This window comes from Mesorhizobium sp. M7A.F.Ca.US.002.01.1.1 (genome assembly GCF_004022955.1).
Classification (GTDB): Bacteria; Pseudomonadota; Alphaproteobacteria; order Rhizobiales; family Rhizobiaceae; genus Mesorhizobium; species Mesorhizobium ciceri.
On record NZ_RZQE01000011.1, the window covers coordinates 1 to 42,964 of the forward strand.

The window sequence follows — 42,964 nt, forward strand, 5'->3', positions numbered from 1 at the left end:
ACTGTAGAAGGCCTTCAGCCGGTCCAGCGTCCCGCCCGTAGCCGGCATTTCCAGATAGTCGAGTTTTCCGGACAGTTTCATAGCCATCTCTTTGTTCACTGTATGTTCTACTCCAGAATCCCCGGCATAGCAAGTCTTTTTGCCGCATCCTGAGGCACGGCTTTGCTTAATCGATTGTAGTGGCCGGGCGGCTTTGCCGACGCCTTGCCTTTCGCACTGCAGCATCATATCGCTCCAAGGGCGGACCGGCGGAACTTTCCGTTTCGCCAATCTTTCCAATCTCCTGCAACCGGAGAGCGATGCATGACCAAATGGGTTTTCACCTTTGGCGATGGTGCGGCGGAGGGCCGTGCCAGCGACAAGAATCTCCTGGGCGGCAAAGGCGCCAACCTGGCCGAGATGTGCAGCCTGGGGCTGCCGGTGCCGCCGGGCTTCACCATCACCACGGAGGTCTGCAACGCCTACTACGCCAACGGCCGTATTTATCCGGCCGGGTTGGAAGACGATGTCGCGGTCGCGCTCGATCACATCGGCCGGCTGACCGGTCGTCGGTTCGGCGACCCGTCGAAACTGCTGCTGGTGTCGGTGCGTTCCGGCGCTCGCGCCTCGATGCCCGGCATGATGGACACCGTCCTCAATCTCGGCCTGAACGACGAGACGGTCGAGGCGCTGGCCGCCGATTCCGGCGATGCGCGCTTTGCCTATGACAGCTACCGCCGCTTCATCCAGATGTATTCCGATGTCGTCATGGGTCTCGACCACGAAGTGTTCGAGGAAATCCTGGAGGACCAGAAGGGCGGTCTCGGGCACGAGCTCGACACCGAACTGACGGCGCTCGAATGGCAGGGCGTCATCGCGCTCTACAAGGCCAAAGTCGAGGAAGAGCTTGGCAGGCCGTTTCCGCAGGATCCGCATGAGCAGCTCTGGGGCGCGATATCAGCCGTGTTCTCGAGCTGGATGAACAACCGCGCCATCACCTATCGCCGCCTGCACGATATTCCCGAAAGCTGGGGCACGGCGGTCAACGTCCAGGCCATGGTGTTCGGCAATATGGGCGAAACCTCGGCCACCGGCGTTGCCTTCACGCGCAACCCGTCGACCGGCGAAAAGATGCTCTATGGCGAGTTCCTGGTGAACGCGCAGGGCGAGGACGTCGTTGCCGGCATCCGCACGCCGCAGAACATCACCGAAGCGGCGCGTATCGCAGCAGGCTCGGACAAGCCGTCGCTGCAGAAGCTGATGCCTGACGCGTTCCAGTCCTTCGTCACCATCTCCGATAGTCTGGAGAAGCACTACCGCGACATGCAGGATCTCGAATTCACCATCGAGCGCGGCAAATTGTGGATGCTGCAGACCCGCTCCGGCAAGCGCACCGCCAAGGCGGCGCTGAAAATTGCCGTCGAGATGGCGCAGGACAGGCTGATCACGAAAGAGGAAGCCGTTGCCCGTATCGACCCGGCCTCGCTCGACCAGTTGCTGCATCCCACCATCGACCCCAAGGCCGCGCGCGACGTCATCGGCATCGGACTGCCGGCCTCGCCCGGTGCCGCTACCGGCGAGATCGTCTTTTCCTCAGCTGACGCCGAGGACTTGAAGACACAAGGGCGCAAGGCGATCCTGGTGCGCATCGAAACCAGTCCCGAAGACATCCACGGCATGCATGCGGCGGAAGGCATCCTGACCACGCGCGGCGGCATGACCAGCCACGCCGCGGTGGTGGCGCGCGGCATGGGCAAGCCTTGCGTCTCGGGTGCCGGCTCGCTGCGCGTCGACTACAGGGCCGGCACGCTGCTCTCGATGGGGCAGACCTTCCGCAAAGGCGACATCATCACCATCGATGGCGGCAACGGCCAGGTGCTGAAGGGCGCGGTTGCCATGCTGCAGCCTGAACTGTCAGGCGATTTTGCCGCCATCATGGAATGGGCGGACGCGGTGCGGCGCATGAAGGTGCGCACCAATGCCGAAACACCGCTCGATGCGCGCATGGCGCGCTCCTTCGGCGCCGAAGGCATCGGGCTTTGCCGCACGGAGCACATGTTCTTCGACGGCGACCGCATCGTCGCCATGCGCGAGATGATCCTGGCCGACACCGAAAAGGACCGGCGCGCCGCACTCGCCAAGCTTCTGCCCATGCAGCGCTCGGATTTCCTCGAACTGTTCGAGATCATGGCCGGCCTGCCGGTGACGATCCGACTGCTCGATCCGCCGCTGCACGAATTCCTGCCCAAGACCGAGGCTGAAATCGCCGAGGTCGCCGCCGCCATGAACGTGTCGCCCGACAAGCTCAGGCAGCGCACCGAGGCGCTGCACGAGTTCAACCCGATGCTCGGCCATCGTGGCTGCCGCCTGGCCGTCTCCTACCCCGAGATCGCCGAGATGCAGGCACGGGCCATTTTCGAGGCGGCCGTGGAGGCCGGCAGGAAGGCCGGCGCCCTGGTGGTCCCCGAGATCATGGTGCCGCTCGTCGGCCTGGTGAAGGAGCTCGATTACGTCAAGGCGCGCATCGATGCGGTTGCCAAGAGCGTCATGGAGGAAACCGGCGTCAAGATCGACTATCTCACTGGCACGATGATCGAGCTTCCCCGCGCCGCCATCCGCGCGCATGTCATTGCAGAATCAGCCGAATTCTTCTCCTTCGGCACCAACGACCTGACCCAGACGACCTTCGGCATTTCGCGCGACGATGCGGCCTCGTTCCTGGAAACCTACCGCCAGAAGGGCATTATCGATCAGGACCCGTTCGTCTCGCTCGACATCGAGGGCGTCGGCGAACTGGTGCGCATGGCCGCGCAAAAGGGCAAGGCGACGCGGCCCGACATCAAGCTCGGCATTTGCGGCGAACATGGCGGCGATCCGGCCTCGATCCGCTTTTGCGAAGAGGTCGGCCTCGACTACGTGTCCTGTTCGCCCTATCGCGTGCCGATCGCCAGGCTGGCGGCAGCGCAGGCAGCGGTGCTGGTTGCGAAAACAGGCCGCGGATAGGATCCATCCAGCTTACCGTTTTGTAAGACAATTCACGCGAACGTGCTGGCGGCGTCGCGTAATCTCGACATTGTTCCTGCCCAATTTGCGGCCATCCGCAAATTGCTCCCGGAAACAGATGCTGCAGATCTCTCCCGCGCCGCTCCGCTCGATCCTGGTCATTCAAACCAAGTTCATAGGAGATCTCGTCCTCGCCTCGGCGCTCGCCAAGAACCTGCGGCTCGAATTCCCCGGCGCCAGCATCGTCTTTCTGTGCGAGGCCCGCTTCGAGAGCTTCGTGATCGCCCATGGTATCGCTTCCGAGGTGGTCGCATTCAGGCGCGACCGCATGCGCGGCACGCCCTTGGAGCGCGGGAAGGAGCTCTACGCCATGGTGCGGGCGTTGCGCCGCTTCCGCTTCGACCTGACCATCGACCTGACCGATTCGAAGACGTCGCGCATCCTCACCGGGCTCGTCAACGCAAAGACCCGTGTCGGATACAATCCCTCCGAAAGACCCTTGCGTATGCTGGAGCGGCAGCCCGCCAACGTCCTTGCCAAGCCCTACGGCTTTGATGGCCAGCATTTCCTGTACCGCTACCTCTCGCCGCTCGAAGCGCTCGGCATTGAACTTCGCACGGTGATTCCGAACCTTCAGCCGCTGCCGTTGGAGACGGCGAAAGCATTGGCGCTGCTGGATAAGCACCATCTGCGGCCAAATGCCTTCATCGCCGTGCATGCGGGTGCAAGCTTCGAGGGGCGACGTTGGCAGCCGGAGCGGTTTGCAGCAGCGATCGTCGAGATTGCCGGCGAGACCGGCCTGGACGTCGTGCTGGTGGGCGGCCCGGACGAGCGCGAGATCGCCGAACGCATCGTCGCCAGGACCGCGCCGCCGGTCGTCAATCTCGTCGGTGACCTGTCGCTTGAAAGCCTGCTGGCGGTGCTGAAACAGGCCCGGCTGTTTCTCGGCAATGAGAGCGGCCCGATGCACATGGCGGCAGCCACTGGGACCCCGGTTGTCGGGCTGTTCGGTCTGACGGAGCCGTCGCGCTGGGGTCCCGTCGGCGTGCCCAGCATCTCGCTCCAGCCGCCGATGCCTTGCGCCTGCATGGCAGAGGACCTTTGCCGCGCGCCGGATCCCAGCAAGGCATGCTGCGTCTGGGGCCTGGAGGTCAAGCCGGTGGTCGAGGCGGTGCGCGAGGTTCTTTCGCGCACCGAAATGCAGCTGGAACGCGTCATCTGAGATCATGCATCGCATGCACGACTCTCGACGCGGTAGAAGACACGTTCGCCGCAGGAACGGTCACATTGTCGCGTGGAGCGCTTTTCTGCTATGCATCATCCTGATTTCCGCCTTCATGCGGGTCTTTGGGATGCCTGCTTGAAATGACGGGTCAGGAAATCGGTTTGATGCGCCTGCTGCAAAAAAATCTCTGCATGATCGCCATGTCGTTGGCGATGGCATCCGCCGGCCATGCCGCGCCGCTCGTCGAGCCGACGCTGCACATCAGGCCGCAGGCGAGCGGCGCCGGCCGTGTGGCACTCACGCTCGATGCCTGCGGCGGACAGACCGACAGCCGGATCCTTTCGGCGCTGGTGGACAACAAGATCCCCGCCACCATTTTCGTGACCGGCATCTGGCTGAAGCGAAACGCCGCCGCCGTCGAGATCATGCGGGCGCATCCCGATCTGTTCGAACTGGAAAATCACGGCGGCCACCACATCCCGGCGGTCGACACGCCGCGGAAAATCTACGGCATCCGCAGCGCCGGCAGCCCGGATGCGGTGCTGGCCGAGGTCGAATCGGGGGCCGCCGCTCTTGCCGGGACCGGCGAGCCGGCGCCGAAATGGTTTCGTGGCGCAACCGCCGAATACAGCCCGTCGGCAATCGCCATGATCCGCAAGCTTGGCTTCAAGGTCGCGGGATTCTCGATAAACGGCGACGGCGGCTCCTTGCTCGGCGCCAAGGAAACCGCGCGGCGCATCGCGGCGGCCAAGGACGGCGACGTCATTATCTCGCATATCAACCAGCCGACCCATGCGGCCGGCGAAGGCGTGGTGCAGGGGCTGCTGGCGCTCAAGGCCAAGGGCTTGACCTTTGTGCGGCTCGACGATGCCGAGGGCATGGGCAATAACGGCACCACGGAGTGAGTGGCCAGCCGAGCGTATCCCGATGCCTTCGGCGTTGGCTCAGTCCGGTTTGGCTTCGATCGTGACCTTGCTGGCGTAGAATGCGCCGTGGTTGCCGATTTCAGCCATCTCGTCGAAAGGCCGTTCATAGGCCCACATGGCGTTCTGGCCGGTCTCGCCGGCAGGCAGCACGCTCCAATAGCTTGCATCGCCCTTGTAGGGGCAATGGGTCGAGTGGTCGGTGCGGCCAAGCTTGCCGAAATCGATGTCGGCGAACGGAATGTAGAAGGCCGCCGGATAGGGAGCTTCGGTCAGCACCTTGGCCTTCGCTGTTGAAGCGATGACCACGTCTCCGGCGCGCACGGTAACGGTGCCGGCATAGGGCTCGATGGTGATGATTTTGTCCGGGTTGCGTTGGAAACCGGGTGCGGGGTTGGCGATCTGATCCATGCGGCGGCTCTCCTTGCGTCGACTTTGAGATGTGTCGCGCAAACGCATTGTTCAAGGCCTGCCGTCGCCATGCAACACGCAAACACCTGCCCAGGCCGGCACTGCCGGATCGCGCCTCCGAATATCCTCGATACTTGTCGTCAGCTGTCAGGCAGCGGCCTTGAACACGTCCATGAGACCGGCATAGGCGGCAGCAATACCGGCGACCGGGTTGCTGCTTCTCGATACGGTCTCGACCTTCAGGGAACCACCGCCGGTCGGCAAGGTGAGCAGCAGGAACTGGCGGTTTCCGCCATCGCCGACTGACGCGGCTGCGACGTGCTGGTCCTCGCCCTGGTTCTGGACGCACATCTTGAACAGCAACGTGCCGCCGACCGCTTCCAGCGCGCCGCCGACAACTTCAACAAATTCATCTTCGGAAACAGTCTTTGTGTCCGGCACCAGATCGGCCAGACTTTCGGCAAGCGTACTCTCGAGAGCCTTGTCGTCGAGCTGCGCGTCCATGCGAACCTCTTTCAGTCGCCAATCGCACCCCTTTGCCCGTTAACGAAGCTTAACGCCGACGATGGCCGGATTGTGGCGGTTGTTCCCAATGCAGTGCTCGGCCGTATTGGCGGCTGGACAATCCGTCGGTTCGCTCCACAATGGGACAAAAAGCACAACGCAAAAGCGTGAGGGAGGACCGAATGCTGGGACTGATGCAGGAATGGCCGCTGCTTTGCCATAAGCTCATCGACAATGCCGAGCGGCAGCATGGCGTGCGCGAGATCGTGTCACGCTCGATCGAAGGGCCGATCGTGCGCACCACCTACGCCGACATCCATCGTCGCGCCCTGAAGGTCGCCCAGCGGCTGGAACGCGACGGCTATGGGTTGGGCGACCGCATCGCGACGCTGGCCTGGAACACCGCCCGCCACATCGAGGCCTGGTACGGCATCATGGGCATCGGCGCCATCTACCACACGCTCAATCCGCGGCTGTTTCCCGAGCAGATCGTCTGGATCATGAACCATGCCGAGGACAAGGCAGTCTTCGTCGACCTAACTTTCGTGCCGCTGCTCGAGAAGATCGCCGGCGCCGTCAAGTCGCTGAAACAGGTGATCGTGCTGACCGACAAGGCACACATGCCGCAGACGACGTTGCCCAATGTGGTCGCCTATGAAGACTGGCTTGAGGAGGCGGATGGCGACTTCGCCTGGAAGACCTTCGACGAAAGCACCGCCGCAGGCATGTGTTACACCTCCGGGACCACGGGCGATCCCAAGGGCGTCGTCTACAGCCACCGTTCGAACGTGCTGCACGCCATGATCGCCGCCATGCCCGACGCCATGGGGTTGTCGTCGCGCGACACGATCCTGCCTGTCGTGCCGATGTTTCACGCCAATGCCTGGGGCCTTGGCCAGAGCGGGCCGATGATCGGCGCCAAGCTGGTCATGCCCGGTTGCAAGATGGACGGCGCCTCGATCTATGAACTGCTCGACACCGAGAAGGTGACCTTCAGTGCGGCCGTGCCGACCGTCTGGATGATGCTGCTGCAGCACCTGGAGGAGACCGGCAAGAAGCTTCCCTATCTCAATAAGGTCGTCATCGGCGGCTCGTCCTGCCCGCGCGCGATCATGACGAAGTTTCAGCAGAACTACGATGTCCAGGTCATCCATGCCTGGGGCATGACCGAAATGTCGCCGCTCGGCACGCTGTGCACCCTGAAGCCGGACTATGCTGGTCTTGAGGGCGAAGCCCGGCTCGATGTCCAGCAGAAACAGGGCTATCCGCCGTTCGGCGTCGAAATGAAGGTGACCGACGACGACAACAATGCGCAACCCTGGGACGGCAAGACATTTGGCCGCCTGAAAGTGCGTGGGCCGGCCGTTGCCCGTGCCTATTATGGCGGCGCCGGCGTGGAGCAGTTCGACGGGGATGGCTGGTTCGATACCGGCGACGTCGCCCACATCGACGCGGGCGGCTATATGCAGATCACCGATCGCGCCAAGGACGTCATCAAGTCCGGCGGCGAATGGATTTCGACCATCGACCTCGAGAACCTGGCTGTCGGCCATCCCGATGTCGCCGAGGCGGCAGCCATCGGCGTCCACCATTCGAAATGGGGCGAACGGCCGCTGCTGGTCGTCGTCCGCAAACCGGGCAAGGAACCGAGCAAGGCCGATATTCTCGACTTCATGGACGGCAAGGTGGCCAAATGGTGGATGCCGGACGATGTCGCCTTCGTCGGTGAAATTCCGCACACCGCCACCGGCAAGATCCAGAAGATCACCTTGCGCCAGCAGTTCAAGGATTATCGCCTGCCGACGGATTGACGCGATGTCGCATGTTTCGGCTTCATGGCATCGCAAAAAGGTTCTAAGTCTCCGTTCGGGTTGGGGTGGTACGGCAATCGATGGCAAGTATTCCTGAACGGCAAACGTCGAGGGCAGCCGGATGGTCGCGGCGCACGGCCGCTTTTTCGTTGGTGCTGCTGCTGACGGTCTTTGTCGGCCATCGCTTCGATCTCGTCGAAACACCTGTCTTTCTGTGGGTGCTCGGCATTGTCGCGCTGCTGGCGGCGATGGCGCTGTTGTTTGCCGGATTTGCCTTTTCGCGGCTCTGGAATTTCGGCGACCGCGGCGGTCGCGACCTGACGGTCGGCGCGCTGCTGGCGCTGCTGGTGCTCGCACCCTACGGCGTCGCCGCCTACTGGGCGACGATCTATCCGCCGCTCAGGGATATCTCGACGGATTTCGACGAACCGCCGGCGCTCGACGTGAGCGACCGCACGAAGGATATGAACGTGCTTGCGCCGTCGACGCCTGGGGAACAGCGGCTGCAGACCGATAGCTATCCGCTGGTCAGCGCACGCAGCTACGACCTGCCGTTCGAGACTGTCGTCAATGCCGTCGAAACTGTACTCGACCGGCGCGACTGGGATCTATCGGAACCCTATCCTGATCTCGCCGGGCAAAGCGAGGTGACCATCACCGCCGTCGCCAAGGGCTTCGTGATCGGCCTTCCCGCCGATGTGGCGATCCGCGTGACGGACGATGGCGATACGGTCATCGTCGACATGCGGTCGGCGTCCCGCTACGGTCGCTACGACCTTGGCGACAATGCCGCGCGCATTGTCGATTTCCTTGCCGAGCTCGACCAGGAAGTCGCCGGTCAGGTTGGCGCCGCGCCGGCCGAGTGAGGCACGGGCACTTGGCAGTGGGCTGCATTGCCTATCCGGCCGGCGTGAAAATGCCGTCGATGGCCGGTGCGGCATCGGTCACAACCAGACCGCGCGCCGTCAGATCCTCGAGATGGGCAAGCACCGACAATCCGGCGGCGCCATGCAGCCGCGGATCGGTATCCCTGTAGATCGCCTTGACCATGTCCACGATCGTCCGGTCGCCGGCCCGGACCCGCTCCAGGATGGCGCGCTCGCGCATCTTGCGGTGCGTCTTCAGCCCGCGCATGAAAGCGCGCGGTGCCGTCACCGGCCCGCCATGTCCGGGCAGCAGCAAGCGGTCTTCGCGGTCGATCAGCCGGTCCAGCGAGGCCATGTAATCGGCCATCGCTCCATCCGGCGGGGCGACGATGGAGGTTGCCCAGGCCATGACATGATCGGCCGAAAACAGGATGCCGGTTCCTTCCAGCGCGAATGCCGCATGATTGGCGGTGTGGCCCGGGGTCAGAACCGTCCTGATCGACCAGCCGTCGCCATCGACCGCCTCGCCGTCGGAAAGGGCGATGTCGGGAACGAAAGCCATGTCTGCACTGGCGTCGAGCGCATTGGTCTCGCCGATATGCAGGGCTCTTGCCGGCCGGTGCGGCCCCTCGGCCAGCACGATGGCGCCGGTGCGCTCTTTCAGCCGGGCCGCCAGCGGGGAGTGGTCGCGATGCGTATGGCTGACGAAGATATGGCTGACCGGCCGGCCTGCGATCACCTCGAGCAGGGTCCGCAGATGCGCCTCGTCATCCGGCCCCGGATCGATCACCGCCAGCGTATCGCGGCCAACAATGTAGCTGTTGGTGCCGTGAAAGGTGAAGGGGCTTGGATTGCGGGCCGTGATGCGCTGGACATCGGGGGCGACGCTCACCCCCTGGCCATAGAGGGGGTCGAAGCCGGTATCGAACTTCAGTGCCATGCATCGGTGCCTTGTTTCGGGAAACGGCAAAACCGATTGCCGCATAACACGCAAGCCAATATAGGAGGATATGAGGCCGCGAACATCTGGTAGCGGCAGTCGGATTGGGGAAATACCATGGCAATTGCAACTACGATGCGTCCGCTTGTTTCTCTGGCTCTGCCGCAAAGCGGCGCGGCGCGGCTGGCAACGCAGCTTTTCCTGGCCATCGCCGGAACGCTTGTGCTGACACTGTCGGCCAAGACCAAGGTGATGCTCGGGCCGGTCGACATTTCGATGCAGACGCTGGCCGTGCTGCTGATTGCCGCCGCCTTCGGCATGCGTCTCGGCGTCGCCACCCTGCTGCTCTACATGGCCGAGGGCGCCATGGGCTTCCCCGTCTTCCAGAGCACGCCTGAAAAGGGTCTCGGCATTGCCTACATGCTCGGCTCGACCGGCGGCTATCTCGCCGGCTTCGTGGTCATGGCGGCCATTGTCGGCTGGGCGGCGGATCGCGGCTGGGACCGCCACCCGATCAAGCTTTTCAACGCCATGCTGGTTGGCGAAGTCGTCATGATGGCGATGGGCTTTGCCTGGCTGGCGCTGCTCATCGGTCCGGAAAAGTCGTGGCAGTTCGGCGTCGTGCCGTTCATCGTCGGCGACCTGATCAAGGTGGCTCTCGCGGCAAGCCTGGTGCCGGCCGTCTGGACGCTGCTCAAGCGCGGCTGAAGCCCGAGCAGACCAGCGGCTTGAGCAATCAAGCCTTGGCTGGCATGGGGTGATTGGCGGATTTCAGCGTGGCGTCTGCCAAGTAATCACACTTAGGTTTCTGGAAACAGCTTCGGAAACAGTGAATCCAATGCGTCGGCCGGAAAGCGTAGCGACACCGGACCTTTGGGTGTTTCCGACGCCAACAGACCGAGCGCGATCACCTCATTGAACACGCGACGCGCCGTGCGTTCGGGCAGTCCGCTAATGCGAGACGCTTCGCCGCGTTCAAATTCGCCGCGCATTAGCGCTTCCTCCAGGAGGCGGGCGGCTTCGGGTTTGAGGCCACTGCGCTCGACGTAGCGACGCAGCCGCTTCGCGAGCGTGTCGAGATCGAACAAGCCGGTCATTAAGTTCACCTGATCGATGCACACCTGCATGAACCATAGCGTAAAGTCGCCGAGTGCGCGCTCGGAGAGGTTGCCCCGTCCGTCGAGATCACCCTGGCGGGGCATATCGGCATGATCCATCATGCGCTTGTAGTCCGTGCGGCTTTTCACGCCGCGCGCTAGACCGCGTGAGATCGACCACAGCCCGTGCGCGGCGATCCCAGCCTCAAGGGCCATGGCGTGGCTCATCAAACGGCTGACGCGGCCATTGCCGTCGGGGAACGGGTGAATGTAGTTGAAACGGTTTCTTCCATGTCTGGCCGATCTTGGCTTCTGCTAAATACGTATAAAGATATATTTCGAATTTTCCAGGATATTTGGCCGATCTTTTGGCCGATGATCGGTACCGTGCCGGCTTCCGCCGGCCATACGCATCTGACTAGGTTGCCGTCCCGACGACACCAACATACAGCTGCTTCGGAACGCAATATCTCCGCTCTCTAGATCGATCTGTCTCGGCTCCCAGGCGACTTGCCAAGGGGTTGATCGCCGAAGCGGTGCTGGAAATTACATCGCATTATTGGCCCTATCGTTCGGCGTCGGTGCGTTGCAGACGGTATCTTTTCAATCGCATCAAGCAATGCTGTTGATCAAAAGTTCCCGCACTGTTGATCCGAGAAATAGATGCTTGCTGGAGCAGCCGCGCTGTCGTAGCTCTTGGTCTCCGACTGTATCGAATCGCCGGGGGGCGAGACGTCCGATTCGTTTTTGTGCGCGAGCAGGTCAGATCCACTATCGCGCTGGTCTGTCGCCGACACGGCAGCCTTGGGGAAGGGGGGAAGACATTGAATGTCGCAGCGTCGACTATCGTCGGAAGCCGGCACTTCCTGTTCAGGATTCGGTTTCAACTGCTTGGCGGACTGACATTCGCGATTTTTGCGCCGGCGATTATCCGGATTGTCTTCAATCCTGAATTTATCTATTCGGCCAATCTTCAGGTAACAGTAGCCGCTGCGGTCATCGCTCACCTTGTGGGCTTCTTATCTTATCGCCGCATCGGAAATTTCCCGGGCGTGGCCGCGGCAAGTTACATCTTGCCGACATTTGCCCTGTCCTACGGGGCTGTTTTCCTGACCATCTTCTTTTTTCGGTTCGAGTACAGCCGGTTTCAGGCCGCCGCCAGTTTCACGCAGTCCACGCTCTGGTATTTCGGCCTGAGCCTGTTGACGCGGCGTCTCGATCCGTACCGGCTCGTCGTGATTCCCGGCGGAGATGTCGAGCGCCTCAAGACATTACCGGGTGTGCATTGGTTTTGGATCAAGTCGACCAGTACGATAATCGAAAGAGCCAGCGGCGTGGTCGTTGATCTGCGTGCCGATCTTGGCGCGGAGTGGGAACGATACATCGCGGATCGGGCCCTTTCGGGAACGCCCGTATACCACGTCAAGCAGGTCAGCGAGTCGCTGACCGGTCGGGTCGAGATCGAGCACCTGTCGGAAAACACGCTTGGTTCGCTCAATCCGAACCAGGCCTACCTCAAGATCAAGCAGGCGGTCGACTGGGTCTCGGCACTTGTCTTGACTATCGTTCTTTCCCCCGTTCTGGCGTTGATTGCGCTGCTGATCCGGCTGGATTCCGATGGTCCCGCGCTGTTTCGCCAGCAACGCATGGGCTACCGGGGCAAGATCTGCACGGTCTACAAGTTTCGCTCGATGCGCCAGCACTCTGGCGCCGGCAGCGACAAGGAGAGGGCGATCACCAGGCACGACGATGATCGCATCACCCGAGTCGGGCGTTTTCTGCGAAAATCCAGGATCGACGAACTGCCGCAGGTCATCAACATCCTGCGTGGCGAAATGAGTTGGATCGGACCGCGACCGGAAGCTGTCGTGCTGTCACAGTGGTACGAGGCTGAGCTGCCATTCTATCGCTACAGACATATCGTCAGGCCAGGCATAAGCGGGTGGGCACAAGTAAATCAGGGGCATGTGGCTGCTGTCGATGACGTTATGGAAAAATTGCACTATGATTTCTATTACATAAAGAACTTTTCGCCTTGGCTGGATGTTTTGATAACTCTCAAGACAATGAAAACGATGCTTACCGGCTTTGGTGCGAGATGACCAATGCGAAGTATGGCTCTGGAATAGCAAGCGCAGGAAGCAGATGGATCTCGCCTCCAGGAAAATAGCAATCATCGGGCTTGGCTATGTCGGTCTGCCGCTGGCGGTCGCCTTCGGCGTCACCAGGGATGTCGTCGGCTTCGACATCAACCAGCCGAGGGTGGACGCGCTGAAGCGTGGCGACGACCATACGCTGGAAGCCAGCAGCGATGAGATCAGTGCTGCGTCGCGGCTGACATTCACCACCGACAAGGCTGATCTGCGCGATTGCGGGATTTTCATCGTTACGGTTCCGACGCCGATCGACAGGGCCAACCGTCCGGATCTGAAACCGCTGATCATGGCCTCGACTTTGGTCGGTGAGGTCATCTCGCCAGGCGCGGTGGTGATCTTCGAATCAACGGTCTACCCCGGCTGCACGGAAGAGGTGTGCGCTCCGCTGATCGAGAAACATTCGGGCCTGCGCTACAATGAGGGGTTCTTCCTCGGCTACAGTCCCGAGCGCATCAACCCGGGCGACCGGGAGCATCGGTTGCAAACGATCGTCAAGGTCACCAGCGGCTCGACGCCGGAAGCGGCCAAAGGTATCGATGCGCTCTATGCCTCGATCGTGCCGGCAGGCACACACCGTACCTCGAGCATTGCGGTCGCCGAAGCGGCCAAGGTCATCGAGAACACTCAGCGCGACCTCAACATCGCGCTGATGAACGAGCTGTCGCTTATCTTCGGCAAGCTCGGCATCGACACCTCCGAAGTGCTGGAAGCCGCCGGCACCAAATGGAATTTCCTTCGCTTCACGCCTGGTCTGGTCGGCGGCCACTGCATCGGCGTCGATCCCTACTATCTCACCCACAAGGCCCAGGAACTCGGCTATCATCCGGAGGTGATTCTTGCCGGCCGCCGTATCAATGACGGCATGGGTCAGCATGCGGCGGATCAGACGGCCCGCCTGATGATGCGCAAGGGAATACCTGTCGTTGGCAGCCGGATTCTGGTGATGGGCGCGGCCTTCAAGGAAAATTGTCCGGACCTGAGGAATTCCAAGGTCGCCGATATCGTTGCCCAACTGAAGGAATACAATGCCGGCATCGACATATGGGACCCCTGGGTCGACGCGCAGGAATGCGCGCGTGCCTTCGGCGTAGCGAGCATGAAGGACATTCCCGACCAGCGCTATGACGGCGTTATCGTGGCCGTCGGCCACAGGCAGTTCCGCGCTCTGGGCGTCGACGGCCTGCAGGCTCTTTGCAAGACCCCCGGCGTCATTTACGACATCAAGGGTCTGTTTCCCAGGCATGTCACGGATGGGCGCTTCTGATGAAGGTTCTGGTCACCGGCGCGGCCGGCTTCATAGGGTATCACGTAGCCAAGCGGCTGCTGGAGCGCGGTGACGAGGTCGTCGGCATCGACAACGTCAACGACTACTACGATCCGGAAATCAAGGAGGCGAGACTGCGGCTCCTGGACGAAGCGAGCCGCAAGACCAATGCCGGATACCATTTCATCCGCGGCAATCTCGCCGACAAGAGCGTGGTCGACGCCTGCTTTGCCGACCACGCATTCGACCGGGTGATCCATCTCGCCGCCCAGGCCGGGGTTCGCTACAGCCTGGAAAATCCGCATGCCTATGTCGAAAGCAACATCATCGCCTACACCAACATGCTGGAGGCCTGCCGCAACAGCGCCGTCGCGCACCTGACCTATGCCAGCACCTCGAGTGTCTACGGCGCCAACACCGACATGCCGTTTTCCGAGCATCGTCCGGCCGACCACCCGCTGCAGTTCTACGCCGCGACCAAGCGCGCCAACGAGCTGATGGCGCACAGCTACAGCCATCTGTTCGGGCTGCCGACGACCGGGCTTCGCTTCTTCACCGTCTATGGCCCCTGGGGGCGCCCGGACATGGCGCTGTTCCTGTTCACCAAAAACATTCTTGCTGGCGAGCCGATCAAACTGTTCAACAACGGCAACCACACGCGCGACTTCACCTATGTCGACGACATCGCCGAAGGCGTGATCCGTGCCAGCGACAGCCCGGCCACGGGCAATGCCGCCTGGGACTCCAGCCGTCCGGATCCGGCCACAAGCAGCGCCCCCTGGCGCATCTTCAACATCGGCAACAACAACCCGGTTAAGTTGACCGCCTATGTCGAGGCGCTGGAAAACGCGCTCGGCCGCAAAGCCATCGTCGAACTCTTGCCGCTGCAGCCCGGCGATGTGCCCGATACCTTCGCCGACACCTCGGCGCTGGAGCAGGCGGTCGGCTACCGCCCGACGACGACAGTGACCGAGGGCGTCGGGCGGTTCGTCGAGTGGTACAAGGCTTATTTCGGGCGGGGATAAGGCTCGGCGTTTCTCGGCTGATCCGCGCTGTTCCATGATCACGTAACCAGGAGCAGATGGAATCGACACGGCTCGCAAACAGGCAGTCTGCAATCCATTGCAGTCCAAGGCGCTATTGAGCGTCTGCATCCCCACGTTCAATCGGCGGGATCGCGTTGCCGCGCTGGTTCAGCAACTGCTACGTGCGGACTGCCCATTGCAGATATGCGTCCATGTCGACGGTTCGACCGACGGAACGAACGAAGCGCTTGCGAAAATCGCGTCTCGCGATTCCAGTTTGGTGGTCACCACTGGCCCGAATGACGGCAGAGGCCGCGCAATGTTTTCGGCGATTGCTTCCGCCACTGGCGACTATTGCATGGTCTTCGATGATGACGACGATCTCTTCGCCGATCGCTTGCCGGAAGTCTGTGAGCACCTTTCGCAGAGAGGTGTCGATGAGAAGATTGCGGGTTTTGTGTTCTCGATGGCTCTTGGCCACCCAGAGACGGCAGCAGAGCCGTTTCCGTTGGAACGGACAAACCTGATAAAGATGCGGGCCGACGAACGGGTGGTCGGCGACAAGAAGGAGGTCATCAGAACTCCTTTGCTTAAACGGGTTGCCGTGCCCCCTGCGGGGCGGTTCCGCCGTGTTCCAACATCTCTTCTCTGGTCCAGATTGGCGATCGAATACGACGTTATCTGTGTCAATGTCGAGATTGGACGAAAACGATATTTGCCGGAGGGGATGACGGCAAGGATTCGGCTTCTTCAGCGACAAAATGCATACCCGATGTTGTTGCTGAACTTGATCTACATCAAGGCATTCTGGCTAGGACGATATCGGTCGGTTCGGTTCCTGGGTAAGGCGGTTCTTGCCTGTTTGAGCTTTGGTATCTTGAGTTTCCCGTTCTTGGTCAAGAGATCATTCGTGCGGGTGACTTCATGAAAGAAGCCAGCCTGTGGAAGTTGGTGGAAGCCATCGTAATACGAATTGTTCCTGGTCTTCTGAACATAGCGACATTGCTGTACATCGGAAGCCATCTGGAGACTGGACAGTACGGTATTTTCAGCACGACGATTGCGACAGTTTCATTTATTTCGACACTTGTTTTTGGAGTCGCGACCTATTCGATAATGCCGGTTTCCGCAAAAATGCATGCCGCGGGAATGGGTAGAGAGTACGTGTCGTCCATTTTGACCGTGCTTGCAGTTGTGGCGTTGTTTGTCGTCCTGGCTGGGCTGGCACTGACGTGGCTGGGATTTGGCAATGCCGTTGCCGCGACCATCATCATTTCTTTCGGCTTGCACACCGCACTTCAAGAGATTTTGAGGTCACAACTGCGTTTGTGGGCGTACGGTTGGTCGGCGATTGGCCAGGCCGTAGCATACCAGGCAGGAGCCATAATCCTGCTTGTCGGCGATGCGAAAGTAGGATCGGCTCTTGCCGCCTTTTCGCTCTCCTATTTCGTCGGAGCGCTGATTTCATTTGCCTTGCTGGGACCTAGGAATCTGAGACGACCTGGCTTTTCCTATCTTGCCGGGTCTCTGGTCACAGGCTGGGGATTTGTGTTGAGCAATCTGGCCGAGAGCGGCGTGTTTGTCGGCATTCGATACATTGTTTTGTTGCTTGGCTCCGAGACCCATCTCGGTGTCTTCTCGTTTTGTGTCGATCTTTCACAACGGTCTGTCGGCTTCTTCATGAATGCGGCCAGCTTCGTTTTCGTGCCAAGGGCGTTTCTCAGTGCCGCAAATGGAAACGTCAGGGAGTTTCGGCGCGGACTGTTCGAAGGAGCGGCCATCGCACTCATTTTTGCGGCTGCGGCTGCGGCCGGAATAGTTGGCCTGTTTTTCTCGGGCCATGCCTCCGGATGGCTGGGGAAGTCTTTTGATCCTGCGGTGTTCGGGATCGTTTCTTGTGCTGTTCTGGTCAACAGGACCAAAAAAGTGATCATCGACCCGTTTGCGCTTCGGTCGAACAAAGCGATGACGTTGACTTATTCCTACGCGATAGGGGCGTTGGCTTGCTGTTGTCTGGCGGCATTGGGCCTTTGGTGGCGGGTGCCGCTTGGCAGTGAAATGGCATTTTTGTTCGGATATGTCGTTGCCGCGGCCTGTTCCTTTTTCGCATTGAGGAATGTGATTGCAGACCAAGGGCCTGGTGCGAAACAGCGCACGGTTTTGATGGTCGGGCCGGATGCCAGAAATGAATGAGAAGAAAGCATTTTACGACGAGAAAAACAGGCGCATCGTCCATGTCGGCACGGTGGCTGATGACGACTATTGGGATTCTCACTGGGCCGACGGGATTGTCTTGAGGCCGGATCGCTTTGTCGTTGAAACCACCAAGCGATATCTGACCGGATCGGCCAAGGTCCTGGACGCTGGATGTGGCTTGGCCAATACGGTCCATGGCCTCCACCAGGCAGGCTTTTCCGCCTACGGGATCGACTTCGCGCAGAAGACCGTGGGGATGGTGAACCGTGCCGCGCCCCATTTGCAAGTGACCGTGGGGGATGTTCGAGCAACGGGCTTCGCGGACGGATTCTTCGATGGGGTGTGGTCCCTGGGGGTGATCGAGCACTTCTTCGACGGTTACGATGAGATCGCATTGGAGATGAGGCGCATCATCCGATCAGGAGGAGTTGCCTTCGTGACAGTGCCGAGCATTTCTCCTCTCCGACAGTTGAAGATCAGAATGGGTCTCTATCCCAGGTTTTCAGGTGAACAGGCCGGATTTTACCAGTTCGTTCTTGGGCCGTCTTCGATTGTTTCCAGTTTCGAACAGCACGGCTTCAAGCTTCTGGGATCCCAGCCAAGGGGAGGCTTCAAGGGGCTGAAGGACGAGACATTTTTCTCCAAGCCGATGCAGGCCTGGTACGACAGCAAGAATGGAATCCTGAGAGGTTTGCGTGCTGCCGCGGACCGGTTGCTCGGGCCATTTTCGCATCATACGCGGCTCTACGTCTTCCACAGGATATAGCGCGGATGTCCAATCCGAGTGGGCGCAGATCGCCAAACGAAACCGGTGGTGAAGCAGTATCGATATTGCGAAAGTTTGTTCGTGCGAATGTGGCTGTTTCCGAGTTCCTGGACAGAGCTCTGCCGCGACGCCTTCGCATCGACGGCAACCGGACCTTTGCGACGGAGATAGCACCTCCCTTACTTACCTCAAATGCACGGGTTTACGACCTTGGCGGGGGTGCCAGGCCGTTCGTCAGTCTTTCGGAGAAGCGGCGCCTGAGGCTTTTTGTCGTTGGGCTCGACCTCGACGCGGAAGAGTTGTCGAAAGCGCCGCGCGGAATATACGACGAGGAGATTGAAGCGGACCTTACCTCGTTTAGGGGGAGGGGCGATGCTGACGTCGTCATTTGCCAGGCAACGCTCGAACACGTCCGTGATGGCGAGGGTGCCTTGCGCGGCATTGCCAGTTGCGTGAAGCCGGGAGGCGTGGTTGCCATTTTCTCGCCCTCGCGCAACGCCGTTTTTGCCAGATTGAATCGGGTCCTGCCGGAGGGGATGAAACGACGGCTGCTTTTTGCGATCTATCCTGAAAAGGGCATGGGTCATGACGGGTTTCCGGCCTTCTACGACAAGTGCTTGCCCAGTGACGTCGAGACAATCGCAAAACGGAACGACCTGGAACTTGTCGAGCGCCGTCTGTTCTGGAAAAGCTCCTACTTCTATTTTTTCGTGCCGGCCTTTCTTGCCTGGCGCATCTGGTTAGGCGTTTCGGCCCTGCTTCTCCGCAAGGATGCCGCTGAAACCTACGCCTATGTCTTTCGGCGAAAACAGTGAGTTCCCGCGGCTCATGAAAAGGAAGCTCGCGCTGATCGCCATTCCGCTCGACAGAAGAGGCGGTGCCGAAACCATCTTGAAACTTGTTGCGCGCGCACTCGCGAGACGACCCGACTGGGACGTCGAAATCGGCTTCTTGGGTGGCCAGGCGGCGGGCGAGGCCGCTGGATCACACCAGAAGGGAATTCGGTGCAGCTACGGCTTTGGCGGCGGTAAGGCCATGAGCGAGTTTTTGCTCGCTCCGCGGCTGATCCGGCATCGGTACGATTTGGTGTTCTCGAGCCACGCACGGGTAAACTCGTTTCTGGCTGCCGCGCGAAGCGTGGGACTTCTCCGCAGCCATAGGCTGGTCGCCCGCGAGTCCACGGTGCTTCTGGACCGCTTCAAGGGTCTTCGCGCGCTCGCTTACAAGGCGCTCTACGCTGCCTATGGCAGCCAGGACATGATAGTCGCGCAAACGAGCTATATGAATGAACGCCTGCGTGACGTATTGCCCCGCCGAGCAATCGCCAAGCTGCGTACTTTGCCCAACCCGGTCGATGAAGATCTCATCGTCAAAATGTCCATGGAGGCATTGCCCGGGCACGACGCCGAGATACTTTCCCGCCGTCCGCAGATAGTCTGGTGCGGTCGGCTGATTGATGTGAAGCGTCCGACGATCGCGGTTGATGTGCTGGCCGAGGTCAGACGAAGGACCGGCGAGGATTATGAGCTGACCATGGTTGGCTCTGGACCCATGGAAGCGGAGTTGAGAGCCCGCGCTGGCGAGCTTGAGCTGGCCTCGCGACTAAATCTGCTCGGCCAGAGAGACAACCCGTTTCCACTGTTTCGCGCAGCGCGTGTCGGCATGCTCACGTCGGCGACGGAGGGATTTCCCAACGTCCTTCTGGAAATGATGGCTTGCCGGATTCCTGGCATCGTCACCACCCCCTGTGCGGGAGATCTGGACATGCTGTCGGGCCTGGAGATTTCAGCCGGCTTTGGCGCGTCGGAAGTTGCGGAAGCACTGCTGAAGGTCATCCAAGGCGGCGATCGGTCGGCCTTGTACGGAAAGACCTTGTCGGAAAGATCGCCGGATCGGTTTGCGGATATGCTGTTGAGAGCGCCGTCGTCATATCCGGGTGGGCAGAGATGACGCCCGTTGCTCGCGACAAGATAATCGTCTCGATAAACACATCCTGGAATGTCGTCAATTTCCGCAAGGGATTGATCGAGGCGCTGCGGAGCCGTGGCTATGAGGTGGTCGTCGTCGCGCCGAGAGACGCGTATTCTTCGCTGATTGCGGCCATGGGCTGCCGCTATGTCGAACTCGACATGGACAATTCCGGCACGTCACCGTTGCGGGATCTGGTCCTTCTGTGGCGCTACTGGCGTCTCTTGCGGCGCGAGAGACCGCTGGCGTTTGTCGGCTTCACGATCAAGCCCAACGTGTTCGGCTCCATCGCGGCCAATCTGAACGGCATTCCCGTCATCAACAACATTTCGGGATTGGGGACGGCGTTCGTCCGCGGTGGTCTGCTGCTCAGGATTGCCAAGGTCTTGTACCGGGTGGCGTTGGCCCGTTCCAAAATGGTTTTCTTCCAGAACGACGATGACCGGATGCTGTTCGTCGATGAACGCCTGGTTCGCAAGGATCGAACCGCGCTCTTGCCTGGCTCCGGCATCGACCTCGTGCGTTTTGCCCCGTCGTCCGAAGCGCGCACCGGGTCTGGCGCCATCGTCTTTCTTCTCGTGGCCCGGCTTCTCTGGGACAAGGGTGTCGGCGAGTTCATCACGGCGGCCCGTCGGGTTTGCCGTGAGGTGCCCGGAGTGCGTTTCCAACTGCTCGGCTTTCTTGATGTCGAAAACCGGACTGCGGTCAGCCGCGAGCACGTGGAAAAATGGGTTGCCGAGGGATTGGTCGAATATCTCGGTTCCACCGACGATGTGCGGCCTTTCATGCGTGCCGCCGATTGTGTCGTGTTGCCCTCCTACAGGGAGGGAACGCCGCGCTCGCTGCTTGAGGCGGCTGCGATGGGCAAGCCGCTGATCGCAACCGACGTGCCAGGATGCAGGGAAGTGGTGGACCACGCCGTCAATGGCTTCCTGTGCAAGGTGAGGGACCCTGATGACCTTGCGAACAAGATGGTCGAGTTTGCGCGGCTGGACGGCTCGTCCAGGGACAGGATGGGGGCCCGGAGCAGAAACAAGGTCGAGCGGCAGTTTTCGGAAACGATCGTCATCGAGAAGTACATGCAGCAGATAGAAAGACTGAGCGCCCTTGCGACGAAATGAGCGGACCGGCCGCACCGGGTCGGATGGAGGATGGTTTTGTCAGTCAGGAGCATAGCGTTGCTTGCCGTCGTGGCTGTTTTGTTTGGTGTTGGCTTTCTGGGCATAATCGTCATGCAGAGGGGCGGCCCGTCCCCCGCGAAGCCGGTAGCCGCGCTCGAGCCGTTTGACGGCAAGCTCGCCATTCCATCGGTCGATGATCTGCGCGTCGGCGGTCGCAAGATCCTGCTGTGCGGGGCGGCGTTTTCCAGGCCTCAGGCTATGCGCCTCCTGGTGACGGAAGCGGCGCGCCGAGACTATCAGGGGCTCGTCCTGGCCTGCAAACCTGTAGGTGCCGGAACACCTTGCGACGGCAAGATCGCTTCCAGGGTTGGCGATACCCTTGTTGTGCAGTGCCTGACGGCTGAGGGGGAAGATTTGGCCACCATACTTACGCAGGGCGGAATTCTCTGCGGCCAGCCGGTTCAGGCCGGCGCAACGTACAAACCTTGCTGAGCGGGATTTTCGGGGCCGCCGCAGCGATGCGATGCGTACCGCTCTTTCCCGGAACTCGACGCATAGTGCTCAATCCGTTCGTTTTGACGATCCGTCAGGGCAAGAGTGGCATAGAGATCGCGTCCGTCCGCAACGGCAAACAGAAGGATGCATATGCGCCTTCCGAGCTTCTTGGGGAAGATCCTGAAGAGGCAGAGGTTCCGCCGAATGGTAACACTGCCTCAGTGAGTATCGAACACGAATGCCGTCTGACGCTTGGCTAGTACAGGCTGTGGGGCTTCTTGCGCATTTAGCGTGCCTAATTTCTCCGCGACTCTGATCGGCCTGTCCTTAGGAACAATGGCGACGGAAAGGAAACCTCAATTTCTGTCTGTTAATAATAAACGTGCGCTGGCCAGCTAAATTGCTCATGCCTTCTCACTAAAGTACTGTGCTCGGACAGACACGCATCAGCTTAAATCGCCTCGCGCGCGCGAAACAGGTTGGAATTGTGGCCAAAAACTGGTACGCGCTAATGAACTGCCTTGGACTGGGTGCGCCGGAAGCGGTGCAGCAAGAGGGGATCGAAGACTGATGAACCTTGTGGTTAAAACTGCGCTTGCCGTATTTGTCGTGTCAATCGGGTTTGGTTCAGCTTCATCGTTTGCCCAGGATGCTTCGTGCAGCTGCGCGACACCCTATCAAGGTTCGGCAAGCCCGATCGGATCCATTCATTCCGCCATCGGTGATGTGATGGTGTCGCAAACAACGGGCTATGGCGCTGCCAAGGTCGGAAGCGCGCTCGATTTTGGTAGCCGTGTGGTGGTTGGCGCCAAGGGCGCGGCCTCCGTTCTGGTCGGCGGCTGCAGTCTGGAGGTTTCGGCCAATTCGAGCCTCGACGTTTCCCGCCTTGGCAACAACATCTGCCTCAAGCTTGTCGGCTCTGAGCAGACTGCTGCTATTCAGCCCTCCGGTGGCGGCGCCGGGTTCGGTCCGCCGGAGGCGATTTTCACGGGCGCGCTTCTGACGTCTGGCGTGCTCGCGGCGACGCAGGACGACGACAACGGCGTCAGCCGCTGACGAAGATTAAGCGGTGTTGGCCGCTGTAGTGAAAGTGCTGGATCGGTCGGCGGCCCGGCTAGTTTACTGGATTCGTTAACCATTTGCTTTATTGCTTGGGGTGGGGTGGGTGTGATTCGTACCAACAGGGCGAGTTGCAGGTTTTGGTGGGGTAAAAATGATGAGTTACCATCGGTTCGGGGCTGCTTTTGCTTTTGTTGCATTCGTCGCAGGGGGTGTCCTGTTGGCCGCGCCCGAGGCTGTAGCTCAGCAAACCTGTTCCTGTCTTGCGTCCGTGCCGGCGTCCGCAGACGCGATAGGTCGGCTTACGCAGGTCCGGGGTGATGTCCAGATGTCCCAGGCCGGCGGCTATGCAGGGGTGGATGCCGAGGCGCCGGTGTATGCGGGCGCTCGCATCATGACCGGGGCGCAGGCGTCTGCTTCGCTGGCTATCGGAGCCAATTGCGCGCTCGATATTCCAGCCAATGCCACCGTCAAGGTCGACCCTATCGAAGGCGGCATGTGCGTTTCGCTTGAGACACCAACTGCGACGATCGTACCCGCCAGCTCAGAACCTGGCATGCTGCCGGTTCTCTTGGGCGGCGCCGCCGTCGGTGGTGCCGCCGCCCTTATTATCGGCCTGCAGGATGACGACGACGCGGTCAGCCGGTAGGCGGGATACGACACCCGTTGTTTTGTGTAAATTTGTCAAATGCGTCATTCGCCTTCATGCGGGTGACGCATTTCTATTTTGTCGAGGCGAAGCTTTGCCTCCTCTCAACCAGAAACGCCAATGATCGACCTGCATTCACATATCCTGCCCGGTCTCGATGACGGTTCTCCTGACTTGGCCATGTCGCTGGAGATGGCACGGCTGGCAGTCGCCGACGGTACAACGCATATGGCATGTACGCCGCATGCGATGCCTGGGGTTTATGAGAACGCCACGCCAAACATTGCCGAGGCTGTTCAGGCGTTGGAACTGGAGCTTCATCGCGCTGCCATACCGCTTACCTTATACATTGGCGCTGATGTTCATCTCGCGCCTGATCTTCCCGATCGATTGAGGCTAGGTACGGTGCCCACTCTGAACGGATCCCGCTATTTCCTGTTCGAGCCGCCACATCACATTCTGCCTCCGCGGCTCGAAGACTTCGCCGCCCGTCTCATAGGCGCCGGCTTCGTGCCGATCCTCACTCATCCAGAACGGTTGACCTGGATCAAGGCGAATTACGACGTCATCGAGAGGTTGAATACGCTAGGCTGCCTTATTCAGCTCACGGCTGATTCTGTGACGGGGGTCTTTGGACGTACGGCGCTGTACTACTCGGAGAAGCTGCTGGATGAGGGCAGGGTGGATATTGTCGCCTCCGATACGCACGGCGCCAGCCGCCGGCGGCCAGGGCTTTCGCAGGCGGTTGTCGCCATCGCGAACCGGTGTGGGGAAGATGAGGCTTACAACATGGCAGTGAAACGCCCGGACGCGATATTGCAGGATCGGCCGCTCGTGCCCATCGGAAAGCAAAGCGCGAGAAAGTCGGGCGGCAGCAGTGCGGGGCGGTTTGGCGGATTGGGCCGGTTGTTCAAGAGCGGGGCTCTTTGATGGGCATTTTCGATCTTGCAAGAAGTCGTGCGGGCACCGTGCCCGCCTTACTCGCATCGCTAGCGATATCTGCTTGCGCAAGCACGTCGTCGACATCGACGTCCACCACCAGTTCTGTCGATGCGCTGCAGCCGACGGCGTCTTCATCGGCGCTCTCTGGCGGTGGTACGCTGCAGGTGGTCAAGGATCTTCCGCCGCCGCAGAATACCCAGAATGGCAGCGAGCAGCCGCTGTCCGCCAACGATGTGCTCGAGGTCAGTGTGTTTCAGGTCGATAATTTGAACAGAACAGTTCAGGTCGACGCAGGCGGGCAGATTTCGCTTCCGCTGATTGGAACCATGACTGCAGCCGGCAAGACCGTTCGTCAGCTCGAGAAGGAAATCGAGACTGCCTACGGTGAAAAGTACTTGCAGTCGCCTGACGTGACGATTTTCGTCAAGGAGTCGATTGGCCAGCGCATCACGGTCGATGGTGAGGTCAACAAGGCCGGCATTTATCCGGTGTCCAGCAGCGCTTCCTTGCTCGACGCGATCGCCCTTGCCGGAGGGTTCAATCCGGTCGGTGATGCCGGCAAGGTCTTCGTCTATCGCAATGTCGGCCAAAACAAGCTGGTCGCAAATTACAATGTCGAGGAAATCCGCGCCGGCAAGAACCGCAACCCGCGCATCTATGGCGGCGACGTGGTCGTCGTTTTTGCTTCGAAGTCGAAAATCGCGATGAACAATTTGAAGGATGCGCTGGGCCTCGCCTCCAGCGCTGCCCGCATTGCGGTCATTCCGTAGACACGGACAACCCCAGGATCACCTCGCGCATGCTCGATCGCAACAGGCAGCCCCAACTTGCCGGACCCGGACATGGTCAGGCCCTGTCCGCGGACTCCTATTACGACGTGCCGCAAAACTACGGTCCCTATGGTCGCGACTATGCGGGCCAGGATGAGGGGTTCAACCCGCTCAAGCTGCTTTTATACATCGTCCAGTATCGCTGGCTGATCGTCATGATGGCGGCCGCCGGGCTCGTTGCCGGCGTTATCGTGACGATGATGCAGACACCAAAATACCAGGCGACGACACAGCTCGAAGTTCTGGTGCCTTCGGCGAAAGTGTTTCAGGACATTGAGGTTGTTTCCGAAAACAGCGACGTCCGGGCCTTCCTGACCGCGCGGGAGAAGCTGAAGAGCCGGGCATTGGCTCAGCGCGTGGTGTTCCAGCTTGGGCTTGGCGAAAGGCCGGACTTTCTGTTTCCGACGCCGAGCTTCTCCCCGAGCAATATTGTTTACCGTGCGTTCGGGATGTCCAAATCACCTTCCATTGAGGAGAAAACGCCCGAAGAGCGCGAGGCAATTGCCATCAAGCGCATCCAGGAAGATCTAACGGTCAATCTGGTCACCAATACAAGCCTGTTATCGATCACCTTCGTCGATCAAAAGCCGAAATATGCAAGCGACGTTGCCAATCAGGTCGCGCAGAGTTTTATCGATCAACGTCTCGATCAGACCAGCGAGACCTCCGATCTGGCACGGCAGTTCATCCAGGAGCAGGTTTTGCAGGTGAAGCAAAAGCTGCAGACCTCCGAAAAGGAACTGGTCACCTATGCAAAAGATGCCGGCATCACTGTTACCGGCGACGACAAATCGCTGATCGGCTCGAACATCGAAGCCCTGAACACCGCCCTGGCCACGGCAATCCAGGAGCGTCTTGATGCGGGACGGGTGGTCGATCAGATAGAAAAGGGCCGCGGGTCGAGCCTCGGTCCGGTTCTGGAAAGCGAAGGTCTGCAGAAGCTTAGCGATAAACTGGCGGATCTGACCAGCCAGTATCAGCAGAAATTGGGCATCCTGAAACCCGGTTTTCCGGAAATGCAGCAATTGCAATCGCAGATCAAGGAACTGCAGCGACTCTACAACAACGGCGTGCTGGCGATAACCGATTCGTTGCGGCTGAAATATCAGGAAGCGCAGAACAAGGAAACCGACCTCAAGTCCAAGCTCGCGGAGATGGAGAGGCAGCAGGTTGTCTTCAACGACAAGAATATCAAATACACGATCCTGAAGCGCGAAGTCGACTCCAACCGGTCGCAGTATGACAGCCTTATCGCCAAGCTGAATGAAGTCGGTGTTAGCTCGGAACTCAAGACGCAAAGCGCTGCGATAGTCGATTTCGCTTCGCTGCCCACAGCCCCCTATTCTCCACGTCTGAGCATCAATCTTGCAGTCGCTCTCGCGCTTTTCATGGCCCTGGCTGCATCGATCATCTACATCATCGAGTTGCTGAACAACACTTTCACCAACCCGGAGCAGATCGAGAAAGAGCTGGGACTGACGATGCTCGGCATCCTGCCGCTTGTTGGTGATCGCGAACTCATAGCCAGCATCGCCGATCAAAAATCCGGGCTCTCCGAGGCCTATCGTTCGCTGCGAACATCGCTGCAGTTCTCCGGTGTGGAGGGCGCGCCGCGATCGCTGCTGGTGACCAGTTCGGAACCGTCGGAAGGCAAGTCGACCACGTCGTTCAAGCTTGGCCAGGATTTCGCGGCACTCGGCGCAAGGGTTCTGCTTGTTGACGGCGATCTCCGCAAACCCAACCTGCACCGGCTGTTCGGCCTCGACAATGCGATCGGGTTGAGCAACCTGCTGACAAATACCGTTCGCAAGGACGATCTGCCAGGCATTTTCAGACCGACGAAATACCCCAATGTCACCGTGCTGACGTCCGGAACGATTCCGCCGAATCCGGCCGACCTGCTCTCGTCGCCGAAGATGGCGTTGATCTTGACCAATCTAGGCAAACGCTTCGATCTGGTCATCATTGACGCCCCGCCGGTCGTCGGTCTTTCCGACGCACCAATCCTCAGCCGGCTTGCCGAAGGCACATTGATGGTCGTTTCGACCAATCAGGTCACACGCAAGTCAGCCAAAACGGCACTCAAGCGTCTGCGCTCAGCCGGTGCGAATGTGATCGGAGCGGCGATGTCGAAATTTACAGTCAACAAGTTCGATTACAATTACGCCTATAAATACATGAACTATCAGTACTACGACTATGGCGCGAGTACCCCGAAAATTGAGGGCAAAGTCGATGACGGAGCAGGCCAGCCCGCTCACGCGAAATCTCCGGCGTTCAGGCGTTTGGTTCGTCGCCTCCGTTCTGGTGTTGGCGGTTTCGTCGGTAGGGCTAAGTCGGCTTCTTGAGTCGGAAACGCCGGCCGTCTCGCTTGCGCTCGATCCGTTCAACGTAGATGCCTTGATAGGCGAAATTGCCGGTCGGTTGAGCGAAACAGGCGACGGTGCTGATCTCGATGTCTTGGCAACAAAGGCGAAGGGCGCGCTTCGTTTCAATGTCGCGGATGCCCGGCTCTACAGCCTGATAGGCGAGATTGAGTATCGACAAGGCGAAAAAGATGAGGCTTTCGAACTCTTCGACCAGGCTCGAAAGCTGTCCAAGACTGAAATCCATTCGCTTCAGAGATCGATCGATCGCTCGATCGAGGTGGGCGATCTGTCAAAGGCCGTTGCCGAGATCGACACGTTGCTGCGCCGGTGGCCCGACAGATTTCCAGTCATTGCGGCGGGCTTGCCGGCTATTCTTTCAAACCCGGACGGATACCAGGCTGTCCTGGCAGCCTTGAGGATCGAGGCGCCGTGGAGATCCAGTCTTTTCACCGCCCTTGGTAAGGATCCGCGGGGCCTGCGCGTCGCAAATCAACTGTTGCTGGACCTTGCCGGATCGAGTTCACAACCGACGTCGAAGGAACTGTCTGCCGTAATCAACGGATATATCAGGCAGAAGGAATACGAGGCGGCTTACCGGCTGTTCCTGTTCAGTCTGTCCGATCAGGAGCGGACACTGGCCGGATACATTTTCAACGGCGGCTTTGAACAGATCCTCAGCGGCAAGCCATTCGACTGGCAGGTTCGCGACCGCTCCGGTCTGGAAATTACCTTTGCCGGGGCGCGCGATGTCGGCGAAGGCGATAGCGGAGCGACTGTCCGATTCCTGAATACGCCGGTGAAGAACGCCGCGCTCCAGCAATATGTCGAACTGCCTCCCGGCTCCTACAGGATTTCCCTGATCGCCTCCGCGAGAAACCTGAAGCTGCCCAAGCAGCTGTTCTGGTCCATCAGATGCGCGGATCCGGCGGGCGAAATAGCTCGGTTCGACATTCCGGAAGGCACGTTCAATCGGCGGGAGTTGAGCCTGGATTTCGCGATCGGACCAAGCGCGTGTCCCATGCAATTGTTGCGGCTGGAAACAGCTGCCATCGCTGAGAGTTGGCGATTTCGGTACGTTGGCACGTTGGTCATGCACAAATTGAGCATCGAAAGAGTTTCATCTTGAGAGAGCGGTCAACCCGGTCCACGGAATGGGAAAAATATCTGCTTGGGTCGGTTCTCTTCCTGTCGGTGCTGATTGGCGGCGGCACCGCGAGCGGTCTCTACACCGAAGCGCTGATCGAGGTGGCGGCGATCGTCTCGGCCGCGGCCGTCTTTTCAAGGCCGTCGGAACGCGGCATCCCTCGCTCGGCCCTGTGGTTGCTTGCTCTGGGCCTTGCCGTGTTCTGTTTTCAAATCGTGCCGCTGCCCGCCGCCCTGTTGAGCGGATTGCGGCCTGAGGTTCTACTTGCAAATCCGTGGCTGAGCGGTGAAACCGGGCTGCGTTTCGTCAGTGTCGGCGTGGGACGTACGATCGAGTGTCTGTTGTATTTCGTGGCGATGGCTGCATTCTTTCTGAGCGTCACCCGCTTGCGCCCAGATCAGGTCTACGGCCTTCTGCCCTTCTTTTTCATGGGTGTCATCTGTAACGGACTGGCTGCGGCGATCCAGTATTCGCTCTCCGATACGGTTGCCATACAGGGTTTGTTGCCGTTCACGATCAATGCGGGACTGTTTGCCAACCAGAACCATTTTTCGGCTCTGCTCTTCGTCTCCATTCCCTTCGTTGTCTACTACGGCCTGTTTCGCGGGCACCTTCTGTCCGGGTCGCTCGGCTTGATAACGCTGCTGCTGTTGCTTCTGGCCGCCGGTTCGCGCGCCGGTATTCTGATAGGGCTGGCGATCACCATGGTATCAGTCCTCTTTCTGTCCGCGCGCTCGAGGCTGGGCGGGTATGGAATACCCGCTGTCTTCATCGGGCTTTCGCTCTACACGATCGGGGCGTGGACGAAGATCGATGCGGAAGTGGTTGACCCGGCCTTTGGACGGGCCGAATTTGCCCGCACGACGATCGCGGGAATTGAAGAGAACTGGGCGACGGGCGTCGGCTTTGGGAGTTTTCCGAAGGTCTATCAGATTTACGAAAAGGGAGAGATGATCTTCAAGCCCTACGTCAATCACGCCCACAATGATTATCTAGAATTGGCACTTGAAGGTGGCGCTCCTGTTGTCTTTCTGGTCGCAGCTTACGCGATATTGCTTTTTGCGTTTTCCGTTACGGCACGGCGAGATCCGCTGCAGAAAATGGCGTTTCTCTCAGTATCGTTTCTGCTCGTTCATTCTCTGGTCGATTATCCCTTGCGAACGGCGGCACTGGCGATGACCTTCGCCTATATGAATGGCGTTATCTTTCACAAGGGACTTGCTGAGCGGCTGAGCCAGAGAGGCGAGTCGACCGCCGCCCATGATGACAATCTGCTTGTTCCCGTCAGGCCGGCTTTGGCAAGACGATAGCAATGCGTCGCCTGAATTGGCCATGGATTGGCGCCGGATCGTGACCCAGTCATTTGACGAACGCCGAGATTGACAAGCCAGTGCATGGAACCTAAGCACGGGCGGCTAGGGCCGGGGGGTTCAGGCATGTCAAGGAGAGCTTCTTGAAAGGAATTATCCTTGCTGGAGGCAGTGGAACGCGTCTTTATCCACTAACATTAGCAGTCTCTAAGCAAATTCTGCCGATATACGACAAGCCGATGATCTATTATCCGCTGAGCGTTCTGATGCTCGCGGGTATCCGAGAGATTCTGATCATTTCGACGCCGCGTGACCTGCCGGTTTTTCGCGATCTGCTTGGCGATGGATCGGAGTTCGGGCTCGACCTGTCCTATGCCGAGCAGCCGCAGCCCAACGGGCTGGCGGAAGCGTTCATCATCGGCCGCAATTTTATCGGCAAGGACAACGTGTCGATGATCCTCGGCGACAACATCTATTTCGGCGATGGGCTGTCGCAGCTTTGCCGCGACGCTGCCTCGCGCGAAAAGGGCGCTTCGGTGTTCGCCTATCATGTCGAGGATCCCCAGCGTTATGGCGTGGTTTCCTTCGACAAGGCCACGGGAACGGCGCTGACGATCGAGGAAAAGCCGCAGGTGCCGAAATCCAACTGGGCGGTCACCGGTCTCTACTTCTATGACAACGATGTCGTCGACATCGCCCCTGCCATCCGTCCCTCGGCGCGCGGTGAGCTCGAGATCACGGCGGTCAACAACGTCTACCTCGAGCGCGGCCAGTTGCATGTGCATCGGTTGGGGCGCGGCTATGCCTGGCTCGACACCGGCACCCATGACAGCCTGCATGAGGCCTCGTCCTTCGTGCGCACCATCGAGCACCGCCAGGGCATCAAGGTCGCCTGTCCCGAAGAGATCGCCTTTGAACAGGGTTGGCTGACTGTGGACCAGGTTCTGCGTCGCGCCGATCACCTGGGCAAGAACGAATATGCCGCCTATCTGCGCCGGCGTGTCGTCGACCTGTCGGAGGCCTAGGTGCTGGAAGTCAGGCCCCTTGGCATCGATGGCGTTCTGGAAATCGTTCCGAAGCGACATGGCGACGCGCGCGGCTTCTTCGTCGAAACCTACAATGCCGAGCGCTTTTCGCAGGCCGGCATAGACTTGGCTTTCGTGCAGGACAATCATTCCTATTCCGCCGCGGCGGGCGTCTTGCGAGGGCTTCACTATCAGCTTGCGCCGCGCGCCCAGGACAAGCTGCTGCGCGTCATCCGGGGCAGCATTCTCGATGTCGCGGTCGACATTCGCCGCGGTTCGAAAACCTTCGGAAAATGGGTCGCTCTCGAAGTGTCGGCCGAAAAGGGCAACCAGATTCTGGTGCCGAAAGGCTTCGCGCACGGCTTCGTGACGCTCGTGCCCGACACCGAGGTCCTGTACAAGGTGACCGACACCTATTCGCAGGCGCATGACCGGTCGATCCGTTTCGACGATCCCGCCATCGGCATCGAATGGCCGTCATTGACCGGCGGGTTCCAGCTCTCGGACAAGGACCTGAAGGCGCCGCTGCTGGCTGCCGCCGAGGTGTTCGCCTGATGGGTTATTTGAGGACAGCGGCATGAATTTTCTGGTGACGGGCGGTGCTGGCTTTATCGGTTCGGCGGTATGCCGGCATCTATGCGCCAACCCGGCCTATCGGGTGACCAATCTCGACAAGCTGACCTATGCGGGAAACCTCGCCTCGCTGCGGCCGATCGAGAACGCACACAATTATCGCTTCGCGCAGGCCGATATCTGCGACGAAAGGGCCGTGCTCGATATCCTCCGGCGCGACGATATCGACATCGTCATGAACCTGGCCGCCGAGAGCCATGTCGACCGCTCGATCGATGGGCCGGGCACTTTTGTCGAGACCAACATCGTCGGCACCTACAAGATGCTCAATGCCGCGCTGGAGTACTGGCGCGGCCTGCCCGAGGACAGGAAGAGCCATTTCCGCTTCCATCATGTCTCGACCGATGAGGTGTTTGGCGATCTTCCCTTCGATGGCGGCATGTTCGTCGAGGAAACGCCCTATGCGCCATCCTCGCCCTATTCCGCCTCGAAAGCGGCCTCGGACCATCTGGTGCGGGCCTGGCACGAAACCTATGGCCTGCCGGTCGTGCTTTCCAATTGCTCGAACAACTACGGACCCTATCACTTTCCCGAAAAGCTGATCCCGCTGGTCATCCTCAATGCGCTCGACGAAAAGCCGCTGCCGGTCTATGGCGCCGGCGCCAATGTGCGCGACTGGCTGTTCGTCGAGGATCACGCGCGCGCGCTGGAACTTGTCGCAACCAGGGGACTGCCGGGCGAAAGCTACAATGTCGGCGGCAATTCCGAGCGGACGAACCTTGGCGTCGTCGAGACGATCTGCGATCTGCTCGACAGCAGGCGGCCGCGGGCAGGGGGCAAGAGCTATCGCGACCTGATTTCCTTCGTCACCGACCGCCCCGGTCACGATCGCCGCTATGCCATCGACGCCTCGAAGATAGGCCGGGACCTGGGCTGGACGCCCAATGAGAATTTCGACAGCGGCCTCGCCAAGACCGTCGACTGGTTTCTCGACAACAAATGGTGGTGGGGACCGATCCGCGAGCAGCGCTATGCCGGTGAACGGCTGGGCGAAGCACGCAAGGGGGCGGCGTGAGGCTGGTTGTCACCGGGCGCGACGGACAAGTCGCGGCAAGCCTCCTGGAGGCCGCCCAGGCGGCCACCGGCGTTGAGGTCATCGCCATTGGCCGTCCGCAACTCGACCTCGCAAGACCCGACACGGTGATCGAAGCCATCGCGGCCGCGAAGCCGGATATCGTCGTGTCGGCTGCCGCCTACACGGCGGTGGATCAGGCCGAGGACGAGCCCGATCTGGCATTCGCGGTGAACGCCGTCGGCGCCGGCAAGGTGGCGCAAGCGGCGGCGCTGCTTGGCGTTCCCGTCATCCATCTTTCGACCGACTATGTTTTCGACGGCACCAAGGACGCAGCCTATGTCGAGACCGACGTGACCGCACCAGCCAGCGTCTATGGCGCCTCCAAGCTTGCCGGCGAACAGGCGGTTGCATCGGCCAATCCGCGCCATCTGATCCTGCGCACGGCATGGGTCTACAGCCCGTTCGGCAAGAATTTCGTGAAAACCATGCTGCGGCTGGCCGCCGACCGCGACGAGATCGCGGTGGTGGCCGATCAGTGGGGAAATCCAACATCGGCACTTGATATAGCCGACGCGATCCTGCATGCGGCGGCACGGCTGCACGAGGGGCCCGCCACATCCGGCATCTACCATCTGGCCGGAACCGGCGAGGCCAACTGGAGCGGCTTTGCCCGCCATATCCTCGACACAAGCCGCGTGTTGGGTGGTCCCTGGGCGCGGGTACGGGACATTGCTACGATGGACTATCCGACCAAGGCGCGCCGCCCCGCCAATTCCCGGCTATCGAGCGCGAAATTCGCCGACATGTTCGGCTGGAATGCACCGGACTGGCGTCAATCGACGGAGGCAGTGGTGCGCCGGCTTCTCGACGGTGAGACGAAGCAGGCATTGACGGCATGAACAAGCACCCTGCAGTGGAAAACACGCGCGATGCCGCTCCTGTCGACGAGCCGGCGCCGAAAGCGCGCAAGGCAAAGGCGGCCAAGCGCACCTGCATCATGGTGCTCGGCATGCATCGCTCGGGCACGAGCGCGTTGACGAGGGCGATTAATCTGCTTGGCGCGGAGTTGCCAAAGAATTTGCTGGGAGCAAATCCCTCCAATCCAGCTGGCCACTGGGAGCCGGCACGCCTGATCGAACTGCACGACCAGATGCTGGCTGAAGCAGGAAGCAGCTGGGATGACTGGCGATCCTTTGATCCTAACGATCTTGGCGCGCAACGTCTCCGCTTTTACAAGGCCGAGATCGCGCGGTTGATAGACGAGGAATACGGCAGCGCGCCGCTTTTTGTGCTCAAGGAGCCGCGTATCTCACGTTTCGTGCCGCTGTACGCGGAAATCTTTAAACGCATGCGTATCGACGTGCGCTACGTGCTGATTGAGCGAAATCCGTTGGCGGTGATCGCCTCGCTGGCCAACAGGGATGGGTTCACGACCGGCTTTAGCTCCCTTCTTTGGCTGCGCCATGAATTGGAGGCCGAACGTGCGACTAGGGATTGGCCACGCATCTTTGTATCCTATGAGGCCATGCTTGATGATTGGCGTACCGGGATCGAAGTGATCACCAATACTCTCCAGATCGACTGGCCACGGTCAAGAGCGGAATGGCAATCGTTGTTGGCCACGCACTTCTCGGGTGACCATCAGCATTTTGCAGCCAGCACAAGTCTACTCGACGCCGACCCTCGCATCGCCCGGTGGATCAAGGAGGCATACGGCGCACTCTTAGAGCTTGGGAAGAGCAATCGTCATGACGTCGCCATGGCGCGGCTCGATGCCATACGTATCGAATTTGATCGCGCAAGCACAATCTTTGGGGATGCGTGTTTCCCTGAAATGAATGTGCGCATCAAGACGATGTCTATGGTGCAAGCCGAAGTGCAGAGGCTGGCCGACGAAAATTCCGCCGAGGCTGAAAAACTTGCTACCGAGGCCGAAAAGATGCGCGCGGAGGGCAGTGTGCGCGAGGCCAAATTCGCAAATGATATAGCGAAGGCGCGACGAGATTCTCAAAAAGAGGCGGATCGAAAAGATGCAGAGTTCAAAAATAGTCAGGTCCTGATTTCTAGGCTACTCGGCGAAATTGACAAGAAAGATTTGGAGATTGCTCAGAAGAACGAATTTATTTTAGAAGAAAAACATAAATTGTTGCATGCCGTAGAAGAAATATCTGCCTTAAGGAAAAGCAAGTCGTGGAAAATCACAGCTCCGCTTCGTGTCACGAAAATTGGAGGATCTCGTATAGCTTCTGCGATATCCTTTCGTGGTTCAGGCAGGCAGGCGGTTAAAATCGTCGATTTAGGCAAAATGAGGGGTGCTTACTATCTATTGAATCGTGCGATATCTGTCTTAAGAGACGATGGTGTGCATTCTGTACTGGACCGAACTAAGCGCTATATCTTGAGAAGGCGCGGTGCTTTATCTAGTCAGAATCTTAGTATCTCAGGAACTACATCGTCATTCTCGTTTACAAACGAGATTGGGGCAACCAATGCTAGGCGACCCCTGCCCGAGCGGGATGTTGCCATTCGGACGCCGCTGCCCAAAACATCAAAAGTTGTGCTGCCAAAGAATGTGGCGATAGTCATTCACGCGTTTTACACAGAGCTATTTCCAGAAATTCTTACGTCGCTTAAAAATATTGAAACAAATTTTAAGCTTTATGTGTCGACGACAGACGAGCATAAAAAGAGAATCATAAGCGATATGTGCTCCGAGTACGGAGTCGTTAATGTGGAAATTCGAGTCTTCGAAAATAGGGGGCGAGATGTCGCGCCTAAGATCGTAGGTTTTCGCGATATCTACGACAAGCATGAGTATTTCCTTCATCTGCACACAAAAAAATCCCCACATTTGTCGGATTTGGAGGGGTGGCGATCATATTTGATAGGCAATCTTGTTGGGTCAACAGAGATTGTCAGGTCTATATTTTCGCTGTTCCTGTCCGATAAAAGAATTGGGGTGATTTTCCCTCAGCATTTCGGCCCAGTTCGCGCGATGCTCAATTGGGGGTTCGATTTCGAAGCAGCAAAAAATATTTTACGGCGTGCGCATTGGGATCTTAGTAAAGACAGTGTCCTGGAGTTTCCCTCCGGCTCCATGTTCTGGGGACGGTCGGCCGCCATGAAGTCTCTTCTTGATCTAGAATTGAGGTTCGAGGATTTCCCAGATGAGGCCGGTCAAGTCGACGGTACTTTGGCGCATGCGATCGAACGTAGCTATTTACATTTTGCAGAATGCGCTGGATTTCACTGGCTGAAGGTTCAGAGTGGTGCCGAACCACCATCGGAATCGCTTCTCACGCTGGAAAAGCCGACCGACGTCAGGCTGCTGGAAAGAGTTTATGTCCCGCTTTTTGAGGAACCAGGGCGATCAGAACTCTCGCTGAGTAGGAGTTACGGCGAGCTTCGTCCATTGAGAATGACGAAGTCGAACAACGCAAGGCCAAGGATCAATCTGCTCCTGCCCACGATAGATCCGCTGTGGATATTTGGTGGTATATCGACTGCTTTGAAGATATTTGATGAAGTAGCTGACAGATTAGCTGGTTTTGACAAGAGGATCATTGTGCTGGATTCTCCCGTTGATACGAATCATATGCAGGGATTTCCGAAATATACCTTGAATTCTTCTGTGGGTGGTGCTGTCGTTTTTGAAGCATTCGATCGGATGCGTGGTTTGGACGTGCGTAAAGATGATATATATGTCTCCACAGCCTGGTGGTCAGAGTATCTTCGTACATTCATAGCCGGTTTTCAAAACAAGGCCTTTGGGCGTAGCTCAAGCGCCTTATATTTCATACAGGACTACGAGTCGAATTTTGTGCAGTGGTCTTCGCGGTGGGCGATCGCGGAATCTACATACAATTTGGCTGAGAATGTCATTGCTCTGGTGAACTCGGAGGAGCTTTCTTCTTTTATGAGTCAGAGGTTTGGGCGGACAGATCAGATCGTTGTTCCCTTCCGCGTGAACGAGACAATTGGGCGGAAGATCAGGTCTGTCCCGAAGGAGCGGATCATTCTGTGCTATGGCAGACCAAGCGCTGCTAGAAATTGCTTTGAAATAATCGTTGACGGTTTGTCGCTATGGCAGCAGCGAAACCCCATCGATGCCAGCAATTGGCAAGTGATCTTTTTAGGTGAAAGCTTCGACGCCGCGAGGGCGTGGCCAGTGCAAAACAGTGCAGTTCCCGGCAAAGTTAGCCTTGAAGAATATGCCGAATATTTGAGCCGGGCGAGTGTCGGAATCTCTCTTATGATTTCTCCACATCCTAGCTACCCGCCGCTGGAAATGGCCCATGCTGGCCTCATCACAATTTCCAATAATTATGACACAAAGGATATTTCTGCGCGAAGCCAGAACCTAGTGGGACTTGATCAGGTAACACCCGATGCCGTCGCGACAGCTATGGAGAAATGCATCCAGTTGGCTGAAGAGAATATCGGTTGTGTCATAGATCGAAAAGGTATCCGGGAAATCCCCCTTATTGGAACTAGATACGATCCTGCGGAAATTGCAGCCAGATTACGCTCCTCGACATGAATGGAAATGATATGGATACATTTAACTTTCGGGGCTACGAAATCCCGGTGCATCTTATGATGTTGACAGGCGGGGGGCCGGATACATTCGAGGAGATCTCAAACAAACATTTTTTATCATTAAAGAAACACGTGGCTATAGATCCGAGCCACAACCTTCTTGAGATCGGTTGCGGGATCGGTAGAGACGCGATCCCACTCAGTTCGTTCTTGACTTCAGGGTCGTATATGGGGGTGGACATAATTAGGCCGTCTATAGATTGGTGTGTTGACAATATTTCGAAGCGCTCGCCAAATTGTGAGTTTGTGCATTTTGACGTCAAAGATCAACTTCACAATCCGCATGGTACCATAAGTACAAAGGATATCCGTCTTTCGACGAAAGAAGGCTCGGTGGATAGAATTTTTCTTTTTTCAGTTTTCACTCACATGTTTGAAGCGGAGATAGTCCACTATCTGAAAGAATTTAGAAGGTCCGTTAAATCGAATGGGCTTGTGTATGCTACAACATTTATATTCGACGATATAATTCTGGCGAAGGCTAGGGAGACTAACCTGACAATATTCGATCTTCGTTTTGAGCACCAAATTTCGGACGGATGCAGAATTAACAATCTGACTTTTCCACTTGGTGCGGTGGCCTACACAATGGATAAATGGATGGAAATGATTGAAGTCGCAGGATTCAGGCTGTTAACGCCGGCGATCCGCGGTAGCTGGTCTGGGGCTTTCATCAACGAACTAGATGGACAGGATGTCCTTGTGCTTGAGCCCAATGAAGCTTGATGCCAATGGATTTTAGCTACGATCGCTGATTGAAGAGATGCTTCCAAATTTGCGCTTACTGGGATTGGTGTTCCCCCTCATCCATCGCGAAGTCGCCGGCCGTTATCGCGGTTCCGCGTTCGGGTTGCTATGGTCCTTGCTCAACCCGCTGTTCATGTTGGCAGTCTACACCTTCGTTTTCGGTGTGGTGATGAAGTCGCGGTGGATTATACCTGGCCAGCAGAGCGCCACCGATTCGACCGGGGAATATGCGGTCGTCCTATTCTGCGGGCTGATCGTTTTCCAGTTCTTTGCAGAGGTGGTTTCGCTTGCACCTGGGTTGATCGTGGCCAACGCCAACTACGTCAAGAAGATCGTCTTTCCGATCGAGATACTGCCTGTGGTTTCTGCTGGGGCGGCATTGTTTCATGCTGCGGTCAGTCTGTTGGTGCTGCTGGTCTTCGCTTTCGTTGTTTTTGGCCATATTCCACTCACGGTCGTTGCGGTGCCGTTGGTCTTTGCGCCACTGGTCATTATGGTGCTTGGCATCGCTTGGGTATTGGCGTCCATTGGTGTCTATTTTCGCGATATGAGCCAGATCGTAGCGCCGCTGGTGACAGCAACTATGTTCCTCTCTCCGGTTTTCTTCCAAAGGGCCTCGCTGCCGGTATGGCTCCAGCCGTGGCTGTCGCTTAACCCGCTCGCGATTCCCGTAGAGAGTTTTCGCGATGTAGTTCTTTTTGGCGTGGAGCCGAATTGGCTGGGGCTTGGCTGCTATTCACTCGTGGCGATTGTAGTTGCATCTCTCGGTTACCAATTTTTTCAGAAGACCCGCAGGGGCTTTGCCGATGTCCTCTAGCGAGTTTGCAACCGAGTCGGGCGGAGGTATCTCGGGTTTCGCCATTCGTGTACGCGACGTATCCAAACATTATGTCATGTTCGAACGGCCCGAAGACCGCTTCAAACAGATGATAGTCCCACGACTGGAGCGCTTGATCGGTCGGCCACCGCGCCGCTATTTTCGCGATTTCTCAGCTCTGTCCGGAATTTCGTTCGAGGTCGGCCGAGGCGAGACTGTTGGCATTATCGGCCGCAACGGCTCTGGCAAATCGACGCTACTGCAGATCATTTGCGGCACGCTGCAGCCAACCAGCGGCTCGGTCGAGGTCAATGGCCGCATCGCCGCGCTGCTGGAGCTTGGCGCTGGTTTCAATCCCGAATTTACCGGGCGCGAAAACGTCTTCCTTAATGCCTCGATCCTCGGCGTGCCGCGTAAGGAGATGGAGTGGCGTTTCGACGACATAGCGCGTTTTGCCGATATCGGGTCCTTCATCGACCAGCCTGTGAAGACCTATTCATCGGGCATGTACGTACGTTTAGCGTTCGCCACAGCGATCAACGTCGATCCGGATATCTTGGTGGTGGATGAGGCGCTGGCCGTCGGTGACGAGGCATTCCAGCGCAAATGTTTCGCCCGTATTGAGGACATCAAGGATGGAGGTGGCACCATCCTATTCGTGAGTCACGGCGCGCAAACGATCGTACAGCTATGTTCGCGAGCGATCTTGCTTGATGCGGGGCAACTCATCTCACAAGGGCGCCCAAAACCTGTGGTCAATCAATACCAGCGCCTGCTAAATGCTTCCGGCGAGGCCTTTGCGCAAACCCGGGAGAGTATTCTGCGTTCAGCTGGCATACTCGAGGTTGCTAAGGAAAGAATCGCACCGGACCCTGTGATAGGGGCGCCATCGGCTCAGCCGGATGCTACTGACTATCTTGATCCAGCTATGAAGACGCAGTCCGCCACGGCGACGGAGGAGCATGGTGCACGTATCCATAGTTGTCGTATCCAGACGATGGCTGGAAATGAGGTGAACGTTCTCCAGTTGGGTAAGCGTTACGTTTTTGATTTCAAGGTAAGTTTCGAAGCTGACGCGACAAATATTGCTTTTGGAATGGCCTTTAGAAACGTAACCGGGTTGATATTAGCTGGTGCTCATAATTCGGATAAGAAAATCTTCCGCATTCCGGCGGTAAAATCTGGAACAACAATTTCAGTTGGATTCGAGTTCAACTGCTTGATGCTTCCCGGTGTCTATTTTGTTGGGTGTTCAGTTTTTGGCTCGTCCTCGTTTGAACAAAATATAATGCATAGAGTCGTTGATTCAGTGATGTTACGTATCGCGGCCGAGCCGGATCTGCTCGCATCGGGATATTTTGATCTGAGCCCGATGATTAGAGTTGAGACTCTATAGGTATTCCTCAAAAGAAGTTAAATCACCGTGGTCGGAGGCGCCGACACGCGTATATCTGGAAAAGTTTAGGGCCTCGCCTCTCATTGCGTCGGTTTGTTCTTGGGAATTCCAGTGTGAGATGCTCGGAGAAGAGGTGATACGGTACGTTTCCCCGGCTGACTCGCTCTCGTACCAATCGAGGTGGTTTGCTTCATACGGGTAATACACACGCAATCCTTGCTGTAGTCGGTGGAAGCTCTCTCCTGCACGATAAAGGGCAAAAGTTGTATCGATCATCGCCCGCTGGTAGGCAATCTTGCGTCCATTGTGTTCGAACCATGATGGCTCCTTTTGCCAGAACTGATCGATATGGCGGTTCATCGCGTGATTATAGAGGGCATAGCTCTTTGGAATGTCGTGAATTTTCAGCATTGGGCCTACACACGCAACATCTCTAAAGGTGTCCAATAGATCGTCAAATACCGTAAGCATATCGCCTTTGACGCCGCTCAGTTCTATGTCGCAGTCAGTTACAACGTAGCGGGATGGTTCTGCCCAATTGGCGAAATATGCGTCAATCGTGCGATTGACATTGTCTAGCTCGCTGGCAACGCTAATCGGCCCAGATCTGAATACCTGTACCCCGGTCCTCTCAAGGTCATTGAGAATTTTTAACGTATTTTGGTCGGAGCTTCCGTTGTCATGCACGATGATATCTACCTCCCTATCGAGCTTGCGGTAAGATTCGACTGATTTAAGTAGATAATCACCTCTATTAAAAGATATTATAAAGACAGGTAGTGGTCTGTTTCTGCATTCTGCAATGCCATGAAAATATATTTTCTTATCTGCAGTGAAATCAAATTCATTCGCGTTTTCGGTAAGAGCGTTCGACAGGGCATCGCAGTCGATATCCATTTCATGCATCTGGCATCGGGGAAGAATTTCCGAGATTGACCATGCGCGATCGATATGGAGCGCGTTCTTTTGCGGCCTTCTCGCTAGGGAAAACCAATCGTGAAACTTAAAACCATCGCCGGCAACCTGATCGGAGAATTCGATCCAGGCATTCGGAATGCCGAGCGCCTCGGCGAACACTAAACCATGAAGTGACGAGCTGATTGCATATCGACATTGAGCGAGAGTCGATATGAAGGCCCCAGGCTCTTGGTGTACGTCCAGGACCTTTACGCCATCCAATTCAGATAACTTCCGCACGTTAGTATTAGCTTGATCAACGTAGTGCGGGATCACGGCTAGGTCATATTCGATAGCTGGCTGTGGACCGTTTAAAAGGAGTTTGGAAAGGAATCCAGGGTCACCCAGCGGTATGTCTGGCAATCGGACTGATAAGGTCGTCGATAGTTCTTTATGAGATAACTTGCCGCGCAATGCTAGCACTCTGGAGGGCAGAGGACTCCCTGTTCCAAATTTCGGGTGCATGACCCCACTGCCCCACACATAGGAGTTCTCGTTGGATTGAGAAAGTATGCTTCCAGTTCCGATAAGGTGAGTTCGAGAAAGATCGGAAGTCCAGATGGGTTCACGGGCCGTCAAGATTCGTATTATATCAGGAGAGAATTTGTCGCCAACGTTGTTAATTCTGAGAAAATACTGAAGTGGTATCATGCTGTTTGTAAGTTGCCTCGACGAAGGTTCATAGTCGACGAGGGCTTACCATTTTCTGAGCGGAGCGGCCAGAGGAACCGTATCTCCGGTCCGCGTGCTCAGCACATTTACCGATTCCAGTTGGGAAAAAACCTCTAGCTATGCCCTCCGCCCCGCAGTATGCGATACACCACGGCGGGGGCCGGGGATGGCACTTAAGGTGGATCGGTCACGAAGTATCTTCGTGTTCGCACTTCGCTGGTGTCGATGCCCTTGAGCCTGGAGTCTAGTGCCGTCCAATGAATTCCCACCTTGAAGCTGTGTTCGGGCTCAGGCCACAGATGCGGCGCGCCTTCATCATGGTCCAGGACGTGGTCATGGTCCTGGTCGCCGTGGCACTCAGCCTTATTCTTTCGCGGTCGAATCTTTCGTTCGAAGCGTTCTCCAACGAGGGTCTGGCGACATGGGCGGGCATCGTCGTCATCAGCCATTTGTTGTTCCGCTACAGTGGCCTCTACACCACCGTGTGGCGCTTCGCCTCGACGCCGGACTTTTTCAACATCCTGAAGAGCTGCGCGATTTTGACGTTCACTCTTTACATGGCGTCGCTGCTGCTGCGTTTTTACCGGCCGGTGGCGGGGCTCAACGAGCGTCAGTTCATCGTCTTCTTCCTCGTCTCCTTCACCATCATATCGGCACCCCGGCTGTTCTACCGCTTCCTGCGTGACGGCGCGAGCTGGGGGATTCTGAGCCGCAAGACCGACCAGCAGGCCAAGCGCGCTCTGTTCGTCGGCCGGCTCGGCGAGGCCGACCTGATCATTCGCTTCACCCGCACGGCGCAACCGGCGGACTATTCCATCGCAGGCATCATGGCCACCGAGCGCGGCGCACCGTTGGGCACGCGGATCCAAGGTGTTCCCGTGGTGGCGACCATGCCGCGCCTGATCGATGTCCTGGAAGACTATGCGACCGGCACCAAAAGCCTGGACCTGCTGATTTTCGGCAGCGGCGCCGAGCACGAAATCGAAGACTATTCGGAACTTGTGCGCATTGCCCGGCACGGCGACATAAATGTGGTGCAGTTCTCAGGCC

Annotated in this window: 36 protein-coding genes and 3 pseudogenes; 32 read left to right on the plus strand and 7 right to left on the minus strand. The window is 58.2% G+C overall.

The features are described 5' to 3' along the window. Positions 1–81: pseudogene (locus EN932_RS38690) on the minus strand (VOC family protein); the annotation flags it as partial. 222 nt (positions 82–303) lie between these two features. Between EN932_RS38690 and ppdK the strand changes: the two are divergent. From ppdK to EN932_RS02930, 3 genes are all read left to right on the plus strand, one after another. After that, the gene (gene ppdK, locus EN932_RS02920; protein ID WP_127384813.1) at positions 304–2,982 is read left to right on the plus strand and encodes a pyruvate, phosphate dikinase; all 2,679 of its coding nucleotides are present in this window, start codon (positions 304–306) and stop codon (positions 2,980–2,982) included. 118 nt (positions 2,983–3,100) lie between these two features. Then, on the plus strand, positions 3,101–4,204 hold the full coding sequence (locus tag EN932_RS02925) for a glycosyltransferase family 9 protein (protein WP_127384812.1): 1,104 nt from the start codon (positions 3,101–3,103) through the stop codon (positions 4,202–4,204). A gap of 167 nt (positions 4,205–4,371) precedes the next feature. Further along, complete coding sequence (locus tag EN932_RS02930; RefSeq protein ID WP_127384811.1) at positions 4,372–5,112, plus strand: polysaccharide deacetylase family protein; 741 nt, start codon at positions 4,372–4,374, stop codon at positions 5,110–5,112. A gap of 39 nt (positions 5,113–5,151) precedes the next feature. Here the strand turns inward: EN932_RS02930 and EN932_RS02935 are convergent, their stop codons facing one another. Together EN932_RS02935 and EN932_RS02940 are read right to left on the minus strand one after the other, a co-directional pair. Beyond that, positions 5,152–5,541, minus strand: coding sequence for a DUF427 domain-containing protein (locus EN932_RS02935; protein ID WP_013532741.1), 390 nt, complete (start codon positions 5,539–5,541; stop codon positions 5,152–5,154). A 147-nt stretch (positions 5,542–5,688) separates the two neighbouring features. Beyond that, the gene (locus EN932_RS02940) at positions 5,689–6,045 is read right to left on the minus strand and encodes a hypothetical protein (RefSeq protein WP_013532740.1); all 357 of its coding nucleotides are present in this window, start codon (positions 6,043–6,045) and stop codon (positions 5,689–5,691) included. Between the two features lie 182 nt (positions 6,046–6,227). Between EN932_RS02940 and EN932_RS02945 the strand changes: the two genes are divergently transcribed. Both EN932_RS02945 and EN932_RS02950 read left to right on the plus strand, forming a co-directional pair. Continuing rightward, positions 6,228–7,856: a fatty-acid--CoA ligase gene (locus EN932_RS02945; RefSeq protein ID WP_127368585.1), complete on the plus strand. Its 1,629-nt coding sequence runs from the start codon at positions 6,228–6,230 to the stop codon at positions 7,854–7,856. Between the two features lie 80 nt (positions 7,857–7,936). Next, complete coding sequence (locus EN932_RS02950; protein WP_024503644.1) at positions 7,937–8,722, plus strand: DUF1499 domain-containing protein; 786 nt, start codon at positions 7,937–7,939, stop codon at positions 8,720–8,722. 31 nt (positions 8,723–8,753) lie between these two features. Here the strand turns inward: EN932_RS02950 and EN932_RS02955 are convergent, their stop codons facing one another. Beyond that, positions 8,754–9,662, minus strand: coding sequence for an MBL fold metallo-hydrolase (locus EN932_RS02955; RefSeq protein ID WP_127368584.1), 909 nt, complete (start codon positions 9,660–9,662; stop codon positions 8,754–8,756). A gap of 117 nt (positions 9,663–9,779) precedes the next feature. On the opposite strand from EN932_RS02955, the gene EN932_RS02960 reads away from it, so the two are divergent. Further along, positions 9,780–10,370: a biotin transporter BioY gene (locus tag EN932_RS02960; RefSeq protein ID WP_027164125.1), complete on the plus strand. Its 591-nt coding sequence runs from the start codon at positions 9,780–9,782 to the stop codon at positions 10,368–10,370. A gap of 92 nt (positions 10,371–10,462) precedes the next feature. Here EN932_RS02960 and EN932_RS02965 read toward each other — a convergent pair whose 3' ends face one another. Continuing rightward, complete coding sequence (locus EN932_RS02965; RefSeq protein WP_245460925.1) at positions 10,463–10,975, minus strand: hypothetical protein; 513 nt, start codon at positions 10,973–10,975, stop codon at positions 10,463–10,465. A 6-nt stretch (positions 10,976–10,981) separates the two neighbouring features. Further along, a pseudogene (locus tag EN932_RS39685) lies at positions 10,982–11,035 on the minus strand (Fic family protein); the annotation flags it as partial. Positions 11,036–11,583: 548 nt separating this feature from the next. On the opposite strand from EN932_RS39685, the gene EN932_RS02970 reads away from it, so the two are divergent. From EN932_RS02970 to EN932_RS03090, 25 genes are all read left to right on the plus strand, one after another. Beyond that, a complete protein-coding gene (locus EN932_RS02970; protein ID WP_024503648.1) occupies positions 11,584–12,861 on the plus strand; it encodes a sugar transferase in 1,278 nt (425 codons plus the stop codon). Between the two features lie 43 nt (positions 12,862–12,904). Then, complete coding sequence (locus tag EN932_RS02975; RefSeq protein WP_127368583.1) at positions 12,905–14,179, plus strand: nucleotide sugar dehydrogenase; 1,275 nt, start codon at positions 12,905–12,907, stop codon at positions 14,177–14,179. Next, positions 14,179–15,204, plus strand: a complete 1,026-nt coding sequence (locus EN932_RS02980; protein ID WP_127384809.1) for an NAD-dependent epimerase — start codon at positions 14,179–14,181, stop codon at positions 15,202–15,204. Before EN932_RS02975 ends, EN932_RS02980 begins: the two co-directional genes overlap by 1 nt. Positions 15,205–15,301: 97 nt before the next feature. Further along, positions 15,302–16,132, plus strand: a complete 831-nt coding sequence (locus tag EN932_RS02985) for a glycosyltransferase (protein ID WP_164753576.1) — start codon at positions 15,302–15,304, stop codon at positions 16,130–16,132. Next, positions 16,129–17,397, plus strand: a complete 1,269-nt coding sequence (locus EN932_RS02990; protein ID WP_127365514.1) for a hypothetical protein — start codon at positions 16,129–16,131, stop codon at positions 17,395–17,397. The genes EN932_RS02985 and EN932_RS02990 overlap by 4 nt, the downstream gene beginning before the upstream one ends. Next, positions 17,390–18,166 carry a class I SAM-dependent methyltransferase gene (locus EN932_RS02995; protein ID WP_164753574.1) on the plus strand — a complete coding sequence of 259 codons (777 nt, stop codon included), beginning with the start codon at positions 17,390–17,392 and terminating at the stop codon, positions 18,164–18,166. The genes EN932_RS02990 and EN932_RS02995 overlap by 8 nt, the downstream gene beginning before the upstream one ends. Positions 18,167–18,171: 5 nt before the next feature. After that, positions 18,172–18,981, plus strand: a complete 810-nt coding sequence (locus EN932_RS03000; RefSeq protein WP_081714306.1) for a methyltransferase domain-containing protein — start codon at positions 18,172–18,174, stop codon at positions 18,979–18,981. Next, positions 18,959–20,116, plus strand: coding sequence for a glycosyltransferase (locus tag EN932_RS03005; RefSeq protein WP_164753572.1), 1,158 nt, complete (start codon positions 18,959–18,961; stop codon positions 20,114–20,116). The genes EN932_RS03000 and EN932_RS03005 overlap by 23 nt, the downstream gene beginning before the upstream one ends. After that, positions 20,113–21,255, plus strand: coding sequence for a glycosyltransferase family 4 protein (locus tag EN932_RS03010; RefSeq protein ID WP_127384807.1), 1,143 nt, complete (start codon positions 20,113–20,115; stop codon positions 21,253–21,255). Before EN932_RS03005 ends, EN932_RS03010 begins: the two co-directional genes overlap by 4 nt. 57 nt (positions 21,256–21,312) lie before the next feature. After that, entirely contained in the window at positions 21,313–21,747 is a 435-nt protein-coding gene (locus tag EN932_RS03015; protein WP_127365510.1) for a hypothetical protein, read from the plus strand. Positions 21,748–22,320: 573 nt separating this feature from the next. Next, a complete protein-coding gene (locus EN932_RS03020; RefSeq protein WP_127365509.1) occupies positions 22,321–22,806 on the plus strand; it encodes a hypothetical protein in 486 nt (161 codons plus the stop codon). Between the two features lie 331 nt (positions 22,807–23,137). Beyond that, positions 23,138–23,458: a hypothetical protein gene (locus EN932_RS03025; protein ID WP_127369837.1), complete on the plus strand. Its 321-nt coding sequence runs from the start codon at positions 23,138–23,140 to the stop codon at positions 23,456–23,458. A gap of 120 nt (positions 23,459–23,578) precedes the next feature. After that, positions 23,579–24,388 (plus strand): CpsB/CapC family capsule biosynthesis tyrosine phosphatase, encoded by an 810-nt coding sequence (locus tag EN932_RS03030; RefSeq protein WP_128368713.1) that lies wholly within the window; start codon positions 23,579–23,581, stop codon positions 24,386–24,388. After that, positions 24,388–25,170, plus strand: coding sequence for a polysaccharide biosynthesis/export family protein (locus EN932_RS03035; RefSeq protein ID WP_024503662.1), 783 nt, complete (start codon positions 24,388–24,390; stop codon positions 25,168–25,170). Before EN932_RS03030 ends, EN932_RS03035 begins: the two co-directional genes overlap by 1 nt. Positions 25,171–25,199: 29 nt before the next feature. Further along, a complete protein-coding gene (locus EN932_RS03040; protein ID WP_127369994.1) occupies positions 25,200–27,578 on the plus strand; it encodes a polysaccharide biosynthesis tyrosine autokinase in 2,379 nt (792 codons plus the stop codon). Beyond that, the gene (locus tag EN932_RS03045) at positions 27,466–28,725 is read left to right on the plus strand and encodes a hypothetical protein (RefSeq protein ID WP_127384805.1); all 1,260 of its coding nucleotides are present in this window, start codon (positions 27,466–27,468) and stop codon (positions 28,723–28,725) included. Before EN932_RS03040 ends, EN932_RS03045 begins: the two co-directional genes overlap by 113 nt. After that, complete coding sequence (locus EN932_RS03050; RefSeq protein WP_127388307.1) at positions 28,722–30,053, plus strand: O-antigen ligase family protein; 1,332 nt, start codon at positions 28,722–28,724, stop codon at positions 30,051–30,053. The genes EN932_RS03045 and EN932_RS03050 overlap by 4 nt, the downstream gene beginning before the upstream one ends. Positions 30,054–30,196: 143 nt before the next feature. After that, on the plus strand, positions 30,197–31,078 hold the full coding sequence (gene rfbA, locus EN932_RS03055) for a glucose-1-phosphate thymidylyltransferase RfbA (protein WP_013532727.1): 882 nt from the start codon (positions 30,197–30,199) through the stop codon (positions 31,076–31,078). Then, on the plus strand, positions 31,079–31,633 hold the full coding sequence (gene rfbC / locus EN932_RS03060) for a dTDP-4-dehydrorhamnose 3,5-epimerase (protein WP_024503666.1): 555 nt from the start codon (positions 31,079–31,081) through the stop codon (positions 31,631–31,633). Between the two features lie 22 nt (positions 31,634–31,655). Next, the gene (gene rfbB / locus EN932_RS03065; RefSeq protein WP_127384803.1) at positions 31,656–32,726 is read left to right on the plus strand and encodes a dTDP-glucose 4,6-dehydratase; all 1,071 of its coding nucleotides are present in this window, start codon (positions 31,656–31,658) and stop codon (positions 32,724–32,726) included. Beyond that, the gene (rfbD, locus tag EN932_RS03070) at positions 32,723–33,625 is read left to right on the plus strand and encodes a dTDP-4-dehydrorhamnose reductase (protein WP_128337924.1); all 903 of its coding nucleotides are present in this window, start codon (positions 32,723–32,725) and stop codon (positions 33,623–33,625) included. The genes rfbB and rfbD overlap by 4 nt, the downstream gene beginning before the upstream one ends. After that, on the plus strand, positions 33,622–37,266 hold the full coding sequence (locus tag EN932_RS03075; RefSeq protein WP_127384801.1) for a rhamnan synthesis F family protein: 3,645 nt from the start codon (positions 33,622–33,624) through the stop codon (positions 37,264–37,266). The genes rfbD and EN932_RS03075 overlap by 4 nt, the downstream gene beginning before the upstream one ends. An 11-nt stretch (positions 37,267–37,277) precedes the next feature. Further along, positions 37,278–38,051, plus strand: coding sequence for a class I SAM-dependent methyltransferase (locus tag EN932_RS03080; RefSeq protein WP_164753570.1), 774 nt, complete (start codon positions 37,278–37,280; stop codon positions 38,049–38,051). Between the two features lie 67 nt (positions 38,052–38,118). Beyond that, entirely contained in the window at positions 38,119–38,889 is a 771-nt protein-coding gene (locus EN932_RS03085; protein ID WP_245465024.1) for an ABC transporter permease, read from the plus strand. Further along, positions 38,879–40,285 carry an ABC transporter ATP-binding protein gene (locus tag EN932_RS03090; RefSeq protein WP_127384798.1) on the plus strand — a complete coding sequence of 469 codons (1,407 nt, stop codon included), beginning with the start codon at positions 38,879–38,881 and terminating at the stop codon, positions 40,283–40,285. The genes EN932_RS03085 and EN932_RS03090 overlap by 11 nt, the downstream gene beginning before the upstream one ends. On the opposite strand, the gene EN932_RS03095 is transcribed toward EN932_RS03090, so the two are convergent. Next, a complete protein-coding gene (locus tag EN932_RS03095; RefSeq protein WP_164753569.1) occupies positions 40,280–41,707 on the minus strand; it encodes a polysaccharide pyruvyl transferase family protein in 1,428 nt (475 codons plus the stop codon). The genes EN932_RS03090 and EN932_RS03095 overlap by 6 nt on opposite strands. 464 nt (positions 41,708–42,171) lie before the next feature. Here EN932_RS03095 and EN932_RS03100 point away from each other — a divergent pair. Next, positions 42,172–42,964, plus strand: a pseudogene (locus EN932_RS03100) (polysaccharide biosynthesis protein); the annotation flags it as partial.

Coding starts and splice junctions, on each gene's coding strand:
- ppdK (WP_127384813.1), top strand. CDS start 304: ATGACCAAATGGGTTTTCACCTTTGGCGATGGTGCGGCGGAGGGCCGT.
- EN932_RS02925 (WP_127384812.1), top strand. CDS start 3,101: ATGCTGCAGATCTCTCCCGCGCCGCTCCGCTCGATCCTGGTCATTCAA.
- EN932_RS02930 (WP_127384811.1), top strand. CDS start 4,372: ATGCGCCTGCTGCAAAAAAATCTCTGCATGATCGCCATGTCGTTGGCG.
- EN932_RS02935 (WP_013532741.1), bottom strand. CDS start 5,541: ATGGATCAGATCGCCAACCCCGCACCCGGTTTCCAACGCAACCCGGAC.
- EN932_RS02940 (WP_013532740.1), bottom strand. CDS start 6,045: ATGGACGCGCAGCTCGACGACAAGGCTCTCGAGAGTACGCTTGCCGAA.
- EN932_RS02945 (WP_127368585.1), top strand. CDS start 6,228: ATGCTGGGACTGATGCAGGAATGGCCGCTGCTTTGCCATAAGCTCATC.
- EN932_RS02950 (WP_024503644.1), top strand. CDS start 7,937: ATGGCAAGTATTCCTGAACGGCAAACGTCGAGGGCAGCCGGATGGTCG.
- EN932_RS02955 (WP_127368584.1), bottom strand. CDS start 9,662: ATGGCACTGAAGTTCGATACCGGCTTCGACCCCCTCTATGGCCAGGGG.
- EN932_RS02960 (WP_027164125.1), top strand. CDS start 9,780: ATGGCAATTGCAACTACGATGCGTCCGCTTGTTTCTCTGGCTCTGCCG.
- EN932_RS02965 (WP_245460925.1), bottom strand. CDS start 10,975: ATGGCCCTTGAGGCTGGGATCGCCGCGCACGGGCTGTGGTCGATCTCA.
- EN932_RS02975 (WP_127368583.1), top strand. CDS start 12,905: ATGGATCTCGCCTCCAGGAAAATAGCAATCATCGGGCTTGGCTATGTC.
- EN932_RS02980 (WP_127384809.1), top strand. CDS start 14,179: ATGAAGGTTCTGGTCACCGGCGCGGCCGGCTTCATAGGGTATCACGTA.
- EN932_RS02990 (WP_127365514.1), top strand. CDS start 16,129: ATGAAAGAAGCCAGCCTGTGGAAGTTGGTGGAAGCCATCGTAATACGA.
- EN932_RS02995 (WP_164753574.1), top strand. CDS start 17,390: ATGAATGAGAAGAAAGCATTTTACGACGAGAAAAACAGGCGCATCGTC.
- EN932_RS03000 (WP_081714306.1), top strand. CDS start 18,172: ATGTCCAATCCGAGTGGGCGCAGATCGCCAAACGAAACCGGTGGTGAA.
- EN932_RS03005 (WP_164753572.1), top strand. CDS start 18,959: ATGTCTTTCGGCGAAAACAGTGAGTTCCCGCGGCTCATGAAAAGGAAG.
- EN932_RS03010 (WP_127384807.1), top strand. CDS start 20,113: ATGACGCCCGTTGCTCGCGACAAGATAATCGTCTCGATAAACACATCC.
- EN932_RS03020 (WP_127365509.1), top strand. CDS start 22,321: ATGAACCTTGTGGTTAAAACTGCGCTTGCCGTATTTGTCGTGTCAATC.
- EN932_RS03025 (WP_127369837.1), top strand. CDS start 23,138: ATGTCCCAGGCCGGCGGCTATGCAGGGGTGGATGCCGAGGCGCCGGTG.
- EN932_RS03030 (WP_128368713.1), top strand. CDS start 23,579: ATGATCGACCTGCATTCACATATCCTGCCCGGTCTCGATGACGGTTCT.
- EN932_RS03035 (WP_024503662.1), top strand. CDS start 24,388: ATGGGCATTTTCGATCTTGCAAGAAGTCGTGCGGGCACCGTGCCCGCC.
- EN932_RS03040 (WP_127369994.1), top strand. CDS start 25,200: ATGCTCGATCGCAACAGGCAGCCCCAACTTGCCGGACCCGGACATGGT.
- EN932_RS03045 (WP_127384805.1), top strand. CDS start 27,466: ATGACGGAGCAGGCCAGCCCGCTCACGCGAAATCTCCGGCGTTCAGGC.
- rfbB (WP_127384803.1), top strand. CDS start 31,656: ATGAATTTTCTGGTGACGGGCGGTGCTGGCTTTATCGGTTCGGCGGTA.
- EN932_RS03075 (WP_127384801.1), top strand. CDS start 33,622: ATGAACAAGCACCCTGCAGTGGAAAACACGCGCGATGCCGCTCCTGTC.
- EN932_RS03080 (WP_164753570.1), top strand. CDS start 37,278: ATGGATACATTTAACTTTCGGGGCTACGAAATCCCGGTGCATCTTATG.
- EN932_RS03090 (WP_127384798.1), top strand. CDS start 38,879: ATGTCCTCTAGCGAGTTTGCAACCGAGTCGGGCGGAGGTATCTCGGGT.
- EN932_RS03095 (WP_164753569.1), bottom strand. CDS start 41,707: ATGCACCCGAAATTTGGAACAGGGAGTCCTCTGCCCTCCAGAGTGCTA.